Raw genomic sequence first — 57,671 nt, 5'->3', positions numbered from 1 at the left:
GCGTGCAGTTTCACCCGGAGTTCAGCGCCGCCGCCATGCAAGGCTATATCGATCACATTGCCCTGAAACGCTCCACACCGCTGCGTTGCGGCCCCACACCCGATGCGGCACAGCTGCTGGCGCGCTTTGCCCTGCATGCCCAACGCTGGGCGCACACGCCCCAGCACAGCCCCCAGAGCACATGCGCCTGATGGCGCTGCAGCAGCCCTCGCCCCACCGGGCTTGCGCTGTGCGCTTTGCAAAGAAAGGTAAATAAAGCTGCTGTCCGACGCACACCCCCAGCCAGGTCTTCTAGAGTGGCAACATTCTTTTAAAGGAGGCCTGCAAATGATGGGATTACTGAGTACGCTGCTCGTGGGTTTGATCGTCGGCCTGATTGCCCGCGCCCTCAAGCCCGGTGACGACAGCATGGGCTGGATCATGACCATTGTGCTGGGCATCGTCGGCTCCTTCCTCGCAGGCTATGCCGGCGTGGCCATGGGCTTCTACCCCGAAGGCAGCAGCGCAGGCTGGATTGCCTCCATCATCGGCGCCATCGTGGTTTTGTTTGTGTACAACTTTGTGCGCAGCAAATCCAAAGGCTGAGCCTGATTGCCCATGAACGCATCCACCCTGCATGACAGCCCCGCGCTGGGGCCCATGGGCCATATGCCTGCGACAGACGCTGCGCTGCAGCAGGCCGTGGCCCGTAGCCGTGCCAAGCTGCACAAGCGCGCGCTGGTCGCAGGCGCAGCCAGCGCCGTGCCCATTCCTGGGCTGGACTGGGCTGTGGATGCGGCCATTCTCTCCAAGCTGCTGCCCAGCATCAGTGAAGAGTTTGGCCTGGCGCCCGAGCAGCTGGATGCGCTCGACCCCACCATGCGTGACCAGGTCAACAAGGCCGTCTCCTTGGTGGGTTCGGTCTTCATTGGCAAGCTGCTCACCCGCCAAATGGTGCTGCGCATTGCGCGCACCGTTGGGGCCCGCATGGGCGCCAAGCAGTTTGCCAAGTTTGTGCCTTTTGCCGGGCAGGCCATTGCGGCTGCCGTGGGCTATGGCGCTTTGCGCTACCTGGGGCAACGCCACATCAACGACTGTGTGCGCGTGGTTGAGCAAGCCCAAAATGCCCAGTCCCAAGCCAGCGCAAGGTGGCGCACACCACCCTCTTCGTGACGCACACGGCCCTGCACACCACCCGCGCCCGCTACAGGGCGCATTTTTTTGCGGCCTAGCCCGTCGCCTGACGGGCACGCAATGCTTAAATAGCGGCATGACCAGCCCGCAATATTGGCTCATGAAAAATGAGCCCGATGAATACTCCATCGATCACGCCCTGAACGCGCCCGACCAGTGCATGCCGTGGACCGGCGTGCGCAACTACCAGGCGCGCAACTTCATGCGCGACCAGATGCAAGTGGGCGATGGGGTGCTGTACTGGCACTCCAGCTGTGCGGAGCCTGGCATCCACGGTATTGCGCGCATTGCTGGCAACTTGCGGGTGGACCCCACACAGTTTGACCCGGCCGATCCGTATTACGACCCCAAATCCCCTGCCGACAAGCCGCGCTGGCTCATGCTTGATGTACAGGGCGTCAAAAAAACCCGCTATGTCTCAATTGCCGAGCTGCGCGAACACCCTGCACTGGCGCAGATGCGGGTGCTGCAGCGCGGCAACCGGCTGTCCATCACGCCGGTAACACCCGAGGCATGGCACTACATCCAGGACACGCTCCTGAAATAAACAGAAAGCAGCGCTATGCACGGAATGGGTATGTTTGATTTCAGCTCCTGGTCTTCGCTGGCCACCACCGTGCTGGGCCTGCTGCTCATGACGGTGCTGATGATGGGGGTGCGCCTGCTGTTCATGCAGACCATCCAAAAGCGCCGTGAGCGTGAAAACCGCCAGATCAACGAGCGCTTGCGCACCTTGATTGCGGCCTACAAAACGCTGGGCGGCTCGTTCACTGGCAACCTGACCGTCAGCCCCGTGCACCTGCGTGCGGCACGGGCCGCGGCCAGTGAGGCGGCCAGTGAGGCGGCAGAGCAGCCGCTGATCGAAGGCCTGGAGCCCGATGACGACGACGACAGCGCCATGACCGGTGGCAACACCGAGCGCCAGCGCCGCACGCGCGACACCGTGGAGGCCGCCTTCTCCGACATCATCTTGCTGGGCACCGAGGAGCAGGTGCGCATGGCCGCGCAAGCGGCGCAAGACATGGTGGAAGGCCGCCCGGTACGCACAGCCGCGCTGGTGATGTCCTTGCGCCAATTCATTCGCGCAGCGCTCTACCTGGAGGCGATTCCTGCCGACGTCAGCATTCCCAACCAAGGGCCGCTGCGCCCGGGCAGCACCGGCAACGGTGCCCGTCGCAGCGGCAATACCGAATCCGCAGGCGGTAATGCACGTGGCGGTGGCGGTGGTGGAGGAAATGGTGGCGGCGGCGGGGGTATGGGTGGCGGCATGGGGCTGGGCATGGGCATCGGTGCCCGGCGCGACGATGGGCTGTAAGCCTATCCAGCCCTCTCACACGCTTTCAAATCCATAGCTATTAGCGCTTGATACACCTTTGTTTCAAGCCATTTTCGCCCCTATTTCTTCGTACACCATTCAGCCAGATCCCTCACGCTGCAGTCACGCGGTAGCTCGATAACGCGCACCGGCGGCGCACCTGTTGTACAGGTGTTTGGGCTTTCAGTGGATAAACTGTATATTCGTACAGTCACCTGTATTTTTCACCTATGCAACGCCCCAACGCCTTTCCCACCGACCATGGCCACACCCTGATGCTCACCGCTGAGCAGCAAGCCATTGTCTACAGCAAGGCGGCCTCAGCCATCATGGCGGCCCTGGCGGGCACGGGCAAAACCACCACGCTGGCCTGCCGCGCCGTGCACGCCTTGCGCACCCAGCCGCAGGCCCGGATTCTGGTGCTGGCTTACTCCAAAGCGGGCGTGCAGGCTTTTCGCCAGCGCCTGCAGATGCTGCTGCAACATGTGCCCCCTCAGATTCATGTGACCACGCTGGAGCGTTGGAGCGCACGCGTGCTGCGCCAGCGCGATGCCGCTGTGCGCTTTGTCACCGACCCGCTGGAGCTGCGCAGCCAGGCCCAGCAGGCGCTGGCCTTGCTGGAAGAGCAGCTGCAGCGCCAACCCGACGCGCGCATTGAGCTGCCCACCGAAGTGGACATGCAGGCCTTCAACGCCTTTCAGCGCGCCGCCAAGCAATCGCTGCTGCTGCAGCGCCTGCAGGACGAAGGCTGCGACTTGGCCACGTTTTGTGAGGAGCACCTGCTGGACCACACCCAGGCACGCCTGTTCACCGCATATGAGCGTCTGCGCATTGATAACTGCGGCGACACCCGTTACTACGCCGAGGGCGACTGCACCTACGCGCTGACGCAAGATGCCAACACGCCGCTGCCCGCCACCTATGACCTGGTGCTGTTTGACGAAATGCACGACCTGGATCTGGCCTCGCTGACCGTGCTGCGCCGTCTGCTGCACGACAGCCAGGCGCAGTTTCTGGGCGCCGGTGACTTCAACCAGCACATTGAGGCCCAGGCCTGGTCCGTCTTTCAGGACAAGCTGCACCAGCTGGCCGATTTTCTGCCGCACGCCACCGAAAGCCTGCCGCTGACCCAGTCGCGCCGCTTTGGCCCACCGCTGGCCCAGGCCGTCAACCGCTGGTTTGCCGTCGACATGAAAGCCGCCAGCAACCGCCGCACCAGCGTGCTGCAGTGGCCCTACACCAGCGATGCACACTGCCTGCAGCTGCTGCTGCAGGCGCAGGCCTCGCTCACCGCGACCGCACCGGCCTCCGCCAGCACGGCCAGCCCCAGCGTGCCCGCTGGGCAGACGCCGCCGCTGACCGTCATCTTGCGCCATGCGCACGAGGCCACCGCCATCGAATGGGCCGTGCACCGCGCGGGCAAAACCGTCAGCCTGCATGGTCTGCAACCGCTGTACCTGCAGCGTGAGTTGGCCCTGCTGCTGGGCCTGCTGTACGCCCACGGCATACAGGCTGCGGACTGGAAGAACGCGCCGTGCCTGCTGGACACCGCCACGCTGGCGGCTTTTGTGGATGGCGCCCTGTACTTTGGCAAGGGCCGCGTCGATGCGCAGCAGCCCGGCGCCGATCTGGCCACCATGGCCGCGCAGATGCACGCCAACCCGCACATCATCTGGCGCTTTTTAGTGGGAGAGCACAGTCTGCAAGGCGGGCGGCGCAACTTTGCCGCCTTTGGCAAATTCCTCAACCTGCCCCAGGCCTTACAAAGCGATGCCCAGGCACTGCTGCAGCAAGCCGACCTGTGGGGCCTGTTCGCAGGCACCCCCATGCCGCAGGAGGACCAAGCACGCCTGCAGGCGCGCGTGGAGAGCTTTCTGGCCGCCATTGCCGGCCTGACCGTGCCCCAGGTGCTACAGCACGTGGCCGCCATGGCCCGCCGCGCGCAGCAGGCGCAGCGCCAGGGCACGGGTTTTGACTTCCATCTGTTGAGCATTGAGCAGGCCAAGGGCCAGGAATTTGACTGCGTGGCCCTGCCTTTTCTGGCGCCCGGTCGCTTTCCCGCACCCGCCCCGCGAGAGACCGCTTTTCTGGAACGCAACCGCCTGTACGTGGCCATGACCCGCGCGCGCCACAAGCTGTGGCTGCTGGAAAGCGCGACGCAGCCTGTACAAGCTTTTGACAGCTCCGCCCTTTAGGCACAATCGCTGCCTGCTACCCTTTTGTGATTGACTGACTCAGAAAGAGAACCACCATGGCCTTTGCCGACAACCTGCAACAACTGCCCGCCATTGACCACATCGCCGAGCTACAACTGCTCGATGCCCAGGGCCAGATTGCCGCCACCATTCCCAACCAGCCAGGCAAGGCCGGCTCGGTGCGCCTGTACAACGCGCTGGCTGCCAAGCACGGCAGCATCAACGTGGCCGCCGCCCAGGAAGGCCTGGAGCTGTTTGCCGAACACACCGAGGCCGCGCGCCAGCACCCCGGCAGCCACCCCAATATTGACCGTCTGTTCGATGTGATCAGCAGCGGCGTGGGCTACGAAGTCAAGCTGATCGCGGCCTGAGCCCCATCAAGCATCCAGCATGCCGCCCTTGCCAGGGTTGCGGCGCCAAGGCTCCTGCGGGAGCCTTTTTCTATGGCTATGTCTATGTGATGGTTTTCATAGCTGAAAGCGCTGGCTGAATAAGGGCTGGAAGCCATTTCCGCTAAAAACTTCCAACGCGCGTATTGGCGTATTGGTATTGCCGAGCTTCCACAGCCAGCCACCTTTTTCAGCCGCACCAATGACAAAAGCCCAGTTCGCTTGCACGAACTGGGCTTGTATATCTTGGCAGGGGAGGAAGGACTCGAACCCTCGCATGCCGGAATCAAAATCCGGTGCCTTAACCAACTTGGCGACTCCCCTACGACGCTCTTGCCTGCATCTACAGACCAGAACAAATCTGGCAGGGGAGGAAGGACTCGAACCCTCGCATGCCGGAATCAAAATCCGGTGCCTTAACCAACTTGGCGACTCCCCTTCAGAGAAGCCGTGATTATGCCGTCACTTTTTGCACCAAAAAGTGAAAAAACCAAAAATTTGCATACAAGACTGTCGTTTGCTGCTCACTTTTTCAGCAGAACGCGGCGAAATGCTGCAGTTTGCCTGTTTTTTAGGCAAAACACCCGCCTGCTATGCGCCTGACGCATACCCAGCCCCTCCCCGGCTGGCTGGCGAGCTCAGGAACCCGATGCAGATCGGCCATTTACCGTGGGCATTGTGCGCTGCATCACCACCACCAAACCACTCAGCACCTGCTCGCGCAGGCGGTCGCGGGCGTTATGCGCCTGTTGCCGCGCTTTGTAAAGTGACCCGCTCGCATGCCCATGCCGTTCACGCATACATGGCTGCGTCCTGCAACGGCGCCCCGCCACGGTTGCCTACACTGGCTGCATGGAAACCCTGCTGACGGCCGATTTCTGGATCGGCATCTTCAAGATCATTTGGATCGACGTCATCCTCTCCGGAGACAACGCCGTAGTTATCGCCCTCGCAGCGCGCGCACTGCCCCCAGAGCAGCAGCGCAAAGCCATTTTGTGGGGCTGCGGTTTTGCCATCGTGCTGCGCATCTGCCTGACCGTGGTGGCCGCCAAGCTGATGCAGTTTCCGTTGCTGGAAATTGTGGGCGGCTGTCTGCTGCTGTGGATCGGCGTGGGCTTGCTCAAGGGCGAAGACGCCGGCGATGACGCCCAAGGCAGTGGCAAGCGCAACGGCAGCATCTTCACCGCCATTCGCACCATCTTGCTGGCCGACCTGGTCATGTGCCTGGACAACGTGATTGCCGTTGCTGCCACGGCCCAGGGCGATATGACGCTGCTGGTCTTTGGCCTGGCATTGAGTATTCCGCTGGTGCTGTTCGGCTCGACACTGATGATCAAGCTGATGGACCGCTTCCCCTGGATTGTCATGCTGGGCGCAGGCCTGATTGGCTGGGTGGCGGGCGAGACCATCGTCAACGACCACCTGCTGCAAGACTTCAGCGCGCAGTACCCCGCCATCAAATACGTGGCAGCAGTGTGCGGCGCAGCCTTCGTGCTGGGGGTCGGCCACTGGCTGCACCGGCGCCAAAAACCGGCTGCCACGGCCTGACCATCCCCCTCTCTCTTCGACCCACAGTCAAAAGGCCTTCGCAAGAAGGCCTTTTTGCTGGGCACTAGGAAACGGGCATCGGGTACTGCCCTGCCCGCATCAGGTGCTGGATTTGTCCAGTTTGCGCAGCGCTTCTTGCTCGCTGCGCGACGAGTCCTTGGCAAACTGCTGGTAGCGGCTGCTGTTCATATAGATAGGCAGCATCTCAAAGCGTTTGAGCATGGCCTGGTAGCTGTCCATCTCCATGGCCTGCTTGAACGCATCGTGCAGCCGCGCTTGCACCTCGGCTGGCATGTTCTTGGGGCCGACCAGGCCAAACGGCGAATACTGGGTGGTGGGCAAGCCCAACTCCATCAAGGTGGGTGTGTTCGGCAGCGTGGGCAGGCGCTTTTCCGTCCACACATTCAGCGCCACCATGCGGCCTTCGTCCACATAGGGAATGACCGCGCTGGTGTCTGCGGCCACCATCACCTCGCCCGCCATGGTGGCGCGCATCAGCTCGGCCGAGCCCTTGTACGGCACGTGCACCACATCCATGCCCAGCTGCTGGGCAATGATGGCGGATGTGACATGCGGTGAGGTGTAGGTGCCGGTGTTGCCGATGGTCAGCTTGCCCGGGTTGGCCTTGGCCCAGGCCACCACGTCCTGCCAGCGCTTGAGGCCCGACTGTGTGCTGGCCACCATGCAAAACGCATAGCCGGTGACGTTGATGATGTAGCTCAAGTCCTCCACCGGGTTCCATTTCAGTCCGGTTGTGAATGGCAGGCGCATCACGCTCATGGGCAACTGTGCCAGTGTGTAGCCGTCTGCCATGGTCGATTGCAGCTGCGCGGCAGGTAGCGAGCCCGAGGCACCGGGGCGGTTTTCCACAATGATGGGCTGCCCCAGAATTTTGGAGGCGTTCTCCGCCAACTGGCGCATAGTGATATCGGTCGGGCCACCGGTCGGAAACGCCACCACCAGCTTGATGGCGCGCTGCGGAAAGGGCTTGCTGGCCAGCGCCACGCCGGGCACGCTGCCCCAGCTGGCCGCTGCCAGCGCGGAAAGGCCTGCTTGCAAGCAGGTTCTGCGACGTAAGGTCATCTTATTTGTCTCCCATTTAATTGTTTGGCGACAATTAGTCTAGGTGCGAAGACAAAACGCTCTTCTCGCAGAAAACCCTTAGATTGAAACCCTTGGTCAGCGCCTGCAGTACGCCTGCACTGCGTGACCAAGCTGTCGTCAATTTCAAGCAAAAAATGTCTTTGATGCAGGCACAGCAAAGGCTGGCAGCTATAAAAAAAGCGCTCCCTTGCGGAAGCGCTGTATCGCCAACAACAAGGCTCAGACCACTGCGGGAAAGCCGCTGCGGCCTGGTGCCATGCACTCAGTCTGCCGCTGGCAGCTTGCCATCGCGCAGCAAGGCATAGACCAGTGCCACAAAGTAGCGCATACCCAGCGGCAGCACGTTGTCGTTGAAGTCGTACTTGGGGTTGTGCAGCGAGGCGCTGTCCTCGCCATTGCCCAGCCAGATATAGACACCGGGACAAGTCTGCGCCATGAAAGAGAAATCTTCCGATGCCATGCTGGGCTTCATGTCGCGGCGCACCTGGCCGCTGCCCAGCACCTCGCCCAACACCTGCGCGCACACTTCGGCGTGCACCGGGTGGTTGATGGTGGCGGGGTAGCTGACGCGGTAGTCCAGCTGCGCCTCCAGCCCATGCAGCGTGCATGTGGCGGCAATCACATCGCGAAAGCGCTGCTCAATGCGGGCACGCTGGTCCATGTCAAAGCAGCGCACGGTGCCGCGCAGCTTGATCACCTCGGGCATCACGTTGTAGGTATCACCGGCGTTGAAGCTGGTCACGCTCAGTACGGCGGGCTTGTGCACTTCCTGCTCGCGCGCAATCAGCGCAGGCAGCTGGGTCACCAGCTGGCAGGCCGCCAGCAGCGCATCTTTGCCCAGGTGCGGCATGGCGGCGTGGCAGCCTTTGCCCGTCAGGCTCAGGTCAAACACATCAAAAGCCGCCATCACCGCTTCGCTGTGCACTGCCGCCGTGCCCGCAGGCAGGCCGGGCCAGTTGTGCATGCTGTAGACCGCCTGCATGGGAAAGCGCTCAAACAGGCCATCGGCAATCATGGCGCGTGCGCCGCCTTCGTTCTCTTCGGCCGGCTGGAAGATGAAATGCACCGTGCCCGCAAAGTCAGGGGCTGAGGCCAGCGCCTGGGCCGCACCCAGCAGCATGGTGGTGTGGCCGTCGTGCCCGCAGGCGTGCATGCGCCCTTCGTTGACGGATTTGTGCGCACACGCGTTCAGCTCCTGCACATGCAGCGCATCCATATCAGCGCGCACGCCGAAAGGCTAAGACTATATCTGCGTGTTATTTACACTTGTTTCTGTTTTTTGTTCTAATAAATAGAACGCACCAGCCGCCACGGCTTTTCCCTCTGAGCCACCGACCTTCCCCGCCCCATGCTCGCATTTAACGATTCCCGTGCTCGCTATCTGTATGAGGCCGTTACCACGGGCAGCGTGCGCAACGCGGCCGAAAAACTGGGCATCGTGCCCTCGGCCGTCAGCCGCCAGATCGCCTTGCTGGAAGAATCTTTGGGCGTGCCCCTGCTGGAGCGCCACCGCAGCGGCGTAGCCCCCACGCAGGCGGGCAGCCTGATCCTGGACTATTACCGCCAACACCAGTCCCACCAGCATGACATGCTAGCCAAGCTGTCTGCGCTGCGCGGGCTGCACAGCGGCAGCGTCAGCATTGTCAGCGACGAAGGGTTTGCCCAAGAGCTGGTGGAAGGCCCCATCCGCCAGTTCCGCGCACAGTACCCCGGTGTGTCCATCGCGCTGGAGATTGAAGGCACGAACGAGATCATGCGGCGTGTGCGCGAGGACCAGGCCGAAATCGGGCTGGTGTACTACGCCCCAGCTGATCCGCTGGTGCGCGCACGCAGCAAAGTGCGCCAGCCCATGCACGCCATCGTGGCGGCCCAGCACCCGTTGGCCGATCAGCCACACACCAGCTTGCAGGCGCTGACGCAGTGGCCAATGGCTCTGCTGCAAGGTGTCTACGGTATTCGCCAGCTGGTAGAGGCGGCCGAGCATACGGACCAGATCCGCCTGAGCCCCGCGCTCACCAGCAACCTGATTTCGGTGCTGATGCACTTTGTCTGCAGCGGCCAGGGCATCACGCTGCTGCCGCCCTGCGCCGTCACGTCTGAGCTGGCCCAAGGCTTGGTGCGCGCCATTCCCATCCACAACCCGGCTTTTGAGCATGCCGAAATGCAGCTCATCACCCGCGCGGGCCGCCAGCTCTCGCCAGCCGCCAACCGTTTTCTGGAGTTTTGCCTGCAAGGCATGCAGGCCTTCCAGACTTCGGCGGAAAGCCCGGACTGAGGTTAGGCATCAAAACCGCCTGAAACCCTGATACAAATTGCGCTGGCAGCTATAGATTCAAAGAATATTTCCACCCCTGCGCGGGCTGGAAGGTCGGAGCACGTACCAGGGATGGGTCGAGGGCGACGCGATCCCGTCAGCGGTAAGCGGTACGCATGTGCCTTGGAAGAAAGCAGAAGTGCGCGGCAGGCGGGCAGCTACCACCGCCCTACCGCAACCCCATCGCAGCGCGCCATTGCGCCGAAGATGCGGGTGCGGGTGCGGGTGCGTGTGCTGCGCTGGTGACTACTGGGCGGTGTCCGCGCCCTGCACCGCAGGTGTCGATGTAGCCGGTGTGGATGCAGCCGCTGCTGCAGCGGCGCGGGCTTCTTCTTTTTTCTTCTTGCCCTGGTCGTAGTGCCACTTGATGGCAAAGAACATGCACGTTCCAAACACCACTACCTTGAACGTAATAAAGACTACCGGAACCCAATCCATCGCTATCACCTGACACTGTCTATCGCGGGGCACAAGGCCTCAAAGAGCGGCTTGCGCCGCTTGGTTGTTGTGGGATGCAGACCATTGCTGAATCCGGCGTGGATCATACGCCTGTCCCCTCCTGGCCGCTGGCTGGTGATGGCCGCTGCCCACGCCAAGGCCGCGCCATAGGGTCTTTGCGCACGGCCCTTAGAATAGGGTTTGGGTGGTGCATAAGACGGTGCATCAGGAAAGTAGCGAAGGTCGGGCCGCCTCGCTGCTTTTTTTCGTCTACTCCATGCTCCCTGTCTCTTTGGAATGGATGGCTGCGTCCATCTTTGCCCTGGCCCTGGTCCACACTTTTGCGGCCAAGCAGCTCGAACGCCTCTCCCACCGTTTTCCGCGCCACGCGGGCCTGTTTCACCTGCTCGGTGAAGTCGAGGTGGTCTTTGGCTTCTGGGCCATCGTGCTCATCGCGCTGATGGCGCTGGCCTCTGGCGGCCCTGCTGCCTTGCACTATGCGGAATCACGCAACTACACCGAACCGCTGTTTGTCTTCGTCGTGATGGTGATGGCCGCCTCCAAGCCGGTGCTAACCACGGTGATTGCCGGGGTCAACGCCCTGGCCCGGCTGGCGCCCCTTTCCACGCCGGTGGCCACCGCCTGGCTGGGTCTGGCCGCAGTGCCGCTGCTGGGCTCGCTCATCACCGAGCCCGCCGCCATGACGATTGCCGCGCTGATGCTGGCCACGCAAATCTTTCGCCCGCATGTGCCGGAAGGGCTGAAATACCTGGCCATGGGGGTGCTCTTTGTGAATGTCTCCATCGGTGGCACGCTGACGGCCTATGCCGCCCCGCCGGTGCTGATGGTGGCCACCACCTGGCAGTGGGACAGCGCTTTCATGCTCGCCACCTTCGGCTGGAAGGCGGCCGTGGCCGTCGTGGTGAATGCCAGCATCGCCACGTTCTGGCTGCGCCGGCACCTGCGCCCCACGCTGCCGGGCAACGATGCGCTGCCGCCAGCCACGCGCACGCCCTGGCCGGTGGTCGCCGTGCACCTGCTGCTGCTGGCTGGCGTGGTGCTCTTTGCGCACCACCCGGTCATTTTTCTGGGCTTGTTCCTGCTGTTTCTGGGCTTCACCCAGGCCTATGCGCAATACCAGAGCCCGTTGATTTTGAAAGAAGCCTTGCTGGTTGGCTTTTTCCTGGCGGGGCTGGTGGTGCTGGGCGGCATGCAGCAGTGGTGGCTGCAGCCCATCGTGGCCGGTCTGGAGCCCTGGGCGCTGTTCATTGGCGCGGTGGGATTGACGGCCATCACGGACAACGCCGCCCTGACCTACCTGGGCTCCTTGATTGAAGGCATCTCCGAAGCCTCGCAATACATGCTGGTGGCCGGGGCCGTGGCGGGCGGTGGATTGACCGTGATTGCCAACGCCCCCAACCCGGCAGGTGTGGCCTTGCTCAAGCGCGGTTTTGCAGACGAAACCGTCAGCGCGGCAGGATTGCTGCTGGGGGCTTTGGCCCCCACGGCGGTGGCGATTGCGGCGTTTTTGCTGCTGTGAGGCAGCGGCGGCGCGCCGTTTTTCTTCCTAAAAACCGATACCAGCGCTGATGCAGCAAGCGCTGGCCGCTATGGTTTCAACACCATCCAGCGCTGACTGCAGAACGACTTGAGGCGGTCTGCGGCGGCCCTTTTTCAGGGCTGCTGCCTGTCGTGTGGCAGGTGCTGCCCACATTCCGGGCAAAACTTATCATCGATGCCCACGGTGTGGCCTGCCGCGCAGCGGAGTTGCCGGCCCAGTGCCGGGTTGTGCAAAAACGAATAGATCGTGGCAAATGCCATGCCGTAAAACAGTATCCAATGCCCGCTGAACGCACGGTAGGTGCGCAGCACATGCGCCCCTTCAGCGTGTACTTGGTCGCCCGCAACCCCGAGTGCGAAATTCACGAAGGCATAAGCAAACAGCCCATAGGCCGTGTTGCGCATCCATTCTGGGCAGCCGCTGAGCAGCACCGACCAGCGAATGCCGCCCATGCCACGCGCGCCCTTCATGGCAAAGTTGGCCAACAGCACGGTAGGAAGCCACACCACAAAAACGCCCCCGCCGAGCACTTCCAGCGCCCCAAGCTCCACCAGCGCCTGCGCCCACACCGGTACGGGCACATTCAGCCAGGCCAGCGCATTCACCAGCAAGGCGCCCACCGTGCCCAGACCGGCCAGCCACAGCAGCGGATACAGCAACACCCTCATGCCTGCGCCCCGGCAGCGCCGCTCAGGGCCATGGTGGTGCGGTTGGAGCTGGGTACGTGCATGGCGGTATTCCTTTTGGCACCATGGCAGTCCGCCGGATGGCGGCCTGCATGGGGTGGTTATGTCTGGGTGAACGTGCAACAGGGCTTGCTTGGCAGCTGCTGTTAAAAACTACTATTTTGATATTTTTCCATACATATTAATAACTCAACAGCCATTTATTTGTATAGAAAAGTAGGTAATTTAATCCACTAACATAGCTGCATCAGCCACGTGCATTCGGTGCATCCAGAGCGCCCGACGCCCGGGGCACCGCAGGCTGCGCAGACACCACCCCCAATTTGAGCCCCAGCACACCCAGCACTTTGTTGAGCGTTTGCACCGTGCCCAGGCTGCGGCCCTGTTCAATATCAAGCAGGGTTTTGGCGCTGATGCCCGCCATCTTGGCCAGCTCGGCACTGGTCAGCCGCATGCTGCGCTTGAGGTGGCGCACGGACTGCTGCAGCGTCCAATGCGGGTGGCTCAGCACATCGTCAATCGCCTGTTTGCGCAGCATCAGCTGCTCCGGCAGGCTCAGGGTGTTGTAGCGTTTGTCCATGGTTCCTCCTTCAGGCCAGGGCCTGCATGCGTGCAGCCATGGCGCGCAAACCTGGTTGCAGGTGGGCGTGTACATCGGGCTCCAGCCCCAGTGCCGTACCCTGCTCGGCCAATTCCGCCAGCGCCGGCGCCATGGCGGCCAGGCCTTGGGCCAAGGCCGTGCGCTGCAGCCGGCCCTGTGGGTCCACCCCAGGGCTGCACACGGTATCGAGCACACGGGCCCAATCGGGCTGGCCGTGGTCATTGCCTTCCCAGCGAATGCGCCGTGCAATCCCGTCCGGGTGCAAATACATGGGGGCAAAGTCAAACAACGGGGTCAACGCTACATGGCCCTCAAAGTCCCGCTGAATGGCGGTGTTGGGCGCGTGGTTGTCTTTGTTGCCCAGTGCCAGGTTGGCCACATCGCGGCGCACATACTCCAGCACTTCCGCCTGCGGATCGCTGCAGTGCGCCACCAGCGCGCGGCAGACTGCATCGTGGCTGGGCACGCTGTCAAAACCGTTGTGTCCCGTGAGCGAGGCCACGCTCTCTTGCGCCAGACGCTTGACGCGCCGCCCCTGGGCCGTGAGCTGCACGCGCCGGTCAAAGCGCGGAATGAACAGCACGCGCCCACCTTCCAGGCGCAGCGGAGCATGCACACGCAGGCCCAGGCGCTGCGCCAGCTGCATATAAATGGGTTCATGCCGCAGGATTTGCGCCAGCGCCGCATCACTGCCGCGGCTGAATTTGACGATGAAGTGCTTGGCCGCCTGCGCATCGGGCAAGGCGTGGTCCAGGTGCAGCAAGCCGGCATCGTCCATGGTGAGCAGCAGCTTGGGCCACTCGCCCTGCACGCCCGAGGAGCCCGCCACAAACAGCCCGTGCTGGGCCAGGTGCTCGCTGAACTCTTCCACCCGGGCCGAGACCTCCTGCACGGCAAAGCCGCCCACTACCGCACCCGCTTGTTGCTGCAGCTGTTGCGACTGCGCTTGCAGCCATTCAGCCGCTTCTTTCACGCGCACATGACCAATGGGATTGCCTGCGCCCGCCAGCAGCAGCGGCCAGTCGCCCGCCTGCTCCAAGGTGGGGGGCAGCTTCAAGCGCCGCAGCAACTCGGCACGGCCAAAGCCCTGGGGCAGCATGTCCATCAGCCACACCGGCCAGTGGTCGCAGGCCAGCGGCTCCAGCCCCACGGGGTAGTTCACGCTCAGCGCATGGGCATCGCGCTGGCCAAACTGGTCCACCGACCAGTCCACGGCATAGCCCGTATAGGTCTTGGCGCGCCAGCCTTGCGCGGCGTCGCCCCACAGCGCCACCGAGGCCACATCGTGCCACTGGCCCTGGGCATGCAATTGCAAGGTACAGGCATTCATAGGAGGTTTTCTATACAAGTTAGAACCATCAATACCCATAGTATGTATAGAAAAACACTGAAATGCACGTGGTGTGGCTTTCAGGGTGCAGCCGCGCCAACAGCGCGCAGTGAGGGCTTGCGCACCAAATATGCCTCTAGCCCTTATGCAGCAAGGGCGGATAGCTATAAAAGTCCATAACACTACAAGCCAGACGGCCACCCATGCAGCCCCAGCCATTGCATACACATTGGGCACACATATTGCTGAATGTGGGCATGCCCCGCATTTTGCTCATCAACCCCAACACCAACGCCCAGACCACCACCATGATGGTGCAGCTGGTTCGCGCCCAGTTGCCTGCAGATTGGGAGGTGCAAGGCTGCACCGCCACACAGGGCGCAGCCATGATTAGCAATGCCGCAGAGCTGGCCATTGCCTGCGCCCAAGTGCTGCCCTGCTGGCAGCGCGCCAATCATGGGCAGTGGGATGGCGTGCTGATGGCCTGCTTTGCCGACCCCGCCCTTGAAGCCCTGCGCCAATGCACAGGCCTGCCCACCATGGGCATTGGTGAGGCAGCCATGCTGGCCGCCAGCCGCCACCAGCAACGCTTTGGCATTGCCACCACCACACCGGGGCTGGATGCCGCCATGCGCACCATGGCACAGCGCCTGCACGTGGCGCACCTGTACACCGGGGCACGCTATACCCAGGGCGATCCGGCACAGCTGGTCAGCCAGCCCGAAGCCTTGGCGCACAGCCTGCAGCAAGCCCTGCAGCAATGCGCCAGCACCGACGGTGCGCAATGCGTGGTAATTGGCGGCGGCCCCTTGGGCCAGGCCGCGCAAACCTTGGCAGCGCACAGCCCCGTTCCCTTGATAGCCCCGCTGACTGCGGCGGCGCAGTGGCTGCAACACGCACTGAGCCACACCCCCTTCCCCACGCAACGCCTTATCGCGCGTTGATTTTTCTGACCTTATGACCGAAGCACCCACCATGAAACACCACCTGCGCACCTTCGCACTCAGCCTCACCGCTTTGGCCGCCCTGACCACCGGTACCGCCCATGCCAGCAGCGTGCTGGAGAACATTGAACGCACCAAGAAGGTACGCATCGCCATCCCTACCGACTACCCGCCCTACGGCATGGTGGGGATTGATATGAAGCCCCAGGGGCTGGACATTGACATGGCCCGCTACGTGGCCGGCAAGCTGGGCGCCAAGGTCGAGCTGGTGCCCGTGGTCAGCGCCAACCGCGTGCCCTATCTGCAAACGGGCAAGGTGGATTTGGTGATCTCCACCCTCGGCAAGACCGAAGAGCGCGCCAAGGTGGTGGACTTTTCGCACAGCTACTCACCCTTCTTCCAAGCCCTGTTTGCGCCCAAAAGCGTCACGATCAAGGACTGGAGCGATCTGAATGGCAAGACCATTTCCGCCACCCGCGGTGCCATGGCCGACGCCGAACTGACCAAGGTCGCCCCCGCCGGCGCGCAGATCCGCCGCTTTGAAGACCACATCGGCACCGTCTCTGCCTACACCTCCGGCCAAGTCCAGGCCATTGCCACCAGCGCAGGCGAAGGCGACGTGATCAACAAGCAGGCCCCCAAGCTGAACAATGAGTTGAAGCTGATCCTCAAGGTCAGCCCCAACTTCATCGGTGTGAACAAGGGTGAAACCGCCTTGCTGGAGCGCGTGAACGCCATCGTGCTGGAAGCCAAGCAAACCGGTGAGCTGGAGCGCCTGTCACAAAAATGGCTCAAGCAACCCGCAGGCGATTTGCCCTTGTAAGCCTAAACAGCCTCCAGCCCTTATGTAGCAATCACTAACAGCTATCAAAACTACCATCCAAACAAAAAGGCCAGCGCATGCGCTGGCCTTTTTGTTTGGATGGAAAGCTGGGGGCAGGTTTTACGCCGTCATGCTCTCCAGCGTGGGGTAGTCGGTATAACCCGTTGCGTCTGGGCTGTAGATGGTGCGCGGGTTCAGCTCATTGAGCGCGGCCCCGCGCGCCAGGCGTTCGGGCAGGTCGGGGTTGGCAATGTAGACGCGGCCAAAGGCCACGGCATCGGCAGCGCCGCTGGCCACCACGGCTTCGGCCTGCGCGGCGGTGAAGCCGTCGTTGGCAATGAATGCACCCTGGTAGACCTTGCGCATGTGCTGGCCGATGGGCAGCACGCCGTCTTGGAGCTCTTCGCGCGAGAAGATAAAGCCCAGCTTGCGCGCCTGAATTTGCTCTGCCACATAGGTGAACAGCGCCACGGGGTTGCTGTCGTGCATGCTGTGCGTGTTGCTCATGGGGTTCAGGTGCACGCCAATGCGCTCGGCGGGCCACTCCTGCAGCAGCGCATCCAGCGTCTCCATCAGGAAACGGGCGCGGTTTTCAATGCTGCCGCCGTACTGGTCGGTGCGCTGGTTGCTGCCATCGTGCAAAAACTGGTCAAACAGATAGCCGTTGGCGGCATGCACTTCAATAAAGTCAAAACCCGCCGCCTTAGCGTTGCGTGCGGCCTGCGCAAAGTCTTGCACCACGGCCGCAACTTCGGCGGTCTCCAGCGCGCGCGGCACGGCATAGGGACGCTTGGGGCGCAGCACATTCACCTCGCCCTCGGCGGCAATGGCGCTGGGGGCCACGGGCAGCTGGCCATCGAGCAGTTCGGGGTCAGAGATGCGGCCCACATGCCACAGCTGCACGGCAATGTGGCCGCCTTCGGCATGCACGGCATCGGTCACGCGCTTCCAGCCCGCAACCTGCTCTGCCGACCAGATGCCCGGCGTGTTGGGGTATCCCACACCCATGGGCGAGACCGAGGTGGCCTCGGTCAGCATCAGCCCGGCACTCGCGCGCTGGCGGTAATACGTCACCTGCAAATCGCCAGGCGCGCGGCCTTCAAAGGCGCGCATGCGCGTCAGGGGCGCCAGCACCACACGGTTGGGCAAGGTGACAGAGCCGATCTGCCAGGAGGTGGAAAGTGAAGACATGCGAGCCATTCGTCAGTAAAGCCGCCAGCGCCACACAGCGCGGGGGCAGAAAAGAACACACACAACAATACGCCGTGTGCTGCCAGAGCGGCGCAGCGGCCCGTGCCGTGCGCCTTCGCTCACACATGGTGCTAGGGGCGAAGACTTCAAGGGCTCTGCGGCCCAACGCCCGCACCGGGCAACAACCACAGGGCTGCCTTGCGGAAAATGGCATGCCAAATTGCCTTGCAGCCCATACCCTGCAAGCGCTGACAGCTATCAAAACAACCAGGCAGCACCCGCAACGGCGCCCCCTTGCGCGCCCCCCAAGCCGTCGCCAAGCGGACAGCAGCCCTTCATCCACATGCCCATGGCCCTGCCTGTCGCGCACCGCCAGCCGCCGCGTTGCGGTTTGACGCCGTTGCGTGCGGTCACGCCCAGGGTTGTGTTAAATTTAGATACAAATTGAGCACCCCGCTCTTTTTCCCTCGCATCCCGCCGCGCAGCCACCGCCATCGCGCCCCTGCGGCGCACCCGGATGCACCTTGCACACCCTCCCCCTGCGCAGCCGGTGCCATCACCCGCTGCGCGCTGGCGGGCCGAACTTTTCTATGACCGCATTCAATCCCTACCTGCTGATTACCCCGGCAGTCATGGCGGCGCTGGGCATTGCGCTGGTCTGTGCCTGGAACTATGACCGACGCCAGCGTGGCCTGGGCTGGATGGCCGTGGGCATGCTGGCCACCAGCATTGCGCTGGCCGTGCAAAGCGTGCTGTCGCCCGCGCAGATTGGGCACTACGCCATCTATACCGCCGTGTTCTACCTGGCCGGTGCCTGGCTGGCGGGGCTGAGCATTGCCGACAAATTTCAGGTGCCCTACCACCCCCGGCTGGCGGCGCTGATCAGCGTGCTGACCTGGTGTGCCATTTTTTACTACAGCCGCCTGTACGAGAGCCTGGCCATTCGCGCCTACCTGCTGAGCCTGGGGCTGGGTTGCCTGCACATCCTGCCTGTGTTCAACGTGCTGCGGCTGCGCCACCAGCCCCAGCGCCCGCTGCTCGATACGCTGCTGTACTGGACCTACCTGGTGTTTGGCGCCTACACCGTGCTGCGCCCCATCACGCTGTGGGGGCTGGGGCAGCACTCCATCGATACGCTGGTGCAATCCGCCTACTGGTTTGTAACGCTGCTTGGCTCCATCCTGTTTTGCATGGCATTTGCTTTTTTGATGCTGGCTTCCGCCATCCGCCACACCCTGAGCCGCCTGCACGCCGAGCGCGATCTGGACCCGCTGACGCATTTGCTCAACCGCCGCGCGTTCCAAGAGTCGGTCGATACGCAGATGCGGCAGGCACCCACCGGGCCAGCCGCCATCGTCATGGGCGACCTCGATTTCTTCAAACAGATCAACGACACCTGGGGCCACCGCTGTGGCGACCAGGTGCTGTGCCATGTGGCCGCCTGCCTGCGCCACAGCACGCGCAGCCAGGACGTGGTAGCGCGCTACGGCGGGGAAGAATTTGTGCTGCTGCTACCCAACACCTCGCAAGACAGCGCGCTGCAGATCACGCAGCGCATTCAGGCCGCGCTGGCGGCAGACCCGTTTGCGCTGCCCAACCAGCAGCGCTTGACCATGAGTTTTGGCATCACCGCGCTGCAGCCGCACGAGGCCATCACCGATGCCATTGCGCGGGCCGACCAGGCCCTGTACCAGGCCAAGCAGGCGGGGCGCGACCGCATTAGCCTGGGCTAAGTGCCAGGCTGGCCCCCTAAAGGGCGGGCTTTACAGCTTCCACCACCCCACCATGCCCAGCGCGGCCAGGGCCCACATCAGCATCATCGCGTGGCGGCGCCACGCAGGGTGCTGGCGCAGCACGGTGAAAAAGCCCAGCGCACAGGCCGCTGCCAGCAGACCGGCCATGATGGGCAGCCACGCGATCAGCGCCTGCGCGCGCTCGGCACCCGAGCCGGTCACGCCCATGGTGGCGATCAGCGCCAGCGGCAGGCAGCCGCACAGCGTGAGCGTAAACGAGGCCAGCAGATACGACCAGCCGTAGCTCAAACCCAACAAGGACGGCGAGGAAGATGGCTGGGACATGGCGGAAATTCTTTCAGAGTCAAACAAGGTTGCAGCGCTTGATTTTAAAGCGCTAGCAGCTATCAAAATAAATGCGTGTACCAGTGGGCAGTGGGAATGGCTGGTCGTGGCCGTCAGATGGCCCTAGAGGGGCAACCCGGCACCGCTGAATGACTAGACCAGAGAAAAACAAGCGCCACACCAAGTTCTCAGAAGGGCTGCACGCAGCCGCATTCTGGACGGCTTGCCCCAGCCTTGGCGCAGGCATGGCTATCGCCCCCCCGCAGCGAGCCCCCAAGCACCGTCCAGCCAGCGCCCAAGCAGTTTCACCTGGATACATGGACAATACATCCATTACAAGTAGACACCACAGTGGGGGGAGACCCATGAACAAGCAATGGATGAACACCATGGAGCGCAGCATGCAGGCCGCGCCCATGCCCTATGGCCTGATTGACCCCGACACCCAAACGCTGTGCTTTAGCAATGCTGCACTCGAGCAGCTGCTGCAGCGCCACAGCCTCAGCAGCGGCCAGACGGTGGCGCAATGCAAGGCACAGCTGCAGCCCACCGTGGCGCACTGCATAGCCACCGCCTGCGCGCAAACCCACCACTGGGAAGCCAGCCAGACCACGCTGCACCTGGTGCCTGTGCACGAAGACGGCCGCTTGCTGGGCATTCAATGCTTTGCGCATCAGGACGCGCACACGCAGGTGCAGCGCCTGCACGATGCGCTGCACACCCTGCCCGTGGGTCTGTGGTTTGCCCGCCCCGGCGGCGAGATCTACTGGGCCAACCGCGCCAACTCCTTCTACCGCGAAGACCGCGATCTGGAGGCCTACCTCAGTTCCTCCCAATGGGTGGGCGACATCCACCCGGACGATCTGCCCCGGTGCGCGGCCTCGTTTGCCAAGGCCGTGCTCAACGGCAAGGTCGAGCCCTATGAAATGCGCATTCAAGTGGCAGATGGCAGCATGCACTGGTTCCATGTCGATGGCAGCCCCGTGTACAACGCCGACGGCAGCATCGACCGCTGGGTCGGCATCGTGCAGGACATCCAGGCTTTCAAAGACAAGAAAGCCCAGTTGCAGGCGCAGATAGCGCAGCTGCAAGACCAGGTGCAGACCCAGGCACAGCAGCTGGCCGATGTGCATGCCGAACTCTCGCGCGTGCAAAAAATGGAGCTGCTGGGCCAGCTGGCAGGCAGCGTGGCGCATGATTTCAACAACCTGCTGTTCGTTATTCGCCTGAATGCCGGCATGCTCAGCCGCCTCAGCCAGGACCCCAAGGTCATTGAGTGCGTGGAACTCATCCAGCAAGACATTGCCCGCGCCACGCGCACTGCGTCGGAGCTGATGACCTTCAGCGGTCGCCAGCCCCAGCAGCCACAGACCTACGCCCTGCCCAAGCTGATGGCATCGCTTGAAGGCTTGCTGCGCCGCGCCGTGGGGGCCGAAGTGGATTTTCAGATCACGCTCGCCCCCGATCTGGCCCCGGTGCACATCGACAAAACCTATTTTGAAAACGCCCTGCTGAACCTGTGCGTGAACGCGCGCGACGCGGTCGCCGGACGTGGCCAGGTGCAGCTGCGCATGGCCAACTGCCCACACCCCGAGGCGCTGGACGCCAGCCAGCCCGCCCAGCCGCTGGTGCGCATCGACATCAGCGACAACGGCTGCGGCATGAGCGCAGAGACCATTGCCCGCGTGCTGGAGCCGTTTTTCACCACCAAGGAAGTGGGCAGCGGCACCGGTCTGGGCCTGCCCATGGTGGAGCGCTTTGTCCAGCAAGCCGGGGGCTTCATGCGCATCACCTCCACCGAGGGCGCGGGCACCACCTTCTCGCTGTACCTGCCGCAGTCGCAGCAACGCGAAGTCCTCACCACCGATGTACGGGTCCAGGCGCAAAGCGGCAGCGAAAACATTCTGCTGATTGAAGACGACCTGGCGGTGCGCAACGCCGTGGCGCGCCTGCTCATCGACATGGGCTACGCCGTATCGACCGCCTATTCGCCCGAAGTGGCGCTGGAATACCTGCGCACCGGCCTGGCCCCGGACATGATCCTGTCGGACATGCGCATGCCCGGGCGCATCACGGTCATGGAGATGGTGCACACACTGGAGGCTGAAGGCCTGCTGCCCCCCGTCTTGTTCATGACCGGCTACACACCCGAGGCGGTCAGCGCCGAAGGCATGGTCAATGGGCGCTTCCCGGTCATCTACAAGCCGGTCAGCGCTGCCGAGCTGACCTTGCACGTGCGTGCCACGCTGGATGCGGGGCTGTCTCAAGCGCAAGAGGCAGATCGCCAGCGCGCAGCACCAACCAGCAGCGCACCCGCTTAAGCCGCCGTTTTCGCCCTGGCTACGCTCTGCTGGCGTGGCCAAGCGCTGCCCGCTGGCTGGGCACCACATAAGGCAGGCGCGCGCCCATTTGCGCGCTCTACACAGCCTCTCCCACGCTGCTCGTGCCATCTGTACGGCGCCCCGGCCCAGCCACGTCCCCTGACAGCCCAACAGCCGCCCTCCGCTGCACGCCGCGCTGCCCTCTCTCCAAGGCTCCACAGCATTTTTATCTTTTTTTGAATCCAGCCATTATTTAATGGCCGCTTAGTGGGTTGAATTTAAAGAGTGATTTTTTCAAATATCTACTTAATGGGTTTTCCATTAAGTAAATATTCTAGGCATTGCCGTAATTCACAAACATATGATGTCTTACAACTAAATCGGAGACATCATGAAAAATCCATTATCTGACCTTACCATTCTGGATCTTACGCGGGTTAGATCTGGTCCAGCTGCCGTGCGCCAATTTGCAGACTGGGGGGCTCATGTCATCAAAATTGAAGAAGCCAATGCTGGATCGGATGATCGCCCGGGTGGCTCTGCACAGTATGCCGATTATCAAAACACGCATAGAAACAAAAAAAGCATCACGCTCAATTTGAAATCTGAAGAAGGTCTTCGCTTATTTTATGAGCTGGTCAAAAAAGCTGATGTGGTGGTGGAGAACTATCGCCCTGATGTCAAAAACAGATTAAAGATTGATTACCAAAGTCTCAAGGCCATCAACCCCCAAATCATTCTTGCCAGCATTTCGGGTTTTGGACAAACTGGCCCCTATGCCAAGCGCCCGGGGCTGGACCAAATCGCGCAAGGCCTGTCGGGCCTGATGAGTGTGACGGGCGAGCCAGACCAAGGCCCCATGCGGGCAGGCATCCCTGTGGCCGACCTGACTGCGGGCTTCTTCTGCGCCATGGGCATTTTCACTGCCCTGCATGAGCGCAACCGGACAGGGATAGGCCAATGGGTGGAGTCTTCCTTGCTCCAAGCGCAGATTTACATGATGGATTTCCAGGCCGTGCGCTGGTTGATTAACAAAGAAATCCCCGGGCAAAGCGGTAATGACCACCCCATCAGCTATCCCACAGGGGTATTTGAAACCGAAGATGGCTACATCAATATTGCTGCCATGGGCACGGACATGTTTCAACGCCTGTGCAATAGCCTGAATATGGATGGTGCCAAAATCGACCCTCGTTTTGATACGGTGCCTAACCGTTCCAAAAACCGCCAGGCACTCAAAACACTGATCAATCAGCAAACCCAAAAATACACGTCAGATGCACTGATCGACAAGCTCAATCAAGATGGTATTCCGTGCGGTGCTATTTTAAGTCTGAATAAAACATTTGAAGATCCACAGGTCAAGCACCTGGCAGTCACCACCCATGTGCCAACTGCCGATTATGGCGATCTGGAACTGCTGGCCCCACCTTTCAAACTCAGCCACCACCAGGAGTTCACATTCAAGCCCGCGCCCAAAGCCGGTGAACACAACCAGGAAATTTACTGTGGCATGTTGAATATCAGTGATAAAGCCTTCCGAGAACTTGTAGATCAGCAAATCATATGACCAGAAATTTATCGGAAAGCATCTACCTCTCGATCAAATCAAAAATCACAAATAAAAAACCCAGCTACACCGAAAAAATACCGACTGAAAATGATTTGGTTAACCTCTACAACGTCAGCCGCATCACGGTCAGAGAGGCAATCAAAAAACTAGAGGCAGAGAAAATCGTCGAAATACGGCGTGGTATTGGTACTTTTGTGCTGAACACCTCACCCAAAGACAACGCCAGCCTGAATTTGAAAGAGATTCAGGGATTGCGTAAATCATTGGAGATTTCATCGATCTACCTGGCCTGCCAAAACAGAACCGAGTCAGACATTCAAATTTTAAAAAAGATCATTGAAGATCAAAGTTTCTATGTGGACATCGAAAACAACACCACATTTTCACTGGATTTCCACCTGAATATCTGCCTTGCCACGCACAACGATTATTTGATTGAAATTTACAGACAGCACTATCCCTTGTTTCGACTGGATATTGAGCAAGTCAAGATGCAGCAGGATGTGGAGCGCCACCTGGAGGTGATTAAAGAGCACCGCAGCATTCTCAATCACATCATCCATCAAGACTCCCACGCTGGCATTAGCCAGATGATTCATCACCTTGACACACCTAGGCATTAAATGACCGACAAAATCAAATCTGAAAAAATTGGCAAGCGCCTCTATATCACTTTCAATGATCCTGAGACGCTGAACTCCATCTCGTTGGCCATGTGGCAAACCGTCACCAACTTGCTGGCCGCAGCCAAGGATGATCCCGAGGTGCACCTGGTTGTTTTCCAGGGCGCTGGCGGCAAATCGTTTGCCAGCGGGGCCAACATCTCTGAGTTCGAGCAACAGCGCACCCACAAGGAAGCCGTGGACAACTACGAAGTGGTGGCAGAAGGCGCGCAAATGGCCATCTTCAACTTCCCCAAGCCCACTGTCGCGCTGATCAATGGTTATTGCATTGGTGGCGGCTTGAATATTGCCCTGTGCTGTGATTTACGTTATGCCTCGGAGAAAAGTATTTTCTCCATTCCTGCAGGTCGCCTGGGTCTGGGTTATCGATTTACAGCGCTGCGCAATTTGGTGCATGCGGCAGGCCACGCCAATGCGCTGGAGATTTTCCTTACGGCCAAAAAATTTGGCGCACTGGAAGCCAAATCCAAAAACATCATCAATGACTATTTCAATGAAGATGATCTGCAGATGGCTGCAGAAAAAATCATGGCTGCCATTGAAGATAACGCACCTTTGACATTGGCTGCAGGAAAAAAACTCATCAAAGAAATTCAAAAAAGCACCGACCAATTGCAAGAGCTTTCAAAAATTCTCGTGAAGCAATGCTTTGAAAGCCAGGATTACCAAGAAGGGAAAATTGCCTTTAAGGAAAAGCGGAAACCACAATTTCGTGGCATTTAAAACATAAATCAAAGGAGACAAAATGAAAAAACTACTTGCGTCAGTACTCATCCTCGGTGCATTTTCCACCAGCCATGCCAGCGAAGAATGGCCCAAGCAGGCCATTAAAATCGTGGTGGGTTATGCAGCCGGCGGCACCACCGATTTACTGGCCCGCGCACTCGGTGAAGCGGTGGCCAATGAAATTGGCCACCCTGTGATTGTTGAAAACAAACCCGGTGCCGCAGGCAATATTGCGGCGGCCAGCGTGCAAAACAGCAACGACGGCCACACCTTCTTTATGGCCACCGTCTCCAGCCACGGCATCAACCCGGCCATGTTCACCACCGAAAAAGTGCTGGGCTACGCACCGCGCGGCTTCAAGCCCGTGTCCATGGTGGCTTCCATACCGCTGGTACTCATCACCAACAAGACCTCGGAATACACCTCGGTCGACAAAATCATCAACAAGGCCAAAGCCCAGCCAGAGAGCATCTTCTACGCCTCCAGCGGCATCGGCTCTCCGGTGCACATTGCCGGGGCCATGTTCTCGAACGCCGCCAAGGTCCGCATGACGCACATTCCGTACCGCGGGGGCGGTCTGGCCAACCAGTCCGTGCTGGCCAATGAAACCCAGCTCTCGTTTGCCACCATGCCTGGCGCCATGCCGCAAATCAAAGCCGACAAGCTGCAAGCATTGGCCGTCACCACCAAGACCCGCTCGCCCCTGCTGCCCAACACGCCAGCACTCAAGGAAATTCCGGGGTTTGAAAACTACGAAATCAACACCTGGAATGCAGTGCTGGCACCCGGAGCTACCCCCGCCGCCGTGGTCAGCAAGCTCAACACCGCCGTGGTGGCCGCACTCAAAAAAGAAAAACTCAACGCCCGCTTCCTGCAAGAAGGTGCGGTGCCCGAAAGCAGCACCCCGGAAACCTTGAGCAAGTTCATCGATGAGCAACTCAAATACTGGCCCGGCGTGGTCAAGGAACTGGGCAGCCAGCTGAGCAAATAAGGCGCAGCGCCCGCGCAGGCTGTTGTATACCCCGCACAAGGCAACCTCTGGGTTGCCTTTTTTCATGCCTGGGTGCAGTGCAGCACGGCAGCGCCCGTGGTGCGACCCAGGCACACTCTGTTGCCAGGCCCCCACATCCCGAGGGCTTGCCGTCACGACGGCTCAGGGTGCGTCGAGCACACCGTTAACCCGCAAAAATCCGACAGGCTGTAGGCTTAAACCGATAACCATACACAGCCTTCGTAGAATTTCGCCGAGCGGTCCCGTGCATCTTCACGGGCACTTCACAGGCCCTGCCTTCAGGAGCAAGCGATATGAAATCTTATGCGCGGTTGTATCCCCAAATGCTGGAACGCTTGCAGCAAGCCCCCGCCTTTGCCTCGCGCGAAGAAGCCGCCCTCGGTCTGCGTGCCGCTTGGCTGGCCGTGCACCAGGAGGTGGGCGCCAGCAAGCGGCTGATCCAGATCCTGCAAAGCGCGCGCATTTGCGCCGAACAAGGCTGGCGCGATATTGACTGCAATGTCTGCTACCTGGACAGCCCGGAAAGCCCCCCAGTGCGCCTGTTTGTGCATGCCAACGGCGGCATTGTGTTGCAGCGCATGGCACCGGATGACAACGAAATCATCTTTGCCAAACCGGGCAAAGTGTGCCTGCCCGCGCTGTGATGCCCGCTGGGGCATATGCACTGCGCGTGCCCTGCACACACATGCACGGCGCAACACAGACCTGCACACGTCCAATGGGCCGCTAGCACTTATCTAGCCAGTGCTGGCAGCTCATTTTTTTATTGTCTGCCATTTGCACTGCCCCCTGCTGGGCTCACTACCACTGCCCGGCCCACGTGCCCGAACGCTGCACACGTCCGGGCACGGGCCAGCAGCCCCCTCCCCACCAGATAACCTCAGGAAAAGATGCGCGCGAAAAATCCTTTGCGCTTGTGGCGCCCTTCCAGCTCACGCAGGATTTGCGCCTTCATCTGCTCCGTCGCATCCTTGCTGCCGCGCCCGCTCATGCGCTGGTAGGCCTTGACGGCATCGACATAGCCACGGTCTTCGTTGCGAATGTGGTTGAACAGCCAGCGCGACAGCAGGCCGTGCAGCTCGTTGGCCACATCCTCCCCCGCCTCAAAGCGCGCCTGCAGCTCACCCACGCGGCGGATGAACAGCTCGTGCACGCGCTTGTGCGGACCGGAGAACATATAGCCTGCCTCCTCGATCATCCCCTCCTCAAAGGCGAAGTGCGACAGCGTGTAGTCCACCGTCTCTTCAATCACCTCGCCCAGACCCTTGCGGTCATGGGACTCACGCACCTCATACAGCCGGTTGATGTAATCCACGATGCGGCGGTGCTGGATGTCGATCTCTTCAATGCCCGTATCCAGGTCGGGAACCCAATGCAAAATGGCCATAACGCGATGTAACTTTCATCAAATATCTGACGGAATTGCTACATCGTAGTTACCCTAGGCCTGCGCCGCTGCCCCATTTCGGTGCCGCGTGATGTGCATCAAGACACTTTGCGTACAAATTACAAGAATTGTCTCAAGATATTGCAAAATTCGCGCAACGGTTCAGATGTTCGCGGAAAACATCGATTTCCGGCATTTCAAGCGCCTGTGTGCGGTGGCATGGCATATTCCGCTGCTGAACACCCGCTTTCGTAGCCCTCACCCACAGGCTTCGCCCAGCGACAGAGGCTGCCAGTGCACCGCCCCACGCCCTCACCGCCATGCCTGCGGCCACGCAAAAACCACCCGCGCTTTTCCCCACGATCGTGGGCTGCCCGCACCTCCGGAGCGCGGCAGAAATCAGAAGAAGTGCGGGCGGAGACATGGCGGCTGGCTGGCCATGCATTCACCACCTAAATAGCCTCTAGCCCTTACAGCACCTGCGTTAGAAGCTCTGCTTTTTAGCACCAAGGTACGAATGGATCGTCGTGCCTTGGCACCACGCAGCGGGGGCTACGGCTTAAAGTCCAAGCCGTTTTGCACCGCTTCACGCATGCGCTGGTCGCGTTCAGACAGGGGGTCGGACTTGGGTTGACGGTCTTGCAGCGGGGCATCGCTGTGTGCAGGCAGCGCGGGCACCTCGGCCCGCTCTATCTGCCCCTTGGGCAAGTACGAAGGCTGGGCCATGGCATACACCAGCCACAGCGCCACCGTCAGCACGGCCAGCCACCATGTGCGCCAGTACCAGGCGGCACCCAGGCCCACCGCCAGCAGCGCCATGGGCAACAGGTTCAGCAGTAACACCATCACTTGCCCAGGCTCACCATGGGTACGGCATCGCCCAGGGTGGTGACGGGCAGCTTGCCATCCCACTTCTCAATCCAGGCACGCTCGTTTTCCAGCTTGCGCAACTGCAGCACGCGCGAATCCACCGACGCCGCCAGCGTGGCTTGCGCCAGGGCTTCGGTCTCGGCCTTTTCCTTTTCAATCGCCCGCTGCAAGCGCGCTTCGCGCAGCTCGCGCTCCAGGCGCGCGGCAGACACCTGCGTCTGCGCCTCTTCCTGCTGAATGGCTTCGCGGCGCTCGGCGGCGGCTTCTTGCGCCTTGGTGATGATGTCCGGGTACTTCAGGTTGGTGATACCCACGTGGCGCACCGCAAACGGCGTGCGCACCTCAATCGCCTTGCCCAGGCGCGCGCCCAGGTCGGCGTTGATTTTCTCGTTGCTCGATGCAATCTGGCTGATGCTGAACTGGCTCAGGTACTCCCGCACCTCGGCCTGAATGATCTGGCTGGCGTAGGTTTTGTACACCTGCTCGTTCGAGATGATAGAGGTAGCCCCCTGCGTGCTTTCCGGCGAAATGGCGTTGAACAAATCGGCCGTCTTTTGCGGGTTGATGCTCAGTGTGGCGCGCACCGTCACGCCCAGATTGAGTTTGTCCTCCGGAATGAAAATGCCCATGCTCTCCTGGTAGGCCTTGTCGGCCACATCCAGCAGCACCAAGCGATCGCAATACGCCACGCAGGGCGACAGGCGGAATTTGGAGGTGGGAATCAGGTTCTCTTGGTAGCCATCCTTGGTCATGATCTTGCCCACGTGCGCCGGTGGCACCTCTACCCGCTCACCACAGGCGGTCATGGCAACCACCACGCCCATCAGCAACACCACACCCAAGCCCACGCTGCGCTTGACGATTTTCATTCCCTACCCCTCCAAAAATTGTTGTTGTGATTGGCCCGCACGCATGCCCCTTGGCGCGAAGCACAGGCCTTATTGCTCAAGCCCTGCCTGCATTCACCCACATGCCGTATGCACGGCAACGGCGCGGATTGCAGCCTGAGCTGTTTATAACCGACGGAGGGTAAGCGGCTATGCGGTTCGTCGCAGGCGCTGTAGATAACGCTTTTTGTTACGTTTTAAGCATCAGATAGGCGGCTAGCGCTGATGTGGCCAGCACAGGTTGCTATCTATCTTTTGAACCCTGCTCTACAACCGGCTGCGGCACAGACCCTAGCGCAGCATCAGCACGCCTTTGCGCAAGCCGCACAGTTCGCCTGTGATCAGAGCAAGCAAGGCTTCGCGTTCAGCCTCGCTCACATCGGCAGGCAATGCTGAATCCACCACCGTTTGCACATCCGCCAGCGACTACAGCCCCACGGCACGCACGATGTCTTTGATGAGAGAGCAGTACATCAAGCGCAGCGGATTAGGCTCCGCCAAGTTTTGGCGCAAAGCCACATATTCCTGCTTGCTGCGCTCGTAGGCGCAGATGAACAGATCGTGCAGCAGCTCTACGTAGGCCAGGTCATAAATGCCAAGCGTCAAGGGCGATGTGTCTTAAGTATGCAATTTTTGAGTACTTAGGCAGTATTTTTTAATTTTTCAATTATTATAAGAAAAGTGTAAATTAGATTAATAGAAATTAATTAGCAGAGGGAAATATGAAGGTTACTTCTTTTGAGTTTGCATATATAAAATCATATAAGTCTTTGAAATTCGATTTCAATAAAACGAACACATTAATCGGTCAGAATGATCACGGGAAATCCTCCATATTAAAAGCTATAGACATAGTTTTAAACAAACTAAATCCTTCTACAGTAGATGACTGCTTATTGCATCCTGATTTGGCAGAACTTTTATTACCCATCTTCAAAGTAGATGGTAAAGCCAGACGCATAATAATAAATTACACATCAAACAAAAGCAAAAAAAGCATCTATATTACATTTAGAACAGATCTAACATACAACATAACAGAAGAAGTTTCAAAAGGAGCAAAAACAACACCAGAATCCATAAAAAAATTCAATCAAATAAAAGAAAAAAATAAATTTATTCTAATACCTGCAATCAGAGATACTAACTCAGACAAATTTCAAGAATTATTTTCACGACTTCTAAAAGATCATGGCCTTTCAAAAATAATTCCTCAAAAAGTCGGTGGCACTCCAAAAGAATATAGGGCACTTAAATCTATACGAGAACAAATTTCTACGACAATCAGCCCGTAAATCAACGCATCACTCTTGCCACAAATAGAAAGCCATTTTGGTTTTGAAACGCAACATAAGCTTGCATTGAAATTTGATGTTGATGTAAAAGGGGTTGGAGAATGGATTCTTGAAAATCTAAGATTAGGCTTTTCACTTGAAGACGGCTCTGCAACAATAGGACTCTCTGAAGCTGGAACAGGTGTTCAAAGTGGTGTTTTGCTGGCACTCAATCGACTTGAGCAAAGCAGCCAAGAATATCCAGATATTCAATTTCTTTTAGCAATTGAAGAGCCAGAGGCATTCTTACACCCCCAAAAACAAAAAGAACTTTTACAGAATATTAAGTCAATTTCCAGCGAAAATCTTAAAATAATCATTACAACCCATAGCCCATACATAATTTCCGAAACGCCATTCTCTACATTGGGCTTGGTAAAGAAAGATGGCAACGTATCCTCCTTGCATATACCAATCATAAAAGATATTAATGAGGAGGAAATGTTTAATGCATATAGCAATGAAGTAAATAGTCAATTATTTTTTGCAGAGAAAGTTGTTTTCGTTGAGGGAGAATCAGATATTCGAGTTTTAAAAACACTACTATTAAAAAAGCTTGGTAGTGCTGCTCATAAGATATCAATTATATCCTCTTCAGGAAATAAAAATTTTTCTCCATTCTTAAATATGGTGAAATCGCTTGGAAGTGCAAAAATAAAACACCTAGTCATTACAGATTTTGACTCTTTAACCAAAGAATCAGATCGTGCAATTATTACAGGCGCCAAAGCTGCAGGTTTTACAATTCCCAATGAAACTCAGTTGCACACAATAATTGACAATGCTCTTGATAAAAGTGAAGAGGATTTCAGATTAGCTGCGGATGCGGCTGAAATATCCTTAAAAACGTCTGGATTAAATGTCTTTATATTTACATCTGATCTTGAGTATGCAATATTAAATGAATCAAACAAGGATTTAGTTACCGGCATCCTTAACTCAATTTCCAACAATAATCCAGACTACAGCAATGGATACTCCTTAGACAACTTAAGAAGAAATATTGGAAGCAAGACAGTACCATTAAATCCGATGGATAAATCAAAATTCAAAAAACCATTCATTCATAAAAAAATTGCAGAAACTATAGATTTTGCAACAGCCAGTGATGACATAAAAAAAATATTAGATTTAATTGAAAAATTATAAAAAATGACACATTTAGCTCCAAGCGCTTAGAAAAAACTATGTACTAATCGTTTCCCTTAAGCGGTGTACAGGAGAGGCATATCGATACAAGACAATGCGCGCGCAAGCGTCGCGCATGGCTTGGTGGAGGTCCTTCATCTTTCCGGCGGCTGTTTGAGCAGAGTGACGAAGGAACGCCGCGAGTTCCGCCGGACAGCCGTCGGCAGACGCGCTTTTTTTGGTACTTTGTTGTCGCGCACAACAAAGTACCTCGCCTGCCGGGGCGAAACCCGGCCTCCACCCTCAAAACAACCAAAAATATAATTAAGAGCCAAATCCCCCTCTAGCCCTTATCGAGCAAGCGCTACCAGCTATCAAAACCAAAAATTCAAGTAATAAAAAAGCAACCCAAAGGTTGCTTTTTTGCTTTGCAGCACTTTCTCAGAAAGTGCGCTTACTTCCGTGCCGGAGGCACATCCGTACAAGACCCATGCGCCACTTCCGCCGCCATGCCGATGGACTCGCCCAGCGTGGGGTGTGGGTGGATGGTCTTGCCAATGTCCACCGTGTCCGCACCCATTTCGATGGCCAGGGCAATCTCACCAATCATGTCGCCCGCGTGTGTGCCGACCATACCGCCGCCCAAAATGCGGCCGTGGCCGTGTGCCTCTGGGCTGTCATCAAACAGCAGTTTGGTAAAGCCTTCGTCGCGGCCATTCGCAATGGCGCGGCCGGAGGCGGCCCATGGGAACAAACCCTTCTTGACCTTGATGCCTTGCGCCTTGGCTTGGTCTTCGGTCAGGCCCACCCATGCCACTTCGGGGTCGGTGTAGGCCACCGATGGAATCACGCGGGCGTTGAAGGCGGCGGCTGCCAGCTCCTTGTTGCCTTGCAATTCACCGGCGATGACTTCTGCGGCCACGTGCGCTTCATGCACAGCCTTGTGCGCCAGCATGGGCTGACCCACGATGTCGCCAATGGCAAAGATGTGCGGCACGTTGGTGCGCATTTGAATGTCGACGTCGATAAAGCCACGGTCGGTGACGGCCACGCCAGCAGCCTCGGCGCCAATCTTCTTGCCGTTGGGCGTGCGGCCCACGGCTTGCAAGACCAGGTCGTAGGTTTGCGGCTCGGGCACGGTCACGCCATCTTTGGCTGGCGCAAAACTCACCTTGATGCCTTCGGGCGTTGCTTCGGCAGCCACGGTCTTGGTGTTGACCATGATGTTGTCAAAGCGCGGCGCGTTCATCTTTTGCCAGACCTTGACCAGATCGCGGTCAGCGCCTTGCATCAGGCCGTCCATCATTTCCACCACGTCCAGGCGTGCGCCCAGCGTGCTGTAGACGGTGCCCATTTCGAGGCCAATGATGCCGCCGCCCAAGATCAGCATGCGCTTGGGCACTTCCTTCAGGGCCAAGGCACCGGTGGAATCGACCACGCGCGGGTCTTTGGGCATGAAGGGCAGGTGCACGGCTTGTGAGCCCGCAGCGATGATAGCGTTCTTGAACTGAACGACCTTCTTGCCACCGGTTTGCACTTGCTTGTCGCCTTCGGTCTCAGCCACTTCGATGTGGTGCGAGCCAACAAAGGTGGCCACGCCACGCAGCACGGTGACCTTGCGCATCTTGGCCATTTGGGCGAGGCCGCCGGTCAGCTTGCCGATGACCTTGTCTTTGTGGCCGCGCAAGGTGTCAATCGACACCTCAGGCGCGCCAAACTTGACGCCAGCGACTTCGAGGTGCTTGACTTCGTCCATCACGGCGGCCACGTGCAGCAGCGCCTTCGATGGAATGCAGCCCACGTTCAGGCACACGCCGCCCAGCGTTTTGTAACGCTCAACGATGATGACCTTCAGGCCCAAGTCCGCAGCGCGGAAGGCCGCGGAGTAGCCGCCGGGGCCACCGCCGATGACGACCACGTCGGCTTCCATGTCTACCGTGCCAGCGAAGTTGCTAGCCACAGGTGCAGAAACAGGAGCTGCTGGCGCTTGTGCGGCGGGCGCTGGAGTCGGATTGGGCTGTGATGGCGCTGCGGGTGCAGCAGCAGGTGCGGCCGCTTGCGCAGCGCCCTCTGCCACTTCCAGCGCCATGATGACCGAGCCCATGGCGACTTTGTCGCCGAGCTTGACCTTGACTTCTTTCACCACGCCAGCGTGGCTGGAAGGAATCTCCATGGAAGCCTTGTCAGACTCCACAGTGATGAGCGACTGGTCCACGGTGACGGTGTCACCGGGCTGCACCAGCAGTTCGATCACGCCGACTTCGGCGAAGTCGCCAATGTCGGGCACTTGGATATCGATGATTGCCATGTGCAGCGCTCCTTACAGCAAGATGCGGCGGTAGTCCGCCAGCACAGCGCCCAAGAAGGCGTTAAAGCGGGCAGCGGCTGCGCCGTCGATGACGCGGTGGTCGTACGACAGGCTCAAAGGCAGCATCAGGCGTGGCTGGAAGGCCTTGCCGTCCCACACGGGCTGGATGCTGGACTTGGACAAGCCCAAAATTGCCACTTCCGGTGCATTCACGATAGGGGTGAAATCGGTGCCGCCGATACCGCCCAAGGACGAGATCGAGAAGCAGCCGCCTTGCATGTCGGCCGCGCCCAGCTTGCCGTCGCGGGCCTTTTTGGCCAGCTCGCCCATTTCCTGGCTGATTTGCAGAATGCCCTTTTTGTCAGCGTCCTTGAGCACAGGAACGACCAAGCCGTTCGGGGTGTCAGCGGCAAAGCCGATGTTGAAGTACTGCTTGTAGACCAGGGTGTCGCCATCCAGCGAGGCGTTGAACTCTGGGAATTTCTTCAGCGCAGCGACCACAGCCTTGATGACGAAGGCCAGCATGGTGACTTTGACATCGCTCTTGGCCTTGGCTTGTTCACCGTTGGTGGACACGCGGAAGGCTTCCAGCTCGGTGATATCGGCCAGGTCGTTGTTGGTGACGTGGGGAATCATCACCCAGTTGCGGTGCAGGTTGGCGCCCGAGATCTTCTTGATGCGCGACAGATCCTTGCGTTCCACTGGGCCGAACTTGGCAAAGTCGACCTTGGGCCATGCCAGCACCTCCAGACCACCGACGTTACCGCCGGAGGACTTGGGCGCGGCGGCTTGCTGCGCGAGCGTTTGCACGGCGCCAGCCATCACCGACTTGGTGAAGGCTTGCACGTCGTCTTGCGTGATGCGGCCCTTTTGACCGGAACCCTTCACTTCTGCCAATGGCACACCCAGCTCGCGTGCGAACTTGCGCACGGAAGGCGATGCATGGGGCAGCGCACCCGAAGGCGCGGTGGTGGGGTTGTGTGCGGGCACGGGGGCAGCCACGGCAGTTGCTACAGCCGCTGTAGCTGCTGGCGCAGCAGCGGCGGGCGCTGCAGCCGTATTTGGTGCCGCAGGCGCAGCCACGGGGGCGGATGCTGCGGGGGCCGCAGGGGCTGCGCCCTGCACGCTCATGATTCCGACCACGTCGCCCACGTTCACGGTGTCGCCCAGCTTAATGCTGATGGCGGTGATGGTGCCAGCCGAAGGCGATGGAATTTCCATCGATGCCTTGTCAGACTCCACGGTGAACAGCGATTGTTCGGCGGTCACCACATCGCCCACCTTGACCAGCATTTCAATGACGGCCACGTCCTTGAAGTCACCAATGTCAGGGATGACGATATTCATAGAGCTTGCTGCAGCAGGTGTAGCAGCTTGCACTGGTGCAGCAACGGCTTCAGCCGTATTTTGCGCTGCAACCGGGGCCGCAGCAGGCGCTGCCACCGCAGGGGCAGGGGCAGGGGCAGCTGCCGGTGCGGGTGCAGCGGCGGTGTCTGCGGTTTCAATCACGGCGATCACGGCGCCCTGCGCCACTTTGTCGCCGAGCTTGACGCGCAATTCCTTGAGCACACCTGCGTGGCTGGAAGGAATCTCCATGGAGGCTTTGTCGCTCTCCACGGTGATCAGCGACTGCTCGACCTTGATGGTGTCGCCCACGTTGACCAGCACTTCGATCACGCCGACGCTGTCGAAGTCACCGATGTCGGGCACTTGGATTTCTGTCAATGCCATGTGTATCTCTCCGGTGCTTACGCGTACAGGGGGTTGATCTTGTCGGCCTTGATGCCGTACTTGTTGATCGCTTCAGCCACCTTGGTGACGGGCAGCTTGCCTTCGTCGGCCAGCGCCTTCAAAGCGGCGACCACGATGTAGTGGCGGTCGATCTCGAAGTGCTCGCGCAGCTTGCGGCGGAAGTCCGAGCGGCCAAAGCCGTCGGTGCCTAGCACCTTGAACGTACGGCCCTTGGGGATGAAGGGGCGAATCTGCTCGGCGTAGGCCTTCATGTAGTCGGTCGACGCGATGACGGGGCCTTGGCTGCCTTGCAGCTGCTGCGTGACGAACGGCACCTGGGCAGTTTCCAGCGGGTGCAGCATGTTGTGGCGCTCTGCGTCCTGGCCGTCGCGGGTCAGTTCGTTGAACGATGGGCAGCTCCACACGTCGGCGGCGATTTGCCAGTCTTTTTCCAGCAGCTCTTGCGCAAAGAAGGATTCGCGCAGGATGGTGCCCGAGCCCAGCAGTTGCACGCGGTTGCCCGACTGGGGCACTTTCTGGCCAGGCTTGCTCAGGTACATGCCCTTGATGATTTGCGCTTCCGTGCCTTCGGTCAGACCGGGCATGGGATAGTTTTCATTCAGCAAGGTGATGTAGTAGAAGACGTTTTCCTGGTTCTGCACCATGCGGCGCAGGCCGTCTTGCATGATGACCGCCACTTCGTGCGCGAAGGTGGGGTCATACGAGATGCAGTTGGGCACGGTGTTGGCCAGGATGTGGCTGTGGCCGTCTTCGTGCTGCAGGCCTTCGCCGTTCAGCGTGGTACGGCCCGAGGTGCCGCCCAGCAAGAAGCCGCGCGCCTGCATATCGCCCGCTGCCCATGCCAAGTCGCCAATGCGCTGGAAGCCGAACATCGAGTAGTACACATAGAACGGAATCATGATGCGGTTGGACGTGCTGTAGCTCGTCGCAGCCGCAATCCACGAGGCCATACCGCCGGCTTCGTTGATACCTTCTTGCAGGATCTGGCCGGCCTTGTCTTCGCGGTAGTACATGACCTGGTCTTTGTCGACCGGGGTGTACTGCTGACCGTGCGGGTTGTAGATACCAACTTGGCGGAACAGGCCTTCCATACCGAAGGTACGGGCTTCGTCCACCAGGATAGGCACCACGCGAGGGCCGATGTTCTTGTCACGCAGCAACTGCGTGAGGAAACGTACATAGGCTTGGGTGGTGGAGATTTCACGCCCTTCGGGTGTGGGCTCCAGCACGGCCTTGAAAGTGTCCAGCGACGGCGCAGTGAAGGCTTCATCGGCCTTCACACGGCGGTGCGGCAGGTAGCCGCCCAGGGCCTTGCGGCGCTCGTGCAGGTACTTCATTTCCGGCGTGTCATCGGCGGGCTTGAAGAAAGGAATGTCCGCGATCTGGCTGTCGGGGATTGGAATGTTGAAGCGGTCGCGGAAGGCCTTGATGTCTTCGTCGCTCAGCTTCTTGGTCTGGTGCACGGTGTTCTTGCCTTCACCGATCTTGCCCATGCCAAAGCCCTTGACGGTCTTGACCAGCAGCACGGTAGGCTGACCCTTGGTGGTATTGGCTGCATGGAAGGCCGCGTAGACCTTCTGTGCATCGTGGCCACCACGGCGCAGGTTCCAGATTTCGTCGTCGGACATGTGTTCGACCATCTTCAGCGCGCGGGGGTCGCGGCCAAAGAAGTTCTTGCGCACGAACGCACCATCGTTGGCCTTGAAAGCCTGATAGTCGCCGTCGTTGCACTCCATCATGATCTTCTTGAGCACGCCGTCCTTGTCCTTGGCCAGCAGCTCGTCCCAGCCCTTGCCCCAGATCAGCTTGATGACGTTCCAGCCCGAGCCACGGAATTCACCTTCCAGCTCTTGGATGATCTTGCCGTTGCCGCGCACCGGGCCGTCCAGGCGCTGCAAGTTGCAGTTGATGACGAAGACCAGGTTGTCGAGGTTCTCACGCGCGGCCAAGCCGATCGCGCCCAGCGATTCCACTTCGTCCATTTCACCGTCGCCGCAGAACACCCAAACCTTGCGGTTTTCGGTGTTGGCAATGCCGCGTGCGTGCAGGTACTTCAGGAAACGTGCCTGGTAGATGGCCATCAGTGGGCCCAGGCCCATGGACACCGTGGGGAACTGCCAGAACTCAGGCATCAGCTTGGGGTGCGGGTAGCTGGACAGGCCCTTGCCGTCCACTTCCTGGCGGAAGTTCAGCAGTTGCTCTTCAGAGATACGGCCTTCCAGGTACGCGCGGGCATAGATGCCGGGCGAGACGTGGCCCTGGATGTACAGGCAGTCACCACCGTGGTTTTCGTTTTCAGCGTGCCAGAAATGGTTGAAGCCCGCTGCAAACATATTGGCCAGCGAGGCGAACGAACCAATGTGACCGCCCAGGTCGCCACCTTCTGGTGGGTGATGACGGTTGGCCTTGACGACCATGGCCATGGCGTTCCAGCGCATGTAGGCGCGCAGACGGCCTTCCAGCTCCAAGTTACCGGGGCACTTGGCTTCTTGCGAAGTCTCGATGGTGTTCACATAGCCGGTGTTGGCCGAGAAAGGCAAGTCCACGCTGTTTTGGCGGGCATGCTCCAGCACTTCTTCGATCAGCTGGTGCGCGTATTCGGCACCTTGGCGGTCGATGACGGCGCTCAGTGCGTCCATCCACTCGCGGGATTCTTGGGGGTCGAGGCTGGGCTTTGCGTGAACGCCGGCCTGAGGGTCGGTCTGAGCTGTCATGGTTGTCTCCTGTTCAAGAGGCTGCAGGTACGCGGTCGGCAACGGGCAAGAAGCACACAGATCAGTTCATCAGAGAAGGGGGCTTCAAAGCCTGCGCTTTATCAGCGTGCCACACCTTGATGGAGAGACAAATATGCCCATTACGGCGACCATTTCGACGTGAAGTTTCGCATATTTTTTTGATATTTCAAATTATGCAGACTGATTGCGTATTATGAAAAATTGCTGCAACTGCACATCTTTTGCAAGATGCCCAATGCGGCAGTTTGTGTGCGCGCGCAGACAGGGAATCCCCCTACACTGCGGGTATGGATCAACCGCACAAAAAGAACACCGAGACAAGCGCACCCTCCCCCTTCCCTGGGGCTGACCCCACCCGGTGGTGGCGCATGTGGTGGCGCAGCCTGTCGCCCACCAAACAAGACCGCCTGGCCGCATTTGCCCCTCTGGTTTCCGTGGCCCTGTTCATGGCTGCAATCATTGTGGCTTTCTGGTACTTGCGCGCGGAAGAAGTCGACCGCGACCAGCAAGCCCTCAAGCGCGATGTGGAATATGCGCAGCAGCGCATGCGCCTGCGCCTGCTGGAGCGCCAGGAACAGGTCATGCGCATTGCCCGCGATCTGGCCTATGGCGACATTGGCACGGCCGAGTTCGTCAACCGCGCCGAAGTGCTGGTGACGCAATACCCTGAGATGCAGATGCTGACCTGGATTGACCGGGACGGACGCATCATCACCAGCTATGCCGCGCCCACCGTGCCCAGCGAGCAGCTGCGCATGCCCAGTGAAAAGCTGCAAAACGATGCTGCTGCGCAAAGCTTTCAGCTGGTCAAAGACACGGGCCAGCCCATTTACACCCAGCCGCGCGTGCTGGTGGGCTACCCGCCGCCGCTGCTGCAGTTTCACACCCCCGTGGTGGGTACCAGCAGCTTTGGCGGCACGGTCATGGCCGAGTTCTCCATTGACAGCCTGATGCGCTACGCCACGCCCAGCGACTTGCTCGCGCATTACGCCGTGACCATGCTGGACGGCCATGGCGCCCTGATTGCAGGCGTGCCGCTGGCGCCGCCCGCCAAATCCAGCGCCTGGAACCCGCTGCCACAGGCGCAGGACACGCAATACCAGGTGCCCGTCACCCCGGTGGGCAACTCGCTGTTGCTGAAAGTGCAGACATACCGCACCTCACTGAGCATGGTGGGCAATGGCATGTTCTGGCTGGTGGCCGCCTTGAGCCTGCTGACCGCCTGGCTGCTGATGGGCACCTGGCGGCACACCCGCAAGCGCCTGCGTGCCCAGGAAGCGCTGATGGCGGAGACCAATTTTCGCCGCGCCATGGAAAACTCCGTGCTCACCGGCATGCGCGCACTGGATATGCAGGGCCGCATCACCTATGTGAACGCCGCGTTCTGCCAGATGACGGGCTGGAGTGAGCAAGAGCTGATCGGCCAGACCCCGCCCTACTCGTATTGGGCGGAAAGCGATTACGACTATCTGCACAAAAAGCTCAAGGACGAACTCAGTGGTCGCTCGGTACAGGGCGGCTTCCAGGTGCGGGTGCGCCGCAAGAACGGCAGCATGTTTGATGCGCGCCTGTACATCTCACCGCTGATTGATGCACGCGGGCACCAGACGGGCTGGATGTCGTCCATGACGGACATCACCGAGTCCAAGCGCATTCGCGACCAGCTTGCAGCATCCCATGACCGTTTCACCATTGTGCTGGAAGCGCTGGATGCTTCTGTTTCCGTAGCACCACTGGGCAGTGCCGAGCTGTTGTTTGCCAACAAGCTGTACCGCCAGTGGTTTGGCTCACAGACCACCGGCCACCTGCAACTGGTGCAGCAAGCAGGCCTGCCGGCCGAGCGCAGCGAAACCGTTGATGACGAAGATGGCCTGATGGGCCTGCCCACGGACACGCTGACGGATGCCTCCAGCAACAACGCCGAAATCTATGTGGGTGAACTGGGCAAGTGGCTGGAAGTGCGCTCGCGCTACCTCAGCTGGGTCGACGGGCGACTGGCGCAGATGGTGATTGCCACCGACATCACCCAGCGCCGTCTGGCGGAAGAGCAAGCCGCTCGTCAGACCGAACAGGCCCACTCGGCCAGCCGCCTGATCACCATGGGCGAGATGGCCTCCAGCGTGGCACACGAGCTGAACCAGCCGTTGACGGCCATCAGCAACTACAGCAGCGGCATGCTCACGCGCCTGGAAAACGGCTCGCTGACCGAAGACCAGATGAAGTTTGCTCTGGAGAAAACGGCCCACCAGGCCCAGCGTGCCGGGCAGATCATTCAGCGCATTCGCTCCTTTGTGAAGCGCAGCGAACCCAACCGCACCCTCTCCCAGGTGGAAACCATGGTGGACGAAGCGCTGGAGCTGGCCAACATCGAGATGCGCCGGCGCAACGTGCGGCTGACGCATTTCGTCGCCCAGCGCATACCGCCTGTCATGGCCGATGCCATTTTGATTGAGCAGGTGCTGATCAACCTGATCAAGAACGCCGGGGAGTCCATCGACCAGGCGCAGCGCCCACCAGCACAGCGCTCGGTCGAGCTGCGCGTGCGCCCGCAAGCCATGGATGGCCTGCCCGGCGTGGAATTTGCCGTGCAAGACACCGGCAATGGCTTGCCCCCCGAGGTGCAGGAGCGCTTGTTTGAAGCCTTCTTTTCCACTAAAAACGAAGGCATGGGCATTGGCTTGAACCTGTGCCGCTCCATTGTCGAGTCGCATCACGGACGGATGTCCGCTGAGAACCTCTACAATGGTTCTGAGGTGGTGGGCTGTCGGTTTTCCTTTTGGTTACCGCTGGCTGCCGCCCAGGAAAAGGGAGACAACCTTTCTTCGGCAATGAATCCAAATACAAGGAAACCTGCATGAGCTTGACACCCAAAAAAGGCACGGTCTACGTGGTTGATGACGACGAGGCCGTTCGTGACTCGCTGCAATGGCTGCTGGAGGGCAAAGATTACCGCGTGCGCTGCTTTGACTCGGCCGAGTCTTTCCTCTCGCGCTATGACCACCGCGAAGTGGCTTGCCTGATTGCCGACATCCGCATGGGTGGCATGACGGGCCTGGAGCTGCAAGACAAGCTGCTGGAGCGCAAGTCGCCCCTGCCGATCGTCTTCATCACCGGCCACGGCGATGTGCCCATGGCCGTCAACACCATGAAAAAAGGCGCGCTGGACTTCATCCAGAAGCCCTTCAACGAAGAAGACCTGCTCAACGTGGTGGAGCGCATGCTGGACCACGCCCGCGAAGCCTTTGCCGGCCACCAGCAGGCCGCCAGCCGCGAGGCGCTGCTGTCCAAGCTCACCGGCCGTGAGTCGCAGGTGCTCGAGCGCATCGTCGCCGGTCGCCTGAACAAGCAGATCGCTGACGACCTGGGCATCAGCATCAAGACGGTGGAGGCCCACCGTGCCAACATCATGGAAAAGCTGGGCGCCAACACGGTAGCCGACTTGCTCAAGATTGCTTTGGGCTCCAACGCTGCGAACGCCAAAGTCCCGGCATAAACTCTAGGGGTTTCCCCAGGACTGCCAGCCACCTGGAGACAGGTCGCTGGCAGTTGTTTTTTCATCAGATTGCAGACCACCATGACAGCCCAGATCATCGACGGCAAAGCCCTCTCCGCCCAACTGCGTACCGAAGTCGCCCAGCGCGCCGCAGCCCTTATCGCCAAGGGCACCAAGCCCGGTTTGGCCGTGGTGCTGGTCGGTGACAACCAGGCCTCGCAGGTCTATGTGCGCAACAAGGTCAAGGCCTGCGAAGACGTGGGCTTTCACTCGGTGCTGGAAAAGTACGACGCCACCATGACCGAAGCCGAGCTGCTGGCCCGCGTGGATGCGCTCAACAACGACCCCAGCATCCACGGCATCCTGGTGCAGCTGCCGCTGCCCAAGCACATCGACGACCACAAGGTCATCGAAGCCATCTCTCCTTTGAAAGACGTGGACGGCTTTCACGTGGCCAGCGCGGGCGCGCTGATGGTGGGCGAAGTGGGCTTTAAGGCCTGCACGCCTTACGGCTGCATGAAGATGCTCGAATCGATTGGCATGAAGGATTTGCGCGGCAAGCACGCCGTGGTGATCGGCCGCTCCAACATCGTGGGCAAGCCCATGGCCATGATGCTGCTGGCCGCCAACGCCACCGTCACCGTCTGCCACAGCGGCACGGCTGATCTGGCCGCCATGACGCGCCAGGCCGACGTGGTAGTGGCCGCCGTGGGCAAAGTCAACGTGCTCACCGCAGACATGATCAAGCCCGGCGCGGTGGTCATTGACGTGGGCATGAACCGCAACGCCGAAGGCAAGCTGTGCGGCGACGTGGACTATGACGGCTGCAAGGAAGTGGCGGGTTTCATCACCCCCGTGCCCGGCGGCGTGGGCCCCATGACCATCACCATGCTGCTGGTCAACACCATGGAAGCTGCCGAGCGCACCGCTGCTGCCCAATAAGCCATCCGCAATCAGCCTTCGGCTGACGGACACCCACCTCCTCCGGCGCTAAGCTGGCGGAGGTTTTTTTATAGCTGCCTGCGCTGGTCCCCTTTGGTTTTTGCACATAAAACTGCTGGAAATCCAGAAACTTTCAGCGCTGACAGCTATCAAGACAATAGTTATCTTCATCCCCTTGAAACGTGCCCAGTTGGCGCAAAATGCTTGTCTATGACCAATGCTTTGCTTGAATCTACCAGTCTGCCGCTGTTTGACCGCATCACACCTGCAGACGTCGGCCCCGCCATCGACACCTTGATTGAACGCGCACAAGCGGCATTGGAGACGGTCACCGCGCCGGACTTTCCTGCCGAGTGGAGCGCCATCGCCAAGGTGCTGGACGTGGCCACCGAAAAGCTGGGCATGCAGTGGAGCGCCGTGAGCCACCTCTCCAGCGTGGCCGACAGCCCCGAGCTGCGCGCTGCCTATAACGCCGCGCTGCCCAAGATCACCGAGTTCTGGACCAATCTGGGTGCCGACGAACGCCTGTACGCCAAGTACAAGGCCATTGATGTGAACACCCTCACACCCGAGCAAAAGCAGGCCCATGCGCATTCGTTGCGCGGCTTTGTGCTGTCGGGTGCTGAGCTGCAAGGCGCTGACCGCGAGCGTTTTGCCAAGATTCAAGAGCGCAGCGCCGAGCTGGGCCAGAAGTTCAGCGAAAACACGCTGGACGCCACCGACGGCTGGAGCTACTACGCCAGCGCCGAGGAACTGGATGGCGTACCTGCCGACGTGCTGCAAGCGGCCAAAGCCGCCGCTGAAGCCGACGGCAAGGAAGGCTACAAGCTCACCCTCAAGATTCCCTCGTACCTGCCCGTGATGCAGTTTGCGCACAGCTCCAAGCTGCGCGAGACCGTGTACCGCGCCTATGTCACCCGCGCCTCTGACCAGGCCGAGGGCGAGCTGAGCAAGTACGACAACGCCGCCATCATTCAAGAAATCTTGGCGCTGCGACAAGAAGAATCCCAGCTGCTGGGCTACCAGAACTTCGCTGAAGTCTCGCTGGTGCCCAAAATGGCCCACTCGCCCCAGCAAGTCATCGACTTCCTGCGTGATCTGGCCCAGCGTGCCCGCCCCTACGCCCAAAAAGACGTGGCCGACCTGCGCACCTTTGCCAAGGCCGAGTTGGGCATTGCCGACCCACAGCCCTGGGACTGGACCTACATCTCCGAAAAGCTCAAGGAAGCGCGTTACTCCTTCAGCGAACAAGAGGTCAAGCAATACTTCACCGCACCCAAGGTGCTGGCGGGTCTGTTCAAGATCATCGAGAGCCTGTTTGACGTGAAGATCGTCAAAGACGAAGCCGCGGTCTGGAACAAGGACGTATTGTTCTACCGCCTGGAGCGCAACGGCCAGCTGGTCGGCCAGTTCTACCTGGACCAACCCGCCCGCAAGGGCAAGCGCGGTGGCGCCTGGATGGACGATGTACGCAGCCGCTGGCAGCGCCCCGACACCGGCGCGCTGCAAACGCCTGTGGCCCACATGGTCTGCAACTTTGCCGACGGTGTGGACGGCAAGCCCGCGCTGCTCACGCACGACGACGTGATCACCTTGTTCCACGAATCTGGCCACGCCTTGCACCACATGCTCACGCAAGTGAACGAGCGCGATGTCTCCGGCATCAACGGTGTGGAATGGGATGCGGTGGAGCTGCCCAGCCAGTTCATGGAAAACTTCTGCTGGGAATGGGAAGTGCTGCGCCACATGACGGCGCACGTGGACACGGGCGAGCCCCTGCCCCGCGCGTTGTACGACAAGATGCTTGCAGCCAAGAACTTCCAAGCAGGCATGGGCACGCTGCGCCAGGTCGAGTTTGCGCTGTTCGACATGCTGCTGCACGCGGGCGCCGCCAAGAATGGCGACTACCTGGCCCTGCTGCAGCAAGTGCGCGACGAAGTGGCCGTGCTGCCCACCACGGCCTACAACCGCGGCACCAACACCTTCAGCCACATCTTTGCGGGCGGCTATGCGGCCGGTTACTACAGCTACAAATGGGCCGAAGTGCTGAGCGCCGATGCCTATGCCGCGTTTGAAGAAACGCAGGCCACAGACGGTATTGCCAGTCGAACCACCGCACAAAAGTACCTGCACAACATCCTGGAGATGGGCGGCAGCCGCAGCGCCATGGACAACTTCAAGGCCTTCCGTGGCCGTGAACCCCAGCTGGATGCACTGCTACGCCACCAGGGCATGGCGGAAGCAGCCGCCGCTTAACGCTGTGGGCTGACTGCCAACAAAAAGGAGGCTCTGGCCTCCTTTTTGTTTGCGCGCACACTGCAGCTATGCAGATACTTGTTGCTGATCACGCGCTGTCGCGATGAAACCATCAGCGCCACAGCGAGTAATCAGCACCGCAATGCCTTGCTGAGCGCCTCGCAAGCCCAAGAAAGCACTTATGCTCAGCCAGCAACGTGCCGCATGGCAGTTTGGCTGGATCAGCGAAACGCCAAGCCCCCCGAACCACTCCCACCATCAGATACAACGTGCGCATCTGGTCTCTTCACCCCCGCTATCTCGATCCCCAAGGCCTGGTCGCCCTGTGGCGCGAAACCTTGCTGGCCCAAGCCGTGTTGCACGGCTTGACCAAGGGCTACACCAACCACCCGCAGTTGCTGCGTTTCAAGGCGCATGCACAGCCACTGGATGCGATTGCCAGTTATCTGCACACCGTGCAAGCGCAGGCCACGCAGCGCGGTTACCGTTTTGACGCCAGCAAGATCCTGGGGGCCACGCAGGCGACCCCCATCGCCGTGACCCACGGGCAGATCGCTTATGAATGGCAGCACTTGCTGGCCAAGCTGCAGCAGCGCAACCCGGCGCTGTATGCGCAATGGCACACCGTGCAGCAGCCTGCGCTGCACCCGCTGTTCGTGGCCGTGCCGGGCGATGTGGAAGACTGGGAAAAGCGCTAAAGCCAACACCTGCCGCGCCCTCACCGAAGCGTAGAACCCGCTGTTTTAATAGCAGGTAGCGCTTATGAATAAAGGGCTAGCGGTGCATTCGATGCTTGCTTGCAGGCCAGCCACAACACCGCCCACCGCTCTGCACGAGCTGTGTCCCTGCGGTGCGTTGGACTCACATGTCCGGGACGATGCTTTCGGCCCAGTCGTACAGCGCCCCCAAAATGGCTTCGGAGTGCTCGTCGTCCAGGGTTTCGGACAGCGCATCAATCTCGGCAAACATCTGCTCAGCAGTGCGTGCACCGCCCTCCCCGCCAATCAGCGCGGCCGCGCAGCGCTGCTGCCAGCGGTGTTGCTCTGGGGCACTCAAGCTGTCCGGCCAGTTGCGCGCACGCCAGCGGAACACCAACTCTTGAAGGCGGGCATCGTCAAAGCCGGTCTTGTCCAGTGCCAGCTCTTGCGCTGACAGCGCGCGCAACTGCGTGAGGCGGCGGCGGTCGGCCGGCACCACAAAACCGTTGTACAGGTCTTGGTCGACGTCGTGGGGGCCATGGCCGTCCAGCTTGGCGAACACCTGCTTCCACAGCATGCTCATGTCGGGCAAAGCGCGGGCTTTGACGGCGTTATCCATGCACAGTGCCGCATCCAGCCCCCACTGCGCGGCCATTTCAGGCGAGAGCGTTTTGAGGTTGCGCACCACCATGGGCGATTTGTTGGTGTGAATGCTCTTGATGGGCAGGCGCGTCACGCCTTCGGGCAGGTCTGCCGCCTTGGTGAACATGCGCAGGCGCAGCTGCTCGGCATTCAAGCTGGCCAGCTCACTGGGGTCTGCATGCAGGTCCCAGCAGATCACCTCGTTCTTGTTGGTGGGGTGCTGGGCCAGCGGCCACATCATGGCAATGCAGCCGCGCGCGGGGCTGATCATGCCGGAGACATGCAAAAACGGCCGTGCATCGATCTGCTGGGCGGGCAGGCCCATCTCGTGCAGCACCCGCTCTTTTTTGCGCAGCCCGAAGGCAAACTCGAACAGCTTGGGCTGGTGCTGCTTGATCAGCCGCGCCAGGGCGATGGTGGCGCGCACGTCGCTCAAAGCATCGTGCGCCTGTTCATGCACCAGGCCGTTGGCCCGTGCCAAGTCTTCCAGCTTGAACGACGGGCTGCCGTCTTCCTTGGTGGGCCAGACAATGCCCTGTGGGCGCAGCGCGTAAACCATGCGCACCACGTCCAGCAGATCCCAGCGGCTGCAGTCGTTTTGCCATTCGCGCGCATAGGGGTCGATCAGGTTGCGCCAGAACAGAAAGCGCGTGACTTCATCGTCAAAACGGATGGTGTTGTAGCCGACACCCACGGTGCCAGGCTGGCTGAAGGCGGCCTCAATGTGGCGGGCAAACGTGTCTTCCGGCACCCCTTCTTGCAGGCACTGCTGGGGGGTGATGCCGGTGATCAGGCAGGACTGGGCGCTGGGCAGATAGTCAGGCGCAGGCTGGCAGTACACCATGACGGGCTCGCCGACCTCGTTGAGGTCCATGTCCGTGCGAATGGCCGCAAACTGCGCGGGCCGGTCGTAGCGGGGATTGGCGCCAAAGGTTTCGTAGTCGTGCCAGAGAAAAGTGTGTTCAACCATGGCGTGGAGTATGCCTGCATGCAGCGCCAGCGCGCAGCTTGCGGTGGCCGTCTGTGGTTGGGCTGCGCCACAGTTTTCTCAAAAAGTGAGCAGCTTGCGCTTGTCTTTCCTCAGAATTCTTAACAAAACTACTTGAAATGATGAATCCACGAGCGCTAGGCGCTCACTTTCTTAAAGCAATGGAGACATCAGACGTGCCATGGAATCCCCCAGGCGTTGCACAAAGCGCTGTGGTCGGGCATAACCCACACGCCGCGCATGTTGCAGGTCTTGCTGGAACTGCTGCTCCAGCTTGTGGGTAAAGGCTTCCCCATACACCACGGCGCACACCTCGTAGTTCAGGCGAAAGCTGCGGTTGTCAAAGTTGGCCGTCCCGATGATGCCCACCATGTCGTCGACCAACATGGTTTTGGAGTGCAGCATGCTCTGGTGGTACTCAAACACCTTCACCCCGCAGCGGATCAGCTCGTCGAAATACGAGCGCGCTGCGGCCGTCACGATCCTGGAGTCAGATTTCTCGGGCACCAGCAGGCAGACATCCACCCCGCGCAGCGCCGCGTTGGTCAAGGCCAGCATGGCAGCCTCGGTCGGCACAAAGTACGGAGTGGTCAGCCACAAGCGTTTGTGCGCTGCATGGATGGCAGAGACATGCACGCGGTGGATGGCTTCCATATCGCTGTCCGGCCCGGAAGCCATGATCTGCACCACCTGATCGCCATCGGGCAAATCCGGCAGCAGCGCGTTGAGGTCGCGGGGCTCGTTCTTGCGGTTGTAGTCCAGCGCATAGCTCCAGTCCTCCAGAAAGACTGTCTGCAGCCAGTTCACCACCGGGCCTTGCAGCCGTACATGCACATCGTGGTAGGCCTGCGGCGAGATGCGCTTGTCTTCCTCATCGGTGATGTTCACCCCGCCGGTGTAGCCAATCACCCCGTCGATCACCACAATTTTGCGGTGGGTGCGAAAGTTGATGACCGGGCGCACCCGGCGGCCAAACTTGGTGGGGTGAAACAGCGCCACCTCTGCACCCGCCAACTCCAGGCTGCGCAAATGCTTGCCAGAGAGTTTTTTGGAGCCCAGCGCATCGACCAGCAAACGCACGGCCACGCCCTCTTGCGCTTTCTGGCACAGCAGTGCCAGCAAGCCCAGCCCGGTCTGATCGGGCTCAAAAATGTAGTACTCCAGATGGATGTGGTCCTGGGCCTGGCGCACGGCCTCCATGATGCTGTCAAACGTGGCCGCCCCGCCCACCAGCAGCTCCACCTGGTCGGCCGTACTGACGGGAAAGTTGGTCGAGGCGGTGACCAATTTCACCACCTGGTGCAAACGCTCAGGCGCCGTGGGCACCTTGTCCTTGAGGCGTGCGATGCTGCCGCGCACGCGTGAGCGACGGCGGCTGCGCAAGCGCCGCAGGCGCTGCCGTTTCAAACGCCGTGGCCCCAGGAAGTAGTAAATGCCAATCCCGACCACCGGGATCACCGCCATCGACAACAGCCAGCTGAGTGTGGCCACCGGCGCACGACGCTGCAGCAAAATCCAAACACCCACCACGATGACGTACAGCGTCCACAGGACGGACAGCACCAGCAAGACATGCTCATGCGTGAGCCACTGCGTTATTGCCTCCACGTCGCCTCCTGCTTGGTATGTTTGGCGCAGACTGTAGCGTGTCAGCGCGCTGCCGTGGCTTACGGCCATAAAAAAACCGACAGCTTTTGGGCTGTCGGTTGAGGTGGCTAGCGCTTATTTGGAGGTGGCGGCCTGTTCAGGCTCGGCGGGCTCCGATTTGCCTTCCGGCTGGGGCAGCGCGGTGATCTCCAAAAGCACATCGCCCTTGCCTTCGTTCGCTTCTGCGTCCCAGTCCACTTCCAGACGGCCGCCATCGACCAGTCGGCCAAACAGCAGCTCATCAGCCAAGGAGCGGCGGATGGTGTCCTGAATCAGGCGCTGCATGGGGCGTGCGCCCATGGCCGGATCAAAGCCCTTGGCAGCCAGGTGCTTGCGCAGCTTGTCGCTGAAGGTGACTTCCACCTTCTTCTCGCTCAACTGTTGCTCCAGTTGCAGCAAGAACTTGTCCACCACGCGCAGGATGATCTGCTCATCAAGCGCCTTGAAGCTGACAATCGCATCAAGGCGGTTGCGGAACTCTGGCGTGAACAGGCGTTTGATATCCGCCATTTCATCGCCGGCCTGCTTCTGGGTGGTAAAGCCCATGACCGACTTTTGCATGGCCTCGGCACCCGCATTGGTCGTCATGATGACGATGACGTTGCGGAAATCGGCCTTGCGTCCGTTGTTATCGGTCAGCGTGCCATGGTCCATCACCTGCAGCAGCACGTTGAAGATGTCCGGATGGGCTTTCTCGATTTCGTCGAGCAGCAGCACCGAATGCGGCTTCTTGGTGACCGCCTCTGTCAGCAGACCACCTTGGTCGTAGCCCACGTAACCTGGAGGCGCACCAATCAAACGGCTGACCGCGTGGCGCTCCATGTACTCGGACATGTCAAAGCGGATCAGATCGACGCCCAGGATGTAGGCCAGTTGCTTGGCAGCTTCCGTCTTGCCCACACCCGTAGGCCCGCTGAAAAGGAAGGAGCCGATGGGTTTTTCGGGCTTACCCAGGCCAGAACGCGCCATTTTGACGGCCGAGGCCAGCACTTCCAGCGCCTTGTCCTGACCGAACACCACGCTCTTGAGGTCGCGCTCCAGCGTTTGCAGCTTGCTGCGGTCATCGTTGGAGACATTGGCGGGCGGAATGCGCGCAATCTTGGCCACAATCTCTTCGATCTCCAAACGGGTGATCGTCGTTTTACGGGCCGCGGGGGCTTTCACGCGCTGGGCGGAGCCTGCCTCGTCAATCACGTCGATGGCCTTATCGGGCAAGTGACGGTCGTTGATGTACTTGGCAGACAGCTCTGCGGCGGCTTGCAAAGCCTCGGTCGAGTATTCCACGCTGTGGTGCTCTTCAAAGCGCGACTTCAGACCCTTGAGGATTTCAATGGTCTCGGGCACGGTGGGCTCCACCACATCCACTTTCTGGAAGCGACGTGACAGTGCCGAGTCCTTCTCGAAGATGCCACGATACTCAGTGAACGTTGTCGCACCAATGCATTTGAGCTGACCACTGGACAGCGCTGGCTTGAGCAGATTGGACGCATCCAAGGTACCGCCAGACGCGGCACCCGCACCAATCAGGGTGTGGATTTCATCAATGAAGAGCACGGCATTGGGCTTGTCGCGCAGCGTTTTGAGCACGCCCTTGAGGCGTTGTTCAAAATCACCACGGTATTTGGTACCCGCCAGCAAGGCGCCCATGTCCAGCGAATACACCACGGCTTCTGCCAGCACTTCGGGCACTGTGCCTTCGGTGATGCGCCACGCCAGGCCTTCAGCAATCGCAGTTTTACCCACACCGGCCTCCCCCACCAGCAAGGGGTTGTTCTTGCGGCGGCGGCACAGAATCTGGATAGTGCGTTCGACTTCGTAGTCACGGCCGATCAGGGGGTCGATCTTGCCGTCCTTGGCTGCCTGGTTCAGGTTCTGGGTGTACTGCTCCAGCGGAGAGGCTTTTTCGGCACGTTCCCCACCGGCACTACCCTCTTCACCTTCCATGGCGGAGTCTGCCTTGGCAGGCTCTGGGGGGTCTGTCTTGCGGATGCCGTGGGCGATGTAGTTCACCACGTCTAGGCGCGTCACGCCCTGCTGGTGCAGGTAGTACACGGCATGGGAGTCTTTTTCGCCAAAAATGGCGACTAGCACGTTCGCGCCAGTGACTTCCTTCTTGCCATTGCCTGTGGACTGCACATGCATGATGGCACGCTGAATCACGCGTTGAAAACCCAGAGTGGGCTGCGTATCGACCTCTTCCGCACCCGATACCTGGGGGGTGTTGTCTTTAATGAAGTTGCTCAGCGACGCGCGCAAATCATCAATATTGGCCGAGCAGGCGCGCAGCACATCGGAAGCGCTGGGGTTGTCCAGCAGCGCTTGCAGCAAATGTTCTACGGTAATGAATTCATGGCGCTGCTGACGAGCTTCCACAAACGCCATGTGCAAGCTGACTTCCAGTTCTTGGGCAATCATGTACGAACTCCTTTGTGCTTGCGGTTTACGAGACTGTATCCATAGGTCGGGGCGAACACCATTTATTCAATAGGCTCGCTCACAGCTTGCAGTGGATGGCCTGCCTGCTGAGCAGCTTGCAATACTTGCTCCACTTTGGTGGTCGCAATATCGCGGGAATAGACGCCACAAACGCCGCGCCCATCGAGATGGATTTTGAGCATGATTTGCGTCGCCTGTTCCCTGTCTTTGCTAAAGAATTCTTGTAACACCACGATCACAAACTCCATGGGGGTGAAGTCATCATTGAGCATAACCACTTGGTACATCGGAGGTGGCGCAATCTTCTGGGTGCGCCGTTCCATCACGACCGAATTGCCATCATCTTCATGGGAGATCTGGTCTGGCAACGAAGGACGATTTGGAGGTTGTTGGGTAGCCATGAATTTCATTCTAGCGATCAGCCCAGAGCCATTCTTTACGGGGTTCTCTGGGCTGGCAAAGGGAAGTTTCGAGAAACATCTTGTAGGACACCATGGGTTGGTGGACTACATGAGCCAATTAAGCACCGCGCCACACGATCTGGCAGCCGGTATTACCCGCTTCGGCCCGCCAGGCAGCTAGCGCTGCATCACTGGGGTAGAACTTGTGCTTGTCTCCCAGATCCAGCTCTGCCACAGCAGCCTGCCCGTCTGCCGCGCAACGTACGCCCAGTCGAATTTTCAGGCCGTGGCGCAATTCGCCCTCGTCGGTTTGCTCCAGCTTGGCGGGGAATTCACGCAGCAGGCGCTGAATGTCTGGCACCTTGTGCGCAGCATCCACTTGCAGGTAGCGCGCAAAACGGCAGCGCGCATCGGCCAAGCCAAACACTTTTTGGGCTTTCACACGCAAGCCACCGCTGAAGTGGTCATGTTGCACACGCCCAGTCAGCACCACGAATTCGTCGTCCTTGAGCAAATCGCTGTGCGCATTCAATGTCGCTTCATCGATCGATGCTTCCAGCACCATGCTTTTGTCATCGAGTTTGAACAGGCACAGCTTGCCGCGCTGCCCGTTGATCACGCGCAGGTCGCTGACGATGCCGGCCAACAGCTGGGGCTCACGGCTGTCACCCAGTTCATTCAACGGGGTGCGGATGAAATGGCGCACTTCATGCTCCACTTCATCAAACAGATGCCCGGACAGGTAAAAACCAACTGCGGTTTTTTCCAGGGTCAAACGCTCTTTCACGCCCCAGGGCAAAACCTCGGCCAACGCGGGCTCTTGGTTGCTGGAGCCTTGGGCGTCATCCCCCATCATGTCAAACAAGCCGCCTTGGTTGGCATTCGCCAGTTGGGCATTGGCATACTCAAAAGCAGTGTCAATCGATGCCACCAGCGCAGCACGATCTAGGTGGATACTGTCAAAACCGCCCGCCTTGATCAGTGCTTCCACCGTGCGCTTATTCAATTTGCTGCGATCCACCCGTGCGCAGAAGTCACACAGGCTCTTGAACGGGCCTTTGACATGACCGTCTGGCCCCACACCCTGGCCTTCACGCGCGGCCACAATGGCTTCAATCGCCTGTTGACCCGTGCCTTTGACAGCCCCCAGCCCATAGCGAATGACTTTGTCAGTGACCGGCTCAAACCGGTGCACACCACGATTCACATCCGGCATCTCGAACGTCATGCCTTGTTTGAGCGCATCCTCATACAAGACCTTCAGTTTGTCGGTGTTGTCCATTTCCACGGTCATATTCCCGCAGTAGAACTCGGCGGTGTAATGCACCTTGAGCCAGGCTGTGTGGTAAGCCAGCAAAGAGTAAGCCGCAGCGTGTGACTTGTTAAAGCCATAGCCCGCAAACTTTTCCATCAAGTCGAAAACCTCACCGGCTTTGTTCTCGTCGATGCCTTGCTTGGCAGCGCCTTCGCAGAAAGTGGCACGGTGCTTGACCATTTCCTCCACTTTCTTCTTGCCCATGGCTCGGCGCAGCAAGTCAGCGCCACCCAACGAGTAGCCACCCAGCACCTGTGCGGTCTGCATCACCTGCTCTTGGTAGACCATGATGCCGTAGGTCTCGGACAGCACCTTCTCGACCAGCGGGTGTGGATACTCAATCTCTTCGCGCCCATGTTTACGGGCCACGAAAGATGGAATCAGATCCATAGGGCCTGGGCGATACAAGGCGTTCAGCGCAATCAGATCTTCCAGGCGTGAAGGCTTCGCGTCGCGCAACATGCCCTGCATGCCGCGCGATTCAAACTGGAACACAGCTTCGGTTTTGCCCTCTTGGAAAAGCTTGTAGGTGGGGTAGTCGTCCAGCGGAATTTCTTCAAACTTGAAGTTTTCCTGCCCCTTGTGGCGCTTCATGATGAATTCGCGCGCAATTTCAAGGATGGTCAGTGTTGCCAGGCCCAAGAAGTCAAACTTCACCAAGCCCACTTGCTCCACGTCGTCCTTGTCGAACATGGCCACCGCTGACTCACTGCCCGGCTGCTGGTACATCGGGCAAAAATCGGTGATCTTGCCCGGAGCAATCACCACGCCCCCTGCGTGCATACCGATATTGCGCGTCATACCCTCGAGCTTTTGCGCCAGCTCAATCAGGTTCTTGACATCCTCTTCCTGCTCTATGCGCTGCGCCAAAACTGGCTCTGCCTCAATCGCATAGGTGTATTTATCCCCTTCTTTTTTGGGATTCGGTGGATATTTCAACGTCACGTGCAAGCCCGGCTTATTCGGAATGAGCTTGGAAATACCGTCGCAGAAGGTATAACTCATGTCCATGGCACGGCCTACGTCGCGAATGACCGCACGTGCGGCCATGGTACCGAAGGTGGCGATCTGGCTCACCGCATTGCGCCCGTAGCGATCCTTCACGTAATCAATGACGCGATCGCGATTGGCCTGGCAAAAGTCCACGTCGAAGTCAGGCATCGACACGCGCTCTGGGTTCAAGAAGCGCTCGAACAGCAAGTTGTAATAAATGGGATCCAGGTCGGTAATCTTGAGCACATAAGCGACCAGCGAGCCTGCGCCAGATCCGCGTCCTGGCCCCACTGGACAACCGTTGTTCTTGGCCCAGTTGATAAAGTCCGCCACGATCAGGAAGTAGCCGGGAAAGCCCATCTTCAAGATGATGCCCAGCTCAAACTCCAGACGCTCCACATACTCGGGGCGCTTGCTGTTGCGCAGCGCCACATCGGGGAACAGTAATGCCAAGCGGGCCTCCAGCCCTTCGTAGGAAGCCTGCCGGAAATACTCCGCAATCGTCATATTGCCTGGCGCGGGGAAGTCCGGCAGGTAATACGTACCGAGCTGCAGCTGGACGCTGCAGCGGCGGGCAATCTCGTGCGTGTTTTCAATGGCGGAAGGAATGTCCGCAAACAGTGCTTCCATGTCTGCACTGTTCTTAAAATATTGCTCCCGGGTAAATCGACGCACCCGCTTGGGGTTGGCCAGCACTTCACCTTCAGAAATACACACCCGCGTCTCATGCGAATCGAAATCGCTCGGCTTCGAGAACTGAATCGGGTGCGTCGCGACCACCGGCAAATTCAGGCGCGCAGCCAGCTGCACGGTCTGCACCACCAGCTTTTCATCATCCGAACGCCCTGCGCGCTGCAATTCCAGATAAAAACGGTGTGGGAACATGCTGGCCAGTTGCAGCGCCATATCTGCAGCGCCCTTGTTATCACCACGCAGCAATAACTGGCCGACCAGCCCGGCATTGGCACCCGACAGCAAGATCAGGCCTTCGCCCAGCTCTTTGAGCCATTCCCACTTGAAAAATGGCTGCGCCTGTACCTTGGAGACATTGCCCGTCCAGCCACGCGCCAAAATTTCTGACAGATTGTGGTAACCCAACTGGCTTTGCACCAGCACCAGAACGCGGCTGGTATCACCATCTGCGCCCCAGCCCTCCATATTGAGCTCAGTGCCTAAAATGGGTTTCACCCCTTTGCCACGGCCCGCTTTGTAGAATTTCAAGCTGCCGAACATATTGTTCAGGTCTGTAATAGCCAGGGCTGGCTGGCCATCTGCCGCAGCGGCATTGACCACATCATTGATACGACACGTTCCATCGATGACGGAAAACTCGGAGTGCAGGCGCAGGTGAACAAACATGTATGCATTGTAGGAACACCCTGCCCCCTGCGCCCCAACTTCTTTGCAAGTCCGTAGCATTCATGGGCCGCACCCTGCTTGCTGGGCAGAAGATTTAGCCCTATACAATGCAGCACGCATTGCAGACGGTATCGAGCTTATTTGACACCGTCGTCTCACTAGAACTTATGACAATTCCTGTCCGAAAGCTGTTCGCCATGCCGCGTATTTCACGTCCTGTTCTTGCTGTTGTTTTCACAGCTGGCCTGCTGGCTGGCTGCTCCGCGACCAAAGATGACCCAACCGCAAACTGGACGCCCGACCGCATCTACACCGAAGCACGCGATGAAGTACAAGCAGGCGGCTTTGACAAGGCCGTACCACTGTTTGAAAAGCTCGAAGGCCGTGCTGCCGGCACGCCTTTGGCCCAGCAAGCCCAAATCGAGAAGGCTTATGCCCAGTACAAGGCTGGCGAAAAAGAACAAGCCCACGCCACTTTGGACCGATTCATTCGCCTGCACCCTGCCAGCCCTGCCATCGATTACGCGCTGTACCTCAAGGGACTGGTGAACTTCAACGACAACCTGGGCATGTTTGCCTGGCTGTCGCGCCAAGACTTGTCCGAGCGTGACCAAAAAGCCGCCAAAGATTCGTATGAATCCTTCAATGAGCTGGTCAACCGTTTCCCCCAGTCGCGCTACGCACCTGATGCACGCCAGCGCATGACTTACATCGTTAACTCACTGGCGCAGTATGAAGTCCACGTGGCTCGCTACTACTACAAGCGTGGTGCTTACGTGGCTGCCATTGCCCGCGCCCAAACAGCGCTGGCCGACTACCAAGGCGTTCCAGCCACGCAAGAGGCGCTGGACATTCTGGTCAACTCTTACGACAAACTGGGCATGACCGATTTGCGCGACGATGCCAAGCGCGTGCGTGAGGGCAACTACGCCAATGCACCTGATGCCACCCAAGCGCCCCAGAAGAAAGGCCCTTGGTGGAAGCTTTGGTGATTCGGCGCTAAGCCACTGCTCAAGATGTCAGTTTTCAAAGGGAATTAGCGTACTAATTCCCTTTTTCGCTTTTGACACCAACAAATGCTGCTATAGTTAACGCTTCGAACAAACACAGGCGCGTAGCTCAGTTGGTTAGAGCACCACCTTGACATGGTGGGGGTCGTTGGTTCGAATCCAATCGCGCCTACCAAACATCGCAAGCATTTACCAAGCTTGCAAACGAAGTGCCCACTAACAAGTGGGCATTTTTGTTTCTGCAGTATGAAAAAAGTATGAAAACTGTTCGCGGAAAACGGCGCTCAAACAGATACTTTTACGCACAAACTTGTACTTTTCGTACAACGCTTCCCCGCCATTTTTTGCTCTTCTCCACGCGCTTCGAGCTCTCAGAGGCCGCTTTAGGCTGGTTGCAGTCGTACAACTCAACAACGCCAATGACTCCTGATGTCCGAAGCAGTCATTGCGCAGCGGCTTCTCCACATGTCTTTTCAGATTTCAAAGCTGTCTGCAAAAAACTGATCGATTCAGATTGCTCCCGGTCTACAGAGCCCGGAGCCGTTCAGTCCGCAGCACCTATTAAAATCGGTCTACAAACCTGTTAGCGTTTTGGCTCTCCGATGACGGCGATAAGGCAGACGCTAAGTGGTGGCTATACTGCAGGGAGGGAGCGGTACAGGATTCCATGTGACTGACGACAAACAACGTATTGAGTTCGCAAAATGGCAGTTTGAACGGACGCTGCACTGGATCACGACAGCCGATGCCAAGGTCGGTGTGGCCATGGCATTGGTCACCGCGATGCTTGGTGGACTGGCGGCTGCCTTTGCCGCGTCCGATGCAGCAGAACGGACAGTATGGGGCTATCTAGCTGCGTTGAGTGCGGCTGGCACTTTGGTTATGGCAGTTTTCTGTGCTGGAATGGCCGCTATACCTCGGACACGAGGGCCACTGCATTCGCTGATATTCTTTGCTCGCATTCAGGAGCATTCAATCGAAGACTATGTGAATAAGGTGGAGCTGCTGACAGAGAAGCAACTGCTGGATGATCTCGCTAGGCAGATTCATCGCAATGCTGAGATTGCGTGTGACAAGCATTCTTG

The 57,671-nt window shown here is 59.4% G+C and carries 49 protein-coding genes and 3 tRNA genes (2 of these 52 cut by a window edge); 29 read left to right on the top strand and 23 right to left on the bottom strand.

All coding sequences use genetic code 11. The features are described from left to right. The 7 genes from AC27VO_RS11640 to AC27VO_RS11610 form a co-directional block, all read left to right on the top strand. Positions 1-191, top strand: partial view of a glutamine amidotransferase gene (locus AC27VO_RS11640; RefSeq protein ID WP_488666876.1) — the final stretch only. The gene continues 568 nt to the left of window position 1, outside the view; 191 of the gene's 759 nt are visible here — the last part of the coding sequence; its start codon lies off the left edge, out of view; the stop codon is at positions 189-191. A 136-nt stretch (positions 192-327) separates the two neighbouring features. Continuing rightward, complete coding sequence (locus AC27VO_RS11635) at positions 328-585, top strand: GlsB/YeaQ/YmgE family stress response membrane protein (RefSeq protein WP_488666875.1); 258 nt, start codon at positions 328-330, stop codon at positions 583-585. Positions 586-597: 12 nt separating this feature from the next. Continuing rightward, the gene (locus AC27VO_RS11630; RefSeq protein ID WP_488666874.1) at positions 598-1,152 is read left to right on the top strand and encodes a hypothetical protein; all 555 of its coding nucleotides are present in this window, start codon (positions 598-600) and stop codon (positions 1,150-1,152) included. Between the two features lie 97 nt (positions 1,153-1,249). After that, complete coding sequence (locus tag AC27VO_RS11625; protein WP_488666873.1) at positions 1,250-1,720, top strand: EVE domain-containing protein; 471 nt, start codon at positions 1,250-1,252, stop codon at positions 1,718-1,720. A 24-nt stretch (positions 1,721-1,744) separates the two neighbouring features. Beyond that, positions 1,745-2,488: a hypothetical protein gene (locus AC27VO_RS11620; protein ID WP_488666891.1), complete on the top strand. Its 744-nt coding sequence runs from the start codon at positions 1,745-1,747 to the stop codon at positions 2,486-2,488. A 230-nt stretch (positions 2,489-2,718) separates the two neighbouring features. Then, complete coding sequence (locus tag AC27VO_RS11615; RefSeq protein ID WP_488666872.1) at positions 2,719-4,683, top strand: UvrD-helicase domain-containing protein; 1,965 nt, start codon at positions 2,719-2,721, stop codon at positions 4,681-4,683. A gap of 56 nt (positions 4,684-4,739) precedes the next feature. Then, positions 4,740-5,054: a DUF2322 family protein gene (locus tag AC27VO_RS11610; RefSeq protein WP_488666871.1), complete on the top strand. Its 315-nt coding sequence runs from the start codon at positions 4,740-4,742 to the stop codon at positions 5,052-5,054. Positions 5,055-5,150: 96 nt separating this feature from the next. Here AC27VO_RS11610 and AC27VO_RS11605 read toward each other — a convergent pair whose 3' ends face one another. From AC27VO_RS11605 to AC27VO_RS11595, 3 genes are all read right to left on the bottom strand, one after another. After that, positions 5,151-5,300 carry a hypothetical protein gene (locus tag AC27VO_RS11605; RefSeq protein WP_488666870.1) on the bottom strand — a complete coding sequence of 50 codons (150 nt, stop codon included), beginning with the start codon at positions 5,298-5,300 and terminating at the stop codon, positions 5,151-5,153. 19 nt (positions 5,301-5,319) lie between these two features. Then, positions 5,320-5,396: transfer RNA gene (locus tag AC27VO_RS11600), tRNA-Gln, on the bottom strand. Between the two features lie 38 nt (positions 5,397-5,434). After that, positions 5,435-5,511: transfer RNA gene (locus AC27VO_RS11595), tRNA-Gln, on the bottom strand. Positions 5,512-5,924: 413 nt separating this feature from the next. Here AC27VO_RS11595 and AC27VO_RS11590 point away from each other — a divergent pair. Then, a complete protein-coding gene (locus AC27VO_RS11590) occupies positions 5,925-6,620 on the top strand; it encodes a TerC family protein (RefSeq protein ID WP_488666869.1) in 696 nt (231 codons plus the stop codon). A gap of 99 nt (positions 6,621-6,719) precedes the next feature. On the opposite strand, the gene AC27VO_RS11585 is transcribed toward AC27VO_RS11590, so the two are convergent. Beyond that, complete coding sequence (locus AC27VO_RS11585) at positions 6,720-7,703, bottom strand: tripartite tricarboxylate transporter substrate binding protein (RefSeq protein WP_488666868.1); 984 nt, start codon at positions 7,701-7,703, stop codon at positions 6,720-6,722. 283 nt (positions 7,704-7,986) lie between these two features. Beyond that, positions 7,987-8,952, bottom strand: a complete 966-nt coding sequence (locus AC27VO_RS11580) for an amidohydrolase (protein WP_488666867.1) — start codon at positions 8,950-8,952, stop codon at positions 7,987-7,989. A 120-nt stretch (positions 8,953-9,072) separates the two neighbouring features. Between AC27VO_RS11580 and AC27VO_RS11575 the strand changes: the two genes are divergently transcribed. Beyond that, positions 9,073-9,999, top strand: a complete 927-nt coding sequence (locus tag AC27VO_RS11575; RefSeq protein ID WP_488666866.1) for a LysR family transcriptional regulator — start codon at positions 9,073-9,075, stop codon at positions 9,997-9,999. 285 nt (positions 10,000-10,284) lie between these two features. Here the strand turns inward: AC27VO_RS11575 and AC27VO_RS11570 are convergent, their stop codons facing one another. After that, positions 10,285-10,476, bottom strand: a complete 192-nt coding sequence (locus AC27VO_RS11570) for a hypothetical protein (protein ID WP_488666865.1) — start codon at positions 10,474-10,476, stop codon at positions 10,285-10,287. Positions 10,477-10,753: 277 nt separating this feature from the next. Here AC27VO_RS11570 and AC27VO_RS11565 point away from each other — a divergent pair, with 277 nt between their 5' ends. Continuing rightward, entirely contained in the window at positions 10,754-12,016 is a 1,263-nt protein-coding gene (locus AC27VO_RS11565; RefSeq protein ID WP_488666864.1) for a putative Na+/H+ antiporter, read from the top strand. Positions 12,017-12,150: 134 nt separating this feature from the next. Here the strand turns inward: AC27VO_RS11565 and AC27VO_RS11560 are convergent, their stop codons facing one another. From AC27VO_RS11560 to AC27VO_RS11550, 3 genes are all read right to left on the bottom strand, one after another. Further along, on the bottom strand, positions 12,151-12,705 hold the full coding sequence (locus AC27VO_RS11560) for a hypothetical protein (RefSeq protein WP_488666863.1): 555 nt from the start codon (positions 12,703-12,705) through the stop codon (positions 12,151-12,153). Between the two features lie 265 nt (positions 12,706-12,970). Next, positions 12,971-13,303 carry a helix-turn-helix domain-containing protein gene (locus AC27VO_RS11555; protein ID WP_488666862.1) on the bottom strand — a complete coding sequence of 111 codons (333 nt, stop codon included), beginning with the start codon at positions 13,301-13,303 and terminating at the stop codon, positions 12,971-12,973. A 10-nt stretch (positions 13,304-13,313) separates the two neighbouring features. Next, entirely contained in the window at positions 13,314-14,654 is a 1,341-nt protein-coding gene (locus AC27VO_RS11550; RefSeq protein WP_488666861.1) for a type II toxin-antitoxin system HipA family toxin, read from the bottom strand. Between the two features lie 257 nt (positions 14,655-14,911). On the opposite strand from AC27VO_RS11550, the gene AC27VO_RS11545 reads away from it, so the two are divergent. Further along, complete coding sequence (locus AC27VO_RS11545) at positions 14,912-15,598, top strand: aspartate/glutamate racemase family protein (protein ID WP_488666860.1); 687 nt, start codon at positions 14,912-14,914, stop codon at positions 15,596-15,598. 13 nt (positions 15,599-15,611) lie between these two features. Continuing rightward, positions 15,612-16,421: a transporter substrate-binding domain-containing protein gene (locus tag AC27VO_RS11540; protein WP_488666859.1), complete on the top strand. Its 810-nt coding sequence runs from the start codon at positions 15,612-15,614 to the stop codon at positions 16,419-16,421. A gap of 120 nt (positions 16,422-16,541) precedes the next feature. Here the strand turns inward: AC27VO_RS11540 and AC27VO_RS11535 are convergent, their stop codons facing one another. Further along, on the bottom strand, positions 16,542-17,612 hold the full coding sequence (locus tag AC27VO_RS11535) for an alkene reductase (RefSeq protein ID WP_488666858.1): 1,071 nt from the start codon (positions 17,610-17,612) through the stop codon (positions 16,542-16,544). Between the two features lie 590 nt (positions 17,613-18,202). Here AC27VO_RS11535 and AC27VO_RS11530 point away from each other — a divergent pair. Next, positions 18,203-19,345, top strand: coding sequence for a GGDEF domain-containing protein (locus AC27VO_RS11530; RefSeq protein WP_488666857.1), 1,143 nt, complete (start codon positions 18,203-18,205; stop codon positions 19,343-19,345). A 30-nt stretch (positions 19,346-19,375) separates the two neighbouring features. On the opposite strand, the gene AC27VO_RS11525 is transcribed toward AC27VO_RS11530, so the two are convergent. Beyond that, positions 19,376-19,690 carry a hypothetical protein gene (locus AC27VO_RS11525; RefSeq protein WP_488666856.1) on the bottom strand — a complete coding sequence of 105 codons (315 nt, stop codon included), beginning with the start codon at positions 19,688-19,690 and terminating at the stop codon, positions 19,376-19,378. Between the two features lie 365 nt (positions 19,691-20,055). On the opposite strand from AC27VO_RS11525, the gene AC27VO_RS11520 reads away from it, so the two are divergent. The 6 genes from AC27VO_RS11520 (at position 20,056) to AC27VO_RS11495 (ending at position 26,649) form a co-directional block, all read left to right on the top strand. Continuing rightward, positions 20,056-22,011: an ATP-binding protein gene (locus AC27VO_RS11520; protein WP_488666855.1), complete on the top strand. Its 1,956-nt coding sequence runs from the start codon at positions 20,056-20,058 to the stop codon at positions 22,009-22,011. 391 nt (positions 22,012-22,402) lie between these two features. Then, on the top strand, positions 22,403-23,581 hold the full coding sequence (locus tag AC27VO_RS11515; protein ID WP_488666854.1) for a CaiB/BaiF CoA transferase family protein: 1,179 nt from the start codon (positions 22,403-22,405) through the stop codon (positions 23,579-23,581). Continuing rightward, positions 23,578-24,207: a FadR/GntR family transcriptional regulator gene (locus AC27VO_RS11510; protein WP_488666853.1), complete on the top strand. Its 630-nt coding sequence runs from the start codon at positions 23,578-23,580 to the stop codon at positions 24,205-24,207. Before AC27VO_RS11515 ends, AC27VO_RS11510 begins: the two co-directional genes overlap by 4 nt. Continuing rightward, on the top strand, positions 24,208-24,990 hold the full coding sequence (locus tag AC27VO_RS11505) for an enoyl-CoA hydratase (protein WP_488666852.1): 783 nt from the start codon (positions 24,208-24,210) through the stop codon (positions 24,988-24,990). Between the two features lie 22 nt (positions 24,991-25,012). Then, positions 25,013-25,984, top strand: a complete 972-nt coding sequence (locus AC27VO_RS11500) for a Bug family tripartite tricarboxylate transporter substrate binding protein (protein ID WP_488666851.1) — start codon at positions 25,013-25,015, stop codon at positions 25,982-25,984. Between the two features lie 314 nt (positions 25,985-26,298). After that, the gene (locus tag AC27VO_RS11495) at positions 26,299-26,649 is read left to right on the top strand and encodes a hypothetical protein (protein ID WP_488666850.1); all 351 of its coding nucleotides are present in this window, start codon (positions 26,299-26,301) and stop codon (positions 26,647-26,649) included. A 236-nt stretch (positions 26,650-26,885) separates the two neighbouring features. Here AC27VO_RS11495 and AC27VO_RS11490 read toward each other — a convergent pair whose 3' ends face one another. The 4 genes from AC27VO_RS11490 to AC27VO_RS11475 form a co-directional block, all read right to left on the bottom strand. Then, positions 26,886-27,392, bottom strand: coding sequence for a bacteriohemerythrin (locus AC27VO_RS11490; protein ID WP_488666849.1), 507 nt, complete (start codon positions 27,390-27,392; stop codon positions 26,886-26,888). A 552-nt stretch (positions 27,393-27,944) separates the two neighbouring features. Beyond that, on the bottom strand, positions 27,945-28,238 hold the full coding sequence (locus AC27VO_RS11485) for a hypothetical protein (RefSeq protein WP_488666890.1): 294 nt from the start codon (positions 28,236-28,238) through the stop codon (positions 27,945-27,947). Beyond that, positions 28,238-29,131, bottom strand: a complete 894-nt coding sequence (locus tag AC27VO_RS11480) for an SPFH domain-containing protein (protein WP_488666848.1) — start codon at positions 29,129-29,131, stop codon at positions 28,238-28,240. Before AC27VO_RS11480 ends, AC27VO_RS11485 begins: the two co-directional genes overlap by 1 nt. A 444-nt stretch (positions 29,132-29,575) precedes the next feature. After that, complete coding sequence (locus tag AC27VO_RS11475; RefSeq protein ID WP_488666847.1) at positions 29,576-29,755, bottom strand: hypothetical protein; 180 nt, start codon at positions 29,753-29,755, stop codon at positions 29,576-29,578. A 116-nt stretch (positions 29,756-29,871) separates the two neighbouring features. Between AC27VO_RS11475 and AC27VO_RS11470 the strand changes: the two genes are divergently transcribed. Together AC27VO_RS11470 and AC27VO_RS11465 are read left to right on the top strand one after the other, a co-directional pair. Next, positions 29,872-30,444 (top strand): AAA family ATPase, encoded by a 573-nt coding sequence (locus AC27VO_RS11470; protein WP_488666846.1) that lies wholly within the window; start codon positions 29,872-29,874, stop codon positions 30,442-30,444. A gap of 15 nt (positions 30,445-30,459) precedes the next feature. Further along, entirely contained in the window at positions 30,460-31,632 is a 1,173-nt protein-coding gene (locus AC27VO_RS11465) for an ATP-dependent nuclease (RefSeq protein ID WP_488666845.1), read from the top strand. Positions 31,633-32,065: 433 nt separating this feature from the next. On the opposite strand, the gene lpdA is transcribed toward AC27VO_RS11465, so the two are convergent. The 3 genes from lpdA to aceE are packed head-to-tail and all read right to left on the bottom strand — an operon-like array spanning position 32,066 to position 38,385. Beyond that, positions 32,066-33,919: a dihydrolipoyl dehydrogenase gene (gene lpdA / locus AC27VO_RS11460; RefSeq protein ID WP_488666844.1), complete on the bottom strand. Its 1,854-nt coding sequence runs from the start codon at positions 33,917-33,919 to the stop codon at positions 32,066-32,068. A 12-nt stretch (positions 33,920-33,931) separates the two neighbouring features. Beyond that, entirely contained in the window at positions 33,932-35,650 is a 1,719-nt protein-coding gene (gene aceF, locus AC27VO_RS11455) for a dihydrolipoyllysine-residue acetyltransferase (protein WP_488666843.1), read from the bottom strand. Between the two features lie 17 nt (positions 35,651-35,667). Then, on the bottom strand, positions 35,668-38,385 hold the full coding sequence (gene aceE, locus AC27VO_RS11450) for a pyruvate dehydrogenase (acetyl-transferring), homodimeric type (RefSeq protein WP_488666842.1): 2,718 nt from the start codon (positions 38,383-38,385) through the stop codon (positions 35,668-35,670). Between the two features lie 308 nt (positions 38,386-38,693). Here aceE and AC27VO_RS11445 point away from each other — a divergent pair, with 308 nt between their 5' ends. From AC27VO_RS11445 to AC27VO_RS11425, 5 genes are all read left to right on the top strand, one after another. Beyond that, positions 38,694-41,264 (top strand): PAS domain S-box protein, encoded by a 2,571-nt coding sequence (locus AC27VO_RS11445; protein WP_488666841.1) that lies wholly within the window; start codon positions 38,694-38,696, stop codon positions 41,262-41,264. Then, entirely contained in the window at positions 41,261-41,899 is a 639-nt protein-coding gene (locus AC27VO_RS11440) for a response regulator transcription factor (protein ID WP_488666840.1), read from the top strand. Before AC27VO_RS11445 ends, AC27VO_RS11440 begins: the two co-directional genes overlap by 4 nt. An 81-nt stretch (positions 41,900-41,980) precedes the next feature. Further along, positions 41,981-42,841 carry a bifunctional methylenetetrahydrofolate dehydrogenase/methenyltetrahydrofolate cyclohydrolase FolD gene (gene folD, locus AC27VO_RS11435; protein WP_488666839.1) on the top strand — a complete coding sequence of 287 codons (861 nt, stop codon included), beginning with the start codon at positions 41,981-41,983 and terminating at the stop codon, positions 42,839-42,841. Positions 42,842-43,051: 210 nt separating this feature from the next. Further along, positions 43,052-45,097 carry a M3 family metallopeptidase gene (locus AC27VO_RS11430; protein ID WP_488666838.1) on the top strand — a complete coding sequence of 682 codons (2,046 nt, stop codon included), beginning with the start codon at positions 43,052-43,054 and terminating at the stop codon, positions 45,095-45,097. 269 nt (positions 45,098-45,366) lie between these two features. After that, positions 45,367-45,795: a pyrimidine dimer DNA glycosylase/endonuclease V gene (locus AC27VO_RS11425; protein ID WP_488666837.1), complete on the top strand. Its 429-nt coding sequence runs from the start codon at positions 45,367-45,369 to the stop codon at positions 45,793-45,795. Between the two features lie 163 nt (positions 45,796-45,958). On the opposite strand, the gene sbcB is transcribed toward AC27VO_RS11425, so the two are convergent. The 5 genes from sbcB to dnaE form a co-directional block, all read right to left on the bottom strand. After that, complete coding sequence (gene sbcB / locus AC27VO_RS11420) at positions 45,959-47,407, bottom strand: exodeoxyribonuclease I (protein ID WP_488666836.1); 1,449 nt, start codon at positions 47,405-47,407, stop codon at positions 45,959-45,961. A gap of 171 nt (positions 47,408-47,578) precedes the next feature. Further along, positions 47,579-49,033 carry a cardiolipin synthase gene (cls, locus tag AC27VO_RS11415; RefSeq protein WP_488666835.1) on the bottom strand — a complete coding sequence of 485 codons (1,455 nt, stop codon included), beginning with the start codon at positions 49,031-49,033 and terminating at the stop codon, positions 47,579-47,581. Between the two features lie 114 nt (positions 49,034-49,147). Further along, complete coding sequence (gene clpA / locus AC27VO_RS11410) at positions 49,148-51,487, bottom strand: ATP-dependent Clp protease ATP-binding subunit ClpA (protein ID WP_488666834.1); 2,340 nt, start codon at positions 51,485-51,487, stop codon at positions 49,148-49,150. A 62-nt stretch (positions 51,488-51,549) separates the two neighbouring features. Next, positions 51,550-51,918 carry an ATP-dependent Clp protease adapter ClpS gene (gene clpS, locus AC27VO_RS11405; RefSeq protein WP_488666833.1) on the bottom strand — a complete coding sequence of 123 codons (369 nt, stop codon included), beginning with the start codon at positions 51,916-51,918 and terminating at the stop codon, positions 51,550-51,552. Between the two features lie 109 nt (positions 51,919-52,027). Beyond that, positions 52,028-55,576 (bottom strand): DNA polymerase III subunit alpha, encoded by a 3,549-nt coding sequence (dnaE, locus tag AC27VO_RS11400; RefSeq protein ID WP_488666832.1) that lies wholly within the window; start codon positions 55,574-55,576, stop codon positions 52,028-52,030. 197 nt (positions 55,577-55,773) lie between these two features. On the opposite strand from dnaE, the gene AC27VO_RS11395 reads away from it, so the two are divergent. The 3 genes from AC27VO_RS11395 to AC27VO_RS11385 form a co-directional block, all read left to right on the top strand. Further along, complete coding sequence (locus AC27VO_RS11395; RefSeq protein WP_488666889.1) at positions 55,774-56,568, top strand: outer membrane protein assembly factor BamD; 795 nt, start codon at positions 55,774-55,776, stop codon at positions 56,566-56,568. A 116-nt stretch (positions 56,569-56,684) separates the two neighbouring features. After that, positions 56,685-56,761: transfer RNA gene (locus AC27VO_RS11390), tRNA-Val, on the top strand. Between the two features lie 494 nt (positions 56,762-57,255). Further along, positions 57,256-57,671, top strand: the 5' portion of a protein-coding gene (locus AC27VO_RS11385; RefSeq protein ID WP_488666831.1) for a Pycsar system effector family protein. 79 nt of this gene lie beyond the right edge of the window; only the first 416 of its 495 coding nucleotides appear in the window; the start codon lies at positions 57,256-57,258; the stop codon falls past the right edge of the window.

It is taken from the genome of Comamonas sp. 14P8.1.4 (assembly GCF_057799285.1).
This window is presented reverse-complemented; position numbering and strand designations above follow the sequence as displayed.

Coding starts and splice junctions, on each gene's coding strand:
- AC27VO_RS11570 (WP_488666865.1), bottom strand. CDS start 10,476: ATGGATTGGGTTCCGGTAGTCTTTATTACGTTCAAGGTAGTGGTGTTT.
- AC27VO_RS11550 (WP_488666861.1), bottom strand. CDS start 14,654: ATGAATGCCTGTACCTTGCAATTGCATGCCCAGGGCCAGTGGCACGAT.
- AC27VO_RS11590 (WP_488666869.1), top strand. CDS start 5,925: ATGGAAACCCTGCTGACGGCCGATTTCTGGATCGGCATCTTCAAGATC.
- aceF (WP_488666843.1), bottom strand. CDS start 35,650: ATGGCATTGACAGAAATCCAAGTGCCCGACATCGGTGACTTCGACAGC.
- AC27VO_RS11630 (WP_488666874.1), top strand. CDS start 598: ATGAACGCATCCACCCTGCATGACAGCCCCGCGCTGGGGCCCATGGGC.
- aceE (WP_488666842.1), bottom strand. CDS start 38,385: ATGACAGCTCAGACCGACCCTCAGGCCGGCGTTCACGCAAAGCCCAGC.
- AC27VO_RS11620 (WP_488666891.1), top strand. CDS start 1,745: ATGGGTATGTTTGATTTCAGCTCCTGGTCTTCGCTGGCCACCACCGTG.
- AC27VO_RS11540 (WP_488666859.1), top strand. CDS start 15,612: ATGACCGAAGCACCCACCATGAAACACCACCTGCGCACCTTCGCACTC.
- AC27VO_RS11505 (WP_488666852.1), top strand. CDS start 24,208: ATGACCGACAAAATCAAATCTGAAAAAATTGGCAAGCGCCTCTATATC.
- AC27VO_RS11530 (WP_488666857.1), top strand. CDS start 18,203: ATGACCGCATTCAATCCCTACCTGCTGATTACCCCGGCAGTCATGGCG.
- AC27VO_RS11525 (WP_488666856.1), bottom strand. CDS start 19,690: ATGTCCCAGCCATCTTCCTCGCCGTCCTTGTTGGGTTTGAGCTACGGC.
- AC27VO_RS11395 (WP_488666889.1), top strand. CDS start 55,774: ATGCCGCGTATTTCACGTCCTGTTCTTGCTGTTGTTTTCACAGCTGGC.
- AC27VO_RS11440 (WP_488666840.1), top strand. CDS start 41,261: ATGAGCTTGACACCCAAAAAAGGCACGGTCTACGTGGTTGATGACGAC.
- AC27VO_RS11635 (WP_488666875.1), top strand. CDS start 328: ATGATGGGATTACTGAGTACGCTGCTCGTGGGTTTGATCGTCGGCCTG.
- AC27VO_RS11480 (WP_488666848.1), bottom strand. CDS start 29,131: ATGAAAATCGTCAAGCGCAGCGTGGGCTTGGGTGTGGTGTTGCTGATG.
- folD (WP_488666839.1), top strand. CDS start 41,981: ATGACAGCCCAGATCATCGACGGCAAAGCCCTCTCCGCCCAACTGCGT.
- AC27VO_RS11575 (WP_488666866.1), top strand. CDS start 9,073: ATGCTCGCATTTAACGATTCCCGTGCTCGCTATCTGTATGAGGCCGTT.
- clpS (WP_488666833.1), bottom strand. CDS start 51,918: ATGAAATTCATGGCTACCCAACAACCTCCAAATCGTCCTTCGTTGCCA.
- AC27VO_RS11445 (WP_488666841.1), top strand. CDS start 38,694: ATGGATCAACCGCACAAAAAGAACACCGAGACAAGCGCACCCTCCCCC.
- AC27VO_RS11625 (WP_488666873.1), top strand. CDS start 1,250: ATGACCAGCCCGCAATATTGGCTCATGAAAAATGAGCCCGATGAATAC.
- AC27VO_RS11495 (WP_488666850.1), top strand. CDS start 26,299: ATGAAATCTTATGCGCGGTTGTATCCCCAAATGCTGGAACGCTTGCAG.
- AC27VO_RS11510 (WP_488666853.1), top strand. CDS start 23,578: ATGACCAGAAATTTATCGGAAAGCATCTACCTCTCGATCAAATCAAAA.
- AC27VO_RS11555 (WP_488666862.1), bottom strand. CDS start 13,303: ATGGACAAACGCTACAACACCCTGAGCCTGCCGGAGCAGCTGATGCTG.
- AC27VO_RS11520 (WP_488666855.1), top strand. CDS start 20,056: ATGAACAAGCAATGGATGAACACCATGGAGCGCAGCATGCAGGCCGCG.
- AC27VO_RS11535 (WP_488666858.1), bottom strand. CDS start 17,612: ATGTCTTCACTTTCCACCTCCTGGCAGATCGGCTCTGTCACCTTGCCC.
- AC27VO_RS11500 (WP_488666851.1), top strand. CDS start 25,013: ATGAAAAAACTACTTGCGTCAGTACTCATCCTCGGTGCATTTTCCACC.
- AC27VO_RS11560 (WP_488666863.1), bottom strand. CDS start 12,705: ATGAGGGTGTTGCTGTATCCGCTGCTGTGGCTGGCCGGTCTGGGCACG.
- AC27VO_RS11615 (WP_488666872.1), top strand. CDS start 2,719: ATGCAACGCCCCAACGCCTTTCCCACCGACCATGGCCACACCCTGATG.
- AC27VO_RS11470 (WP_488666846.1), top strand. CDS start 29,872: ATGAAGGTTACTTCTTTTGAGTTTGCATATATAAAATCATATAAGTCT.
- AC27VO_RS11545 (WP_488666860.1), top strand. CDS start 14,912: ATGCCCCGCATTTTGCTCATCAACCCCAACACCAACGCCCAGACCACC.
- clpA (WP_488666834.1), bottom strand. CDS start 51,487: ATGATTGCCCAAGAACTGGAAGTCAGCTTGCACATGGCGTTTGTGGAA.
- dnaE (WP_488666832.1), bottom strand. CDS start 55,576: ATGTTTGTTCACCTGCGCCTGCACTCCGAGTTTTCCGTCATCGATGGA.
- AC27VO_RS11490 (WP_488666849.1), bottom strand. CDS start 27,392: ATGGCCATTTTGCATTGGGTTCCCGACCTGGATACGGGCATTGAAGAG.
- AC27VO_RS11430 (WP_488666838.1), top strand. CDS start 43,052: ATGACCAATGCTTTGCTTGAATCTACCAGTCTGCCGCTGTTTGACCGC.
- lpdA (WP_488666844.1), bottom strand. CDS start 33,919: ATGGCAATCATCGATATCCAAGTGCCCGACATTGGCGACTTCGCCGAA.
- AC27VO_RS11585 (WP_488666868.1), bottom strand. CDS start 7,703: ATGACCTTACGTCGCAGAACCTGCTTGCAAGCAGGCCTTTCCGCGCTG.
- AC27VO_RS11565 (WP_488666864.1), top strand. CDS start 10,754: ATGCTCCCTGTCTCTTTGGAATGGATGGCTGCGTCCATCTTTGCCCTG.
- AC27VO_RS11610 (WP_488666871.1), top strand. CDS start 4,740: ATGGCCTTTGCCGACAACCTGCAACAACTGCCCGCCATTGACCACATC.
- AC27VO_RS11485 (WP_488666890.1), bottom strand. CDS start 28,238: ATGGTGTTACTGCTGAACCTGTTGCCCATGGCGCTGCTGGCGGTGGGC.
- sbcB (WP_488666836.1), bottom strand. CDS start 47,407: ATGGTTGAACACACTTTTCTCTGGCACGACTACGAAACCTTTGGCGCC.
- AC27VO_RS11515 (WP_488666854.1), top strand. CDS start 22,403: ATGAAAAATCCATTATCTGACCTTACCATTCTGGATCTTACGCGGGTT.